53 protein-coding genes (1 of these 53 cut by a window edge) are annotated in these 57,271 nt (G+C 64.1%); 46 read left to right on the forward strand and 7 right to left on the reverse strand.

Annotation, left to right across the window (positions count from 1 at the left end; translation table 11 throughout):
* Positions 1–127 precede the first annotated feature (127 nt).
* The 31 genes from JHD73_RS00375 to JHD73_RS00525 all read left to right on the forward strand — a co-directional run bounded on the left by JHD73_RS00375 (position 128) and on the right by JHD73_RS00525 (position 32,565).
* Positions 128–520: a gp16 family protein gene (locus tag JHD73_RS00375; protein WP_064804971.1), complete on the forward strand. Its 393-nt coding sequence runs from the start codon at positions 128–130 to the stop codon at positions 518–520.
* A 3-nt stretch (positions 521–523) separates the two neighbouring features.
* The gene (locus JHD73_RS00380) at positions 524–967 is read left to right on the forward strand and encodes a Mor transcription activator family protein (RefSeq protein ID WP_064804973.1); all 444 of its coding nucleotides are present in this window, start codon (positions 524–526) and stop codon (positions 965–967) included.
* A 39-nt stretch (positions 968–1,006) separates the two neighbouring features.
* Positions 1,007–1,282 carry a hypothetical protein gene (locus JHD73_RS00385; RefSeq protein WP_199026634.1) on the forward strand — a complete coding sequence of 92 codons (276 nt, stop codon included), beginning with the start codon at positions 1,007–1,009 and terminating at the stop codon, positions 1,280–1,282.
* A 163-nt stretch (positions 1,283–1,445) separates the two neighbouring features.
* The gene (locus tag JHD73_RS00390; protein WP_064804977.1) at positions 1,446–1,889 is read left to right on the forward strand and encodes a structural protein P5; all 444 of its coding nucleotides are present in this window, start codon (positions 1,446–1,448) and stop codon (positions 1,887–1,889) included.
* Complete coding sequence (locus tag JHD73_RS00395) at positions 1,886–2,143, forward strand: hypothetical protein (RefSeq protein ID WP_064804979.1); 258 nt, start codon at positions 1,886–1,888, stop codon at positions 2,141–2,143. Before JHD73_RS00390 ends, JHD73_RS00395 begins: the two co-directional genes overlap by 4 nt.
* Entirely contained in the window at positions 2,124–2,735 is a 612-nt protein-coding gene (locus JHD73_RS00400) for a hypothetical protein (protein WP_199026635.1), read from the forward strand. The genes JHD73_RS00395 and JHD73_RS00400 overlap by 20 nt, the downstream gene beginning before the upstream one ends.
* Positions 2,722–2,949 carry a TraR/DksA C4-type zinc finger protein gene (locus JHD73_RS29700; RefSeq protein ID WP_082932846.1) on the forward strand — a complete coding sequence of 76 codons (228 nt, stop codon included), beginning with the start codon at positions 2,722–2,724 and terminating at the stop codon, positions 2,947–2,949. Before JHD73_RS00400 ends, JHD73_RS29700 begins: the two co-directional genes overlap by 14 nt.
* Positions 2,949–3,170: a hypothetical protein gene (locus tag JHD73_RS00410; RefSeq protein WP_064804983.1), complete on the forward strand. Its 222-nt coding sequence runs from the start codon at positions 2,949–2,951 to the stop codon at positions 3,168–3,170. Before JHD73_RS29700 ends, JHD73_RS00410 begins: the two co-directional genes overlap by 1 nt.
* The gene (locus tag JHD73_RS00415) at positions 3,170–3,670 is read left to right on the forward strand and encodes a DUF1804 family protein (protein WP_064804985.1); all 501 of its coding nucleotides are present in this window, start codon (positions 3,170–3,172) and stop codon (positions 3,668–3,670) included. The genes JHD73_RS00410 and JHD73_RS00415 overlap by 1 nt, the downstream gene beginning before the upstream one ends.
* Positions 3,663–5,441 (forward strand): hypothetical protein, encoded by a 1,779-nt coding sequence (locus JHD73_RS00420; protein ID WP_233176720.1) that lies wholly within the window; start codon positions 3,663–3,665, stop codon positions 5,439–5,441. Before JHD73_RS00415 ends, JHD73_RS00420 begins: the two co-directional genes overlap by 8 nt.
* 5 nt (positions 5,442–5,446) lie before the next feature.
* Positions 5,447–7,087: a DUF935 domain-containing protein gene (locus JHD73_RS00425; protein WP_199026636.1), complete on the forward strand. Its 1,641-nt coding sequence runs from the start codon at positions 5,447–5,449 to the stop codon at positions 7,085–7,087.
* 3 nt (positions 7,088–7,090) lie between these two features.
* A complete protein-coding gene (locus JHD73_RS00430) occupies positions 7,091–8,461 on the forward strand; it encodes a phage minor head protein (protein ID WP_199026637.1) in 1,371 nt (456 codons plus the stop codon).
* 153 nt (positions 8,462–8,614) lie between these two features.
* The gene (locus JHD73_RS00435) at positions 8,615–9,082 is read left to right on the forward strand and encodes a phage virion morphogenesis protein (protein ID WP_199026638.1); all 468 of its coding nucleotides are present in this window, start codon (positions 8,615–8,617) and stop codon (positions 9,080–9,082) included.
* A gap of 253 nt (positions 9,083–9,335) precedes the next feature.
* Positions 9,336–10,391 (forward strand): phage protease, encoded by a 1,056-nt coding sequence (locus JHD73_RS00440; protein ID WP_199026639.1) that lies wholly within the window; start codon positions 9,336–9,338, stop codon positions 10,389–10,391.
* A 43-nt stretch (positions 10,392–10,434) separates the two neighbouring features.
* The gene (locus tag JHD73_RS00445; protein WP_199026640.1) at positions 10,435–10,833 is read left to right on the forward strand and encodes a hypothetical protein; all 399 of its coding nucleotides are present in this window, start codon (positions 10,435–10,437) and stop codon (positions 10,831–10,833) included.
* Between the two features lie 63 nt (positions 10,834–10,896).
* A complete protein-coding gene (locus JHD73_RS00450) occupies positions 10,897–11,790 on the forward strand; it encodes a Mu-like prophage major head subunit gpT family protein (protein WP_199026641.1) in 894 nt (297 codons plus the stop codon).
* Positions 11,791–11,913: 123 nt separating this feature from the next.
* On the forward strand, positions 11,914–12,348 hold the full coding sequence (locus tag JHD73_RS00455) for a hypothetical protein (RefSeq protein ID WP_199026642.1): 435 nt from the start codon (positions 11,914–11,916) through the stop codon (positions 12,346–12,348).
* Positions 12,349–12,354: 6 nt separating this feature from the next.
* Positions 12,355–12,771 carry a gp436 family protein gene (locus JHD73_RS00460; RefSeq protein ID WP_199026643.1) on the forward strand — a complete coding sequence of 139 codons (417 nt, stop codon included), beginning with the start codon at positions 12,355–12,357 and terminating at the stop codon, positions 12,769–12,771.
* Positions 12,768–13,223 carry a hypothetical protein gene (locus JHD73_RS00465; protein WP_199026644.1) on the forward strand — a complete coding sequence of 152 codons (456 nt, stop codon included), beginning with the start codon at positions 12,768–12,770 and terminating at the stop codon, positions 13,221–13,223. Before JHD73_RS00460 ends, JHD73_RS00465 begins: the two co-directional genes overlap by 4 nt.
* Positions 13,220–13,396: a hypothetical protein gene (locus JHD73_RS00470; protein ID WP_156669025.1), complete on the forward strand. Its 177-nt coding sequence runs from the start codon at positions 13,220–13,222 to the stop codon at positions 13,394–13,396. Before JHD73_RS00465 ends, JHD73_RS00470 begins: the two co-directional genes overlap by 4 nt.
* A 39-nt stretch (positions 13,397–13,435) precedes the next feature.
* On the forward strand, positions 13,436–14,200 hold the full coding sequence (locus JHD73_RS00475; RefSeq protein WP_199026645.1) for a hypothetical protein: 765 nt from the start codon (positions 13,436–13,438) through the stop codon (positions 14,198–14,200).
* Positions 14,201–14,221: 21 nt separating this feature from the next.
* Positions 14,222–14,566 carry a hypothetical protein gene (locus JHD73_RS00480; protein ID WP_199026646.1) on the forward strand — a complete coding sequence of 115 codons (345 nt, stop codon included), beginning with the start codon at positions 14,222–14,224 and terminating at the stop codon, positions 14,564–14,566.
* Positions 14,567–14,711: 145 nt separating this feature from the next.
* A complete protein-coding gene (locus JHD73_RS00485; protein WP_199026647.1) occupies positions 14,712–19,391 on the forward strand; it encodes a tape measure protein in 4,680 nt (1,559 codons plus the stop codon).
* Positions 19,391–19,789, forward strand: a complete 399-nt coding sequence (locus JHD73_RS00490) for a hypothetical protein (protein WP_199026648.1) — start codon at positions 19,391–19,393, stop codon at positions 19,787–19,789. Before JHD73_RS00485 ends, JHD73_RS00490 begins: the two co-directional genes overlap by 1 nt.
* The gene (locus JHD73_RS00495) at positions 19,790–23,470 is read left to right on the forward strand and encodes a hypothetical protein (RefSeq protein WP_199026649.1); all 3,681 of its coding nucleotides are present in this window, start codon (positions 19,790–19,792) and stop codon (positions 23,468–23,470) included.
* Between the two features lie 10 nt (positions 23,471–23,480).
* A complete protein-coding gene (locus JHD73_RS00500) occupies positions 23,481–24,647 on the forward strand; it encodes a hypothetical protein (protein WP_199026650.1) in 1,167 nt (388 codons plus the stop codon).
* A 9-nt stretch (positions 24,648–24,656) separates the two neighbouring features.
* The gene (locus JHD73_RS00505) at positions 24,657–29,048 is read left to right on the forward strand and encodes a LamG domain-containing protein (protein ID WP_199026651.1); all 4,392 of its coding nucleotides are present in this window, start codon (positions 24,657–24,659) and stop codon (positions 29,046–29,048) included.
* The gene (locus JHD73_RS00510; RefSeq protein ID WP_199026652.1) at positions 29,045–29,473 is read left to right on the forward strand and encodes a hypothetical protein; all 429 of its coding nucleotides are present in this window, start codon (positions 29,045–29,047) and stop codon (positions 29,471–29,473) included. Before JHD73_RS00505 ends, JHD73_RS00510 begins: the two co-directional genes overlap by 4 nt.
* 4 nt (positions 29,474–29,477) lie before the next feature.
* Complete coding sequence (locus tag JHD73_RS00515) at positions 29,478–31,406, forward strand: hypothetical protein (protein WP_199026653.1); 1,929 nt, start codon at positions 29,478–29,480, stop codon at positions 31,404–31,406.
* Positions 31,396–31,620 (forward strand): hypothetical protein, encoded by a 225-nt coding sequence (locus JHD73_RS00520; RefSeq protein ID WP_064805027.1) that lies wholly within the window; start codon positions 31,396–31,398, stop codon positions 31,618–31,620. Before JHD73_RS00515 ends, JHD73_RS00520 begins: the two co-directional genes overlap by 11 nt.
* Positions 31,621–31,767: 147 nt before the next feature.
* A complete protein-coding gene (locus JHD73_RS00525; RefSeq protein WP_199026654.1) occupies positions 31,768–32,565 on the forward strand; it encodes a DNA adenine methylase in 798 nt (265 codons plus the stop codon).
* Between the two features lie 500 nt (positions 32,566–33,065).
* On the opposite strand, the gene JHD73_RS00530 is transcribed toward JHD73_RS00525, so the two are convergent.
* Positions 33,066–34,619 carry an MFS transporter gene (locus tag JHD73_RS00530; RefSeq protein ID WP_199026655.1) on the reverse strand — a complete coding sequence of 518 codons (1,554 nt, stop codon included), beginning with the start codon at positions 34,617–34,619 and terminating at the stop codon, positions 33,066–33,068.
* Positions 34,620–34,683: 64 nt separating this feature from the next.
* Between JHD73_RS00530 and JHD73_RS00535 the strand changes: the two genes are divergently transcribed.
* The 12 genes from JHD73_RS00535 (at position 34,684) to JHD73_RS00590 (ending at position 46,736) form a co-directional block, all read left to right on the forward strand.
* Positions 34,684–35,649 (forward strand): LysR family transcriptional regulator, encoded by a 966-nt coding sequence (locus JHD73_RS00535; RefSeq protein ID WP_199026656.1) that lies wholly within the window; start codon positions 34,684–34,686, stop codon positions 35,647–35,649.
* Between the two features lie 35 nt (positions 35,650–35,684).
* A complete protein-coding gene (locus JHD73_RS00540) occupies positions 35,685–36,167 on the forward strand; it encodes a CreA family protein (protein ID WP_199026657.1) in 483 nt (160 codons plus the stop codon).
* A 161-nt stretch (positions 36,168–36,328) separates the two neighbouring features.
* Complete coding sequence (locus JHD73_RS00545; protein WP_199026658.1) at positions 36,329–36,505, forward strand: hypothetical protein; 177 nt, start codon at positions 36,329–36,331, stop codon at positions 36,503–36,505.
* A gap of 374 nt (positions 36,506–36,879) precedes the next feature.
* Entirely contained in the window at positions 36,880–37,404 is a 525-nt protein-coding gene (locus tag JHD73_RS00550) for a (2Fe-2S)-binding protein (protein WP_199026659.1), read from the forward strand.
* 19 nt (positions 37,405–37,423) lie between these two features.
* Positions 37,424–39,802: a xanthine dehydrogenase family protein molybdopterin-binding subunit gene (locus tag JHD73_RS00555; protein ID WP_199026660.1), complete on the forward strand. Its 2,379-nt coding sequence runs from the start codon at positions 37,424–37,426 to the stop codon at positions 39,800–39,802.
* Positions 39,803–39,817: 15 nt separating this feature from the next.
* The gene (locus JHD73_RS00560; RefSeq protein WP_199026661.1) at positions 39,818–40,624 is read left to right on the forward strand and encodes a xanthine dehydrogenase family protein subunit M; all 807 of its coding nucleotides are present in this window, start codon (positions 39,818–39,820) and stop codon (positions 40,622–40,624) included.
* 8 nt (positions 40,625–40,632) lie between these two features.
* On the forward strand, positions 40,633–41,535 hold the full coding sequence (locus JHD73_RS00565; RefSeq protein WP_199026662.1) for a MoxR family ATPase: 903 nt from the start codon (positions 40,633–40,635) through the stop codon (positions 41,533–41,535).
* Entirely contained in the window at positions 41,532–42,791 is a 1,260-nt protein-coding gene (locus tag JHD73_RS00570) for a VWA domain-containing protein (protein WP_199026663.1), read from the forward strand. The genes JHD73_RS00565 and JHD73_RS00570 overlap by 4 nt, the downstream gene beginning before the upstream one ends.
* Entirely contained in the window at positions 42,782–43,438 is a 657-nt protein-coding gene (locus JHD73_RS00575; RefSeq protein WP_199026664.1) for a CoxG family protein, read from the forward strand. The genes JHD73_RS00570 and JHD73_RS00575 overlap by 10 nt, the downstream gene beginning before the upstream one ends.
* A 49-nt stretch (positions 43,439–43,487) precedes the next feature.
* Complete coding sequence (locus JHD73_RS00580) at positions 43,488–44,519, forward strand: XdhC family protein (protein ID WP_199026665.1); 1,032 nt, start codon at positions 43,488–43,490, stop codon at positions 44,517–44,519.
* A gap of 281 nt (positions 44,520–44,800) precedes the next feature.
* On the forward strand, positions 44,801–45,904 hold the full coding sequence (locus JHD73_RS00585) for an SDR family oxidoreductase (protein ID WP_199026666.1): 1,104 nt from the start codon (positions 44,801–44,803) through the stop codon (positions 45,902–45,904).
* A gap of 109 nt (positions 45,905–46,013) precedes the next feature.
* On the forward strand, positions 46,014–46,736 hold the full coding sequence (locus JHD73_RS00590) for an MgtC/SapB family protein (RefSeq protein WP_199026667.1): 723 nt from the start codon (positions 46,014–46,016) through the stop codon (positions 46,734–46,736).
* A gap of 9 nt (positions 46,737–46,745) precedes the next feature.
* On the opposite strand, the gene JHD73_RS00595 is transcribed toward JHD73_RS00590, so the two are convergent.
* From JHD73_RS00595 to JHD73_RS00605, 3 genes are all read right to left on the reverse strand, one after another.
* Entirely contained in the window at positions 46,746–47,213 is a 468-nt protein-coding gene (locus JHD73_RS00595; protein ID WP_199026668.1) for a hypothetical protein, read from the reverse strand.
* 124 nt (positions 47,214–47,337) lie between these two features.
* Entirely contained in the window at positions 47,338–48,879 is a 1,542-nt protein-coding gene (locus tag JHD73_RS00600) for a methyl-accepting chemotaxis protein (RefSeq protein ID WP_199026669.1), read from the reverse strand.
* A gap of 151 nt (positions 48,880–49,030) precedes the next feature.
* Positions 49,031–50,263, reverse strand: a complete 1,233-nt coding sequence (locus JHD73_RS00605; RefSeq protein ID WP_199026670.1) for a DUF2252 domain-containing protein — start codon at positions 50,261–50,263, stop codon at positions 49,031–49,033.
* Positions 50,264–50,495: 232 nt separating this feature from the next.
* Between JHD73_RS00605 and JHD73_RS00610 the strand changes: the two genes are divergently transcribed.
* Entirely contained in the window at positions 50,496–52,355 is a 1,860-nt protein-coding gene (locus tag JHD73_RS00610) for a glycoside hydrolase family 15 protein (RefSeq protein WP_199026671.1), read from the forward strand.
* A 59-nt stretch (positions 52,356–52,414) separates the two neighbouring features.
* The gene (locus tag JHD73_RS00615; RefSeq protein ID WP_199026672.1) at positions 52,415–52,648 is read left to right on the forward strand and encodes a DUF1289 domain-containing protein; all 234 of its coding nucleotides are present in this window, start codon (positions 52,415–52,417) and stop codon (positions 52,646–52,648) included.
* A 54-nt stretch (positions 52,649–52,702) separates the two neighbouring features.
* On the opposite strand, the gene JHD73_RS00620 is transcribed toward JHD73_RS00615, so the two are convergent.
* A complete protein-coding gene (locus JHD73_RS00620; protein WP_199026673.1) occupies positions 52,703–54,139 on the reverse strand; it encodes an aldehyde dehydrogenase family protein in 1,437 nt (478 codons plus the stop codon).
* Positions 54,140–54,292: 153 nt separating this feature from the next.
* Here JHD73_RS00620 and JHD73_RS00625 point away from each other — a divergent pair, with 153 nt between their 5' ends.
* Complete coding sequence (locus tag JHD73_RS00625; RefSeq protein WP_199026674.1) at positions 54,293–54,820, forward strand: hypothetical protein; 528 nt, start codon at positions 54,293–54,295, stop codon at positions 54,818–54,820.
* A gap of 68 nt (positions 54,821–54,888) precedes the next feature.
* On the opposite strand, the gene JHD73_RS00630 is transcribed toward JHD73_RS00625, so the two are convergent.
* Both JHD73_RS00630 and ldcA read right to left on the reverse strand, forming a co-directional pair.
* Positions 54,889–56,511 (reverse strand): ABC-F family ATPase, encoded by a 1,623-nt coding sequence (locus tag JHD73_RS00630; RefSeq protein ID WP_199026675.1) that lies wholly within the window; start codon positions 56,509–56,511, stop codon positions 54,889–54,891.
* Positions 56,512–56,622: 111 nt separating this feature from the next.
* Positions 56,623–57,271: the 3' portion of a muramoyltetrapeptide carboxypeptidase gene (ldcA, locus tag JHD73_RS00635; RefSeq protein WP_199026676.1), read on the reverse strand. It continues 275 nt past the right edge of the window; only the last 649 of its 924 coding nucleotides appear in the window; its start codon lies off the right edge, out of view; it ends in the stop codon at positions 56,623–56,625.

Below are 57,271 nucleotides of genomic sequence, written 5' to 3' on the forward strand. Positions count from 1 at the left end.
CCCACACGTCGTACTTGCCGTTCTGGCCTTCGGCCAAAACGATGCTGCGCCACTTCGGCAAGACCTGCGTTGAAGTGGAGGTTTTGAGCCTGGGCTATCCGTCTCCCATTGAGAAAGCGGCCTGACCATGGCATCGCGCGCCAACCTGGCCAAGATCCACATCGCCCGGAAGCAGCTCGGCATGGATGAGGATACCTACCGCGCCATGCTGCAGTCGGTCGGTGGCGTGCAGTCGTCCAAAGACCTGGACGACGCGGGCGCCACCAAGGTGCTGGCGCACCTGCAGCGCTCGGGCTTCAAGCCAACCAAGCAGACCGGCCGCAAGCCGCGCATCGGTGGCGACCGTGCGCGTCTGGTCGGCAAGATCGAGGCGCTGCTGGCCGACAGCGGCAAGCCGTGGGCCTACGCCGAGGCGATGGCCAAGCGCATGTTTAACGTCGACAAGCTGGAGTGGTGCGACCGCGATCAGCTCTGGCGCCTGACCGCCGCGCTCCAGATGAGCGCCAACCGAAACGGGTGATGCATGCAGCTTGAAAGCGTCCAGGGCCTGCTGCCCCGCGTGATTCACCAGGTGGTCGACGCCGTTGGCGCCGCCGCTGCGCTGCAGCTTGTCGAGACGTTCGGCGGTTCAACCTACCGCGTGCCTGTGCGCAAGAGCGCTGCAGGCGAAAAGCAGTTCCGCCTGGTTGCCGATGTGATCGGAGATGAAGCGGCCCTGCAGCTTGTCGGCAAGTTCGGCGGCCAGGAACTGTACTTCGCCAACTGTTCCGAGGCGCTGCGCGAGCTGCGCAACCGGGAGATCCGCGCGGAGTTCGACCGACTGACGCAGGTCGAACGCATGGCTGCCATGCGCGCCGTAGCCCAGATGGCGCCGCGCTTTCGCAAGAGTGACCGCCAGATCTGGCGCATCCTGAACGAGACCGATAGAAGTGGTCCGGCGTCCAGCGCACAGAATGTGTTGTTTTAACGGTAAGTGGCACAATAGGCCGAAATTTCGGGAGGCCCTATGCAGCAACCGACATCACGCGATAAGTACCAGGACGACGAGCCCGCTATGACCACGTATGTTGCGAGGCGCGGAAAGTCGGTCGCAAACGAGAAGCGCCCGATTTCAGGCGGCTATGAGTGGGCGATGTATCGCCGCGATCAAACGCGGGGCTTCTGCTTTATCGCCGTCCAGTTCACCCAAGCCGATCTTTCCGACATTCCTCGTCCGGTGCTGGCCGCACGCATCCGAGACGCGCGCACACAGATTCGCGCCTGGCGCGACGCATCAAACTGACCCGGCGTTCTGTACCTTCCCCGACAACAAGCCCCGCCAAGCGCGGGGCTTTGTCTTTGGTGCTCCCTGACATGTGTCCTGCTCCAGGCTCCGACACGCACGCGCGAGACTGCCCCCGTACCGTTGCGCCGGCGTTCGGCGTTGACTGTTTGGAGCGTAGACCGTGCAACCCCGAGGCATTCGCAACAACAACCCCGGCAACATCCGCTGGAAAGACGACTGGCAGGGTCTGATTCCGTCGCACATGCGCACGGACAAGGACTTTTGCCAGTTCTCCGAGCCGCGCTTTGGCATCCGTGCCATGGCGGTCGTGTTGCTCAACTACCGCAGCAAGACCGGCATGCCCGGCATCGGTGGCCCAGGTATCGACACGGTGCGCGAGGTGATTTCGCGCTGGGCGCCGCCCAACGAAAACGACACCGAGTCGTACATCGCCGCAGTGGCACAGGCTCTGGCCGTCCACCCCGACGCACGCATCGACCTGACGGACGGCGGCACGCTGCGCTGCATCGTGAGCGGAATCATCCGACACGAAAACGGCATGCAGCCCTACAGCGCTGCGCTCATAGAGGAAGGCGTACGCCTGGCGCTGGCCACGCTGAAATGATCCGGCTGCTGCGCTACATCCTCAAACGCCTGGCCGAGCTGGTGACCGATGCCGGCACCGGCCGGCTTTCCCACACCAAGCTGTGGCCCAACGTCGCCAACGCAGCCGCCACGGTGGTGTTCCTGCGCGAAGGCTGGGACCACCGCCTGACGCCCGAGATCTGGGGCGTCTACTTGGCGGCCGTGGGCGGTTACACAGTCCTGATGCGCTACGTCACCAGCAAAGGCAAGCCCGATGCCCAACCGTCTACTTAACGCCCCCTTGATCCTGCTGATCGCCTTGGTCATCGCCATGATTGGCGGTGGCGTGGGTTACCACCTGGGGTTCAAGGAAGCCACCAAGAACGGCGATCTGGCCATGTCGACGTACAAGACAGGCCTGGCCACCGTTACCGCCGCAGGGTTGGACAAGGCCCTGCAGAACTTTGGCCAGCGTGTCGCCTTGGGCAACCTGCTGACCAGCCAACTGGTGGACCAGGAGCGCGGCAACGCGCAGACGGCCGCCGACCTTCATGCACAGGTGCCCCATGTCACGACTGTCTACCGTCCGGCGCCGGCTGCCCAGCCGGTGCCTGTTCCTGCTTGCGTGTTCACTCGCGGCTGGCTGCGCAGCTACAACGCAGCCATCGGTGCTTCAGTGCCCGCCAACGCCCAAGGCACCAGCGTACCTGCTCAAGCGACCGAAACCGCCGGTGCCGCTCCAGGAGACGACGATCTCGCCCCCGCGGCCATCACTCAAGCCGGCGTCCTGAGTCATCACATCGACTACGCGGCAGGAGCGAAAGACCTGGAAGCACAGCTCAACAAGCTGATCGACTACGAGGAAGGGCTGGATGTTAAGCAATAAAGCCCTGGACGAGGCCAGCCGCGTCGAACAGCTGGAACGCGACGCGACCGTCGAGGCAGTTCGGTCGCGTATCCCTAAGGGCGAGTCCGCCCCAATCTGCACGAACCCCCTTTGCGGCCGGGAGATTCCCGAGGCCCGCCGCCTGGCAGTACCGGGTTGCCGGTATTGCATCAACTGCCAGGCACGCCTGGACCAACACACCCGGAGAATCTGATGGACGACAAAGACCTGGTCCAGGCGCTTGGCCGCATGGAGGGCAAGCTGGACATGATGCTGGTGAATCAACAGAGCCAAGGCCAACGCATGGACAGCATGGACAAACGCCTGCGCGCCGTCGAGGTGAAAGCAGCTCAGACGGGCGCCATTGCCGGCGGCTTCACGGCAGTGCTAACCGCTCTCGGCGTCGAGTTCGCCAAGCGCAAGCTGGGCCTGTAATGGCGTACGACCAGGCAGTGCGGGACAAGGTCCGCAGCGCGTTCGTGTTCCAGCGTCTGTCGTTGGAGCTGGCGGCCGTCTCCGCCGGCGTGCCAATCAGCACGGCCCGTCGCTGGAAGGCCGACGCAAAGGCCAACGGCGACGACTGGGACAAGGCGCAGGCTGCGCAGCTCATGGCCGGCGGCACCATCGAAGATATTGCGCGCCAGATGCTGGCTGGTCTCGTCCTGCAGTACCAGGCGTCGATGGAGGCTCTGCAGACCGACAAGGAGCTGAAGCCGGCCGACAAGGTCCAGCTCCTGGCCAGCCTGGCCGATGCGTACAACAAGACCATCGCCGCATCCAAGCGCATCCTGCCCGAGACGTCCGAGCTGGCCACGGCCATGGACGTGCTGCAGCGCCTGGCCGCCTACGTTAAGGAACACCACGCCGACCTGATCGGAGTGTTTGCACAGATGCTCGACGGCTTCGGCCGCGAGCTGGCCCGCGACTATGGCTGATACGCAAGTCACAGAAAAGGAGTTCCTGGAAGAACTCCAGAAGCTCGGTGCTCAGCTGCGACGTGACATCGAGGCATACCAAAGCGGCCTGGACACAAGTCCGGCCGCGATTGCTGAGCGCCGCCGCCGCGTCCTGGTCGACGGCGATTTCCAGTTCTTCGCCTACACCTACTTCCCGCATCACATTCGCGGCGAGCCGTCGATGTTCCAGGGACAGTTCTGCACGCGGTTCCCGCAGTTGCTGCGCCAGGCCGGCGGCGTTAAGGAATGGTGGATCGCGCCACGGGGCGAGGCCAAATCGTCACTGTTGACCAAGGTTGGCCCGGTGTGGATTTCGGTGCAGGGGCTCCTGCAGCGCGAAGAGGTGCGCAAGGAGGTGGGCTGGCAAGGCCCGCCTCCACCGTTCATCGACTACGGCATCTTGTTGGGCGCGGAGACCAAGCTGCCTACCAAGCTGCTGGAAGTCATCAAGACTGAGCACATCGCCAACTCAGTGCTGGCGGTTGACTTCCCCGAGGTGTGCGGCAAGGGTAGCACCTGGAAGGTTGGCGAAATCGTCACGCGCACGGGCGTTAAGTTCGAGCCGTTCGGCGCTGAGCAGGCGATCCGGGGCACGTTCCACGGGGCGTCTCGCCCCAAGGTGCTATTTGGCGATGATCTGATTACCGACGCCGAGGCAAAGAGCCCGACTGAGCGCGAGAACCGCTGGACCTGGCTGACCAAGGCCATCGACTACCTCGGGCCGCCTGACGGTACGGTCAAGTACCTGGGCGTGGGCACGATCCTGGACAAAGACGATCCGATCTCGCGGGCCAAGAAGACCATCGGCCACGTGGTCCACCACTTCCGCGCGCTCGTCAAGTTGCCGGTGAACATGGACTTGTGGGAGCAATGCGAGCAGCTCATGCGCAATGCCGACAAGCCATTTGTGGAGCAGGCCCTTGCACAGGGCAAGGTGGTCGCCGAAACAGAACTGCCGTCCTTCCAGTTCTACTTGGAGAACAAGGCCGGCATGGACGAAGGCGCGGTGATTTCCTGGCCAACCGTGCGTTCGCTGTTCTGGTTGATGCGTCAGCGGGCCACCTCGCCGCGCGCCTTCGCCACCGAAATGCAGGGCGATCCGCGCTCCGACGAAGACAAGGTCTTCGGGAACATCACGTTCTGGGTGCAGCGGCTGCAGCACTGGATCATGTACGGGGCTTGTGATCCGTCGATGGGCAAGGGCGAAACGTCCGACCCGTCCGCCATCCTGGTCGGTGGCTTGGATACGTGGAACATGAAGCTGCACGTGGTGGAAGCCGTAATCAAGCGCCGCGTGATATCGAAACTGGAAGCCGACCTGATCGACGCTCAGCGCGAGTTCAAATGTCGAGCCTGGGCGTTCGAGAACAACAACGCCTATGAGCACTCGCGGCAGACGTTCATGATCAACGCTGCGCTCAAGGGTGTGCCGCTGCCGCTGGTGGGTATCACCGCCACGGTGGCGCCAGAAGTTCGCATCGACTCCCTGGAGCCGTACATCACGGACCGGGTAGCGCCGATGATCCTGTTGCACGCCAAGCTGACTGCGCTGCTTTCAGAGCTGGACACCTGGCCCGAGCCGCAATCAGGGCATCACTACGACGGTCTGACCGCCTTGCACCTGCTTTGGCACATCGCCAGCACGCGGGGCAATGGCCACTTCGAGTTCACGGCCGCCAGCCGTCACTCCTCCACCGCAGAAACGCAATCCGAGCATAGCGGCGATTCGCCGTTCGCCGGCAACTGGTAACGATCATGGCAACCATCGTTGACGTCAATGGCAACCCCATCCAGCAGGCAGTGCTGCGCGAGCAGCAAACCGCCGAGCTGACCTACCTGCACCGCGAATACGCCAACCACCCGGCGCGCGGCATGACGCCGTACAAGCTCGCGCGCCTGCTGGAAGAAGCCGAGCGCGGACGCCTGCAAGCGCAGACGGACCTGTTCCTGGACATGGAAGAGCGGGATGCGCACATCTATTCGGAGATGAGCAAGCGCAAGCGCGCCGTCCTTAACATCGAGTGGACGGTCGAGCCCCCCAAGAATCCGAGCGCCAGGGAAAAGCGCGACGCGGCCATGGTCCAGGAGCTTGTCAGCGACATCCCCGGCAAGGAAGACATGATCCTGGACATGCTCGACGGTATCGGGCATGGCTTCTCGATGCTGGAAATCGAGTGGCAGCAACTCGGTGCGAGCTGGCTGCCAAAGACGCTGCATCACCGGCCGCAGTCGTGGTTCCAGATCTCGCAGAACGACCAGAACGTGATCCGCTTGCGCGACAACTCGCCCGATGGGTCGACGCTGCTCCCCTTTGGCTGGATTCAGCACGTGCACAAGGCCAAGTCGGGCTACGTGTCGCGCAGCGGCCTGCATCGCGTGTTGGCATGGCCGTACCTGTTCAAGCACTACGCCGTGCGCGACCTGGCTGAGTTGCTGGAGATCTACGGCATGCCGCTGCGCCTGGGCAAATACCCGTCCGGTGCTGGTGATGCAGAGAAGTCGGCGCTGCTGCGTGCCGTCACGCAGTTGGGGCACTCGGCCGCCGGGATCATTCCCGAGGGAATGTCCATCGAATTCGAGAACGCCAGCAACGGCACCGAAGTGCCGTTCAGTGTCATGTTCGACATGATGGAGCGGGCACAGTCCAAGGCGATCCTGGGCGGCACGCTCACCAGCCAGGCCGACGGCAAGACATCAACCAATGCGCTGGGCGACGTACACAACGAAGTGCGCCACGACATCCAGGCATCGGACTGCCGGCAGCTCGCTCCGACCCTGAGCCGTGACATCGTGTATCCGCTCCTGGTGCTCAACGGAGGTCAGGCGGACAATCCACGTCGGCGCCCGCGCGTGGTCTTCCACGTGAGCGAACCGGAAGACATGGGCGCGCTGGCTACCAACGTGCAGACGCTGGTGAACATTGGGCTGCCGGTTGGTCAGGGCTGGGCCTACGAGAAGTTCAACATCCCCAAGCCCAAGGACGGCGAGGCGACGCTGCAACCGCAACGCCAGTCGGCGACGCCGACGCCGGCACCGGACGGCTCAGGGATGCCGCCCACCGATCCCTCTGTTGCGGCCAACCGTAGCCGACTGCACGCCGCGCTGGCCATCCTGCGCGGCACCGACAGTCCGCAGCCGTTCCAGGATCAGGTGCAGATGGACAAGGCCGTCGACCAGCTCGGCCAGGACGGCACCCTGCAGCGCCAAGCCGTCGAGCTGCTCTCCGATGTGCTCAAGCGCCTGCAGGAGGCGCCGTCGGCGGACGCAGCGCTGGGCTTGCTGGCCGAGCTGTTCCCGGACATGGACGACAGCGCGCTGCAGGAGAGCCTGGCCAACATGCTGTTCGCTGCCGACCTGGTCGGACGCCTGACGGCCGACGACAGCGACCAGGCGTAACGCATGGCAACGCTCACCGACGCCGATATCCGGGCCGTCTTCCGTATGCCGCCGGAAGACGCCATCGCCTTTGTTAAGCAGAAGGGTTTCCAGATCGGCTGGAACTGGTACGAGGTGAGAGACGCGGCGCACGCGCAGGCGTTCACGGTGGCCAAGGTTGCCCGGCTCGATGTCCTGCAGGACATCCGCAGCGCTGTCGAATCCGTCTTCGAAAAAGGCTGGAGCCTCGGCACCTTCAAACGCAACCTGACGCCGGTCCTGCAGGCCAAGGGCTGGTGGGGCAAGCAGGTCATCGTGGATGGCGAGGGCGGTGCCGAGGTGGCGCAGCTCGGCAGCCCGCGCCGCCTGGAGACCATCTACCGCACGAACGTGCAGAGCGCGATGATGGCCGCGCGCTACAAGCAGATGCTGGCCAACGCGCGCTTCCGGCCGTATTGGATGTACGTGGCCGTCATGGACGGCCGCACACGCCCATCGCACGCAGCGTTAAACGGCCGGGTGTTCCGGTACGACGATCCGATTTGGCAGTACCTGTACCCGCCCAACGGCTACAACTGCCGCTGCCGTGTGGTGGCCCTGTCCGAGCGCGACATGAAGCGCCGGGGCCTGGTGCTGTCGTCCAGCGACGGCATGCTGGTGACACGCGAGATTGATGCCGGCGTCGACCCGCGTACTGGCGAGGTCTACCGAACGGAGCAGACCGGCATTCGCCTGGTGCACGACGGCAAACCGATCACGTTCTATCCGGACGCCGGCTTTAACTACAACCACGGCGCCGCCGGCCTGGAGCAGGCCAGCCAGGTGCTGGCCCGCAAGGTGGAGTTCGCCGACCCGGAGCTGGGCGCCCAGGCAATGCAGTCAGCGCTGCACCTGGCGCTGCCCCAGCTCGCGGCCGAGTACCGCACGTGGGCCAGCCAGGTCATCGAGGCGGGGCGCGCGGCGAACAACTACCGGGTGGTGGGGGCGCTCCAGCCCGACGTGCTGGCGGCACTCAAGCGCATGGACATCCAGCCGGAGACGGCCGCGCTGACTGTGCGCGATGCCGAGCTGCTTCACCTGGCACGCGACAGCAAGACAGCACGCAGCGCGGCGCTTCCCATGGACGACATCCTGGCCCTGCCGTTTCGCCTGGCGTCGCCCCAGGCCATCCTGTGGGACTTGGAAGACCCTGCGCTGGTGTACGTGTTCCAGAGCGACGGTCTGCAGAAAAAGAGCAAGGTGGTGGTGCGCGTCGACTTCGCACAGCAGACGCGTGATGACAGCGGCCGACAGAAAGGGGCGCGCAACGCGGTACGCACAGCGGGACTGGTGGAAGCTGCAGACCTGGCCAACGGGAAGCGTTACACAGTGTTGACCGGACAGATGGAAGAGTGACCGCCGTGGAGGGGCGCCATTCCGGAGCTAGGCCGCTTGGCTTATCCGGTGTCCCTCATGTAGCGGCCAGGTCGAAACCTGGCCCCAGCGAGCAGCCCGGCGACTTTCTGCCGTCACGGCGGTCGGAATCCCAACTATAGCAAAGGTGAGCGAATGAGCCAGATGATCGACCTGGAAGTGAACGACGCGGCGCTCAATGCGTTGTTTGCCCGCTTCATGGAGCGGGCCACGAACGCGCAGCCCGCCATGCAGGAGATCGCGGAGACCCTGCACGAGCGCACGTCCCAAGCATTCGAGGAACAAGGCATCCCGCCCTGGGTTGACTTGGCCGACTCGACCAAGGCCAAGCGCACGGCAGCTGGTACGTGGCCGGGCAATATCCTGCATGTCACTGGCACGCTGGCCGGCTCCTACACCGCCTCATCTGGGCCTGACTACGCAATGCTGTCCAGCTTCGTGGAGTACGCGGCGATCCAGAACTTTGGTGGCAAGGCCGGGCGTGGGCTGGCAGCCACGATTCCAGCTCGGCGCCAGGTCCCTGTGGACGACAATCAGCAATTGCTCCCAGAGGTCCGCGACGATATCCTGGCTTTCCTGGCGAACTATCTCGAAACCGCCTGAAATCGCCCGCCAAGCCGCACCGTACTGCGGTTTTGCCAGAAGATGCGTTTAAACAGCCTCAGGCGGCGCGCAAGGCGAATCCAGCCACACGGGTAGCGGGCACCCAAAGATACCCGCGTTAAACATACGTTAAATCGCCTGCTAGGCGCATTCAGGCAGGCCACCAACACCGCGCAGGCGCGAGCGGACGAATCAGGGCTCCCTGACATTCGTCCAGCTACGACCAACCTCTCCCCCTCGGCACGATGGCGGCATGCCCCAAGCCATCGCCGTCCTCTCCTATTCCGTCGAGCTGAACCCAGCCGAGCCGTCAGCGCCCATCAAGCTGCTGCCGGCGGGTGCTTTCCGTTCTGTTGACGGCCGCCCGGCCGAGTGCCCCGCCTGGGTCTGCACCGCTGCGGACGCCCAGCGCGTAATCAGCCAGGCCGATGCGCAGCAGCGCCGCATCGTCATCGACTACGAGCACCAGACGCTGAACGCGGAAAAGAACGGCCAACCGGCACCGGCCGCTGGCTGGTTCAAGTCGATGGAGTGGCGCGACGGCAATGCCGACGAAGAGAAGAACGGCCTCTTCGCCACTGACGTTGAGTGGACCCCCAGGGCTCGCCAGATGATTGTCGATGGCGAATACCGCTATCTGTCGCCGGTGTTCCCCTACGACAAGAAGACCGGCGCGGTGCTGAAGATGCTCCACGTCGCGCTCACCAATTTCCCCGCCCTGGATGACCTGCCGGAAGTGGCGCTAAGGGCGGCGGCGCACTTCCAACACGACCAATTCCTGGAGAACGCAATGCCCGAATGGCTCAAGAAGCTGCTGATGTCGCTTGGCATCGACCCCGACAACGAACAGGCCGCCACCGCCGCGCTGACCGCCCTGAAGACCGCTGCTGATTCGGTAGCAAGCAAAGACACCGAGATCGCAGCGCTGCGTGCTACCGCCGCAACGCCCGACCCGACCAAGTACGTTCCCGTGGCCACGATGACGGCTATGCAGACCGAGATCGCCGCCCTGACCGCGAAGGTTAATGGCCGCGAGGTGGACGACATCATCGACAGCGCCCGCAAGGCCGGCAAGCTGCTTGAACCGCAACTGCAATGGGCGCGTGAGCTGGGCGGTAAGGATATCGAGGCGCTGCGCAGCTTCGTGGCCACCGCGCCGGCCATCGCGGCTCTGTCGCAGACACAGACCGGTGGCAAGGCGCCAGGGGCTGCCGCCAATGAGGGCGGCCTGAGCGACGCCGACCTGGCTGTCTGCAAGGCCATGGGCTACACGCCCGAGCAGTTCAAAGCGACGCTGCCCAAGAACTGACCCGGCTGCAGTTCACCTACCTGATCAACTCCCGGAGTGAAACATGACTGCAGCAACCGCTGACCGCGATACCCAGCGCCGCATCGGCACCAACTTCGCCTTCCCCATGAAGGGTGGAACCAAGATTTACACCGGCACGCTCGTCTGCCTAGTTGCCGGCCTGGCAGCCAACGGCGGCACTGGCGTATGTGTCGGCGTGGCCCAAGAGACGGTCGACAACACCAAGGGGGCAGACGGCGCCGTATCGATCAACGTTCGTCGCGGCGAAGTCTGGCGCTTCGACAACTCCGCCGCTGCCGACCAGATCACGCTGGCCGACGTGGGGGCCGATGCGTACATCGTCGACGACTCGACGGTGGCCAAGACCAACGGCAGCAACACTCGTTCGATTGCCGGAAAGATCCGCGACGTTGACTCGCAAGGCGTCTGGGTCGCGCTTTAACCACGGCAACGCTGGCGACTTAAGCCGGTACCGCCTTCCTCCTACTACTCGGAGAACACAGTAATGGAAATCAACCGCGCGAACCTGGACGCGATGTTTCGCGGCTACAACCTGGCGTTTCAAACGTTCTTTGACGGCGCGCCGTCCGACTGGCCGCAGATCGCCACGCCAGTGCCGTCGACCACGTCGGTCGAGGTCTATCCCTGGCTGGGCCAAACCACGGGCTTCCGCGAGTGGATCGGCGACCGCGTCGTGCAGAACCTGGCCACATCCGACTTCTCGATCAAGAACAAGGATTGGGAAAACACCATCGGCGTCTTGAAGAACACCATCGAGGATGACTCGTATGGCGTCTACAAGCCCGTGTTTGAGCAGATGGGCCGAGACGCAAAGGAACACCCGGACACGCTCGTGTGGAGCCTCCTGCAGAAAGGCTTCAACTCAACCTGCTACGACGGCCAGTACTTCTTCGATACCGACCACCCGGTGAAGAAGCCCGGCGGCGGCACCATGTCCGTGTCGAACTTCCAGGGGGGTACCGGTAACCCGTGGTTCCTGGTCGATAACACGCGTGCCATCAAGCCGATCATCTATCAGGTGCGCAAGCCGTACAACTTCGTGTCACTGCAGAACCTGGACGATCCGAACGTGTTCTGGAACAAGGAATTCCACTTCGGCGTGGACGCACGCTCGAACGTCGGATTCGGCCTCTGGCAGATCGCCTTCGCCAGCCGTCAAGCCTTGGACGGCAACGCCTTCGATGACATGTACGCGCAGATGAGTGGTCTGCCGGGAGATAACGGCCGCCCGCTTGGCATCCGCCCCAAGCTGCTCATTTGCGGCCCGAGCAACCGCAGTAAGGCGCTTGAAGTCGTGAAGGCCGACCGCAACGCCATGGGTGCGACCAACATCAACCGCGACGCGGTCGACGTCCTGGTCACGCCGTGGTTGCCGTAACCACTTAGCACCCCGCCCGGAGAACGCCCGCGCGACGCCATAAGCACGGGGGAAGACAGCCAGGAACCCATGGCGCAGTAGCAGGGTTCCTGCGCAAACAGGAAACCAATTCAGGAGGGCCATATGGCCAAGCAAGTGAAGGTGTTGCGCGTCGTCGCCAAGCGAGAAGGTTTTCGTCGTGCCGGCATGGAGTTCGGCTCCGTTCCGAAAAATCTCCCGCTGGACGATCTTCCTCACGACGCACACCAAGCGATCAAGAGCGACCCGAATCTGGTCACGTTCGAGACAGTGATGCATCTGCACGAAAACGGCAGCCTGGTCGATGTGCCGCATGCCGGCGTGGGCGACCTGGACAAGCGTGCGGCTGAGCTGAACGACCTCAAGGCAGAACTGCAGCGCGTAGCGTCCGAACTGGACGAGAGCGGCAAAGCTCTGCGCTTGCGCCAGGTCGAACTGGACGAGCGCCAGCGCGAGCTGGACCAGCGCGAAGCGGATCTGGTTGCACGTGAGAAAGCCTTGGCCAAGGCCGGGTCCGCCACCAAGAAGTCGGGCAGTTAAGCGGCCATGACGTACTGCACCCAGGCCGACCTGGTGCGCGAGTTCGGCACCGAAGAGCTGGTCCAGCTCACGGACCGCGCCGATCCGCCCACCGGTCAGATCGACGCGGAGCGCGTGGCCCAGGCCATCGAGACGGCCACCGCCGAAATCAACGTGTACCTGGAGGGGCGCTACCCCTTGCCGCTGGCCAGCACGCCCACCGTGCTGCGCCGCGTGGCGGTCGACCTGGCGCGGTACTACCTGTCCAACGACGTCCTGGACGACTCCCCGGTGGCGCTGCGCTATGCACGCCAGCTCAAGCTGCTGCGGGGCATCGCTGACGGCACGCTGTCGCTTGGTCTGGATACGGCGGGAGCCGTCCAACTGCCGGCCAACACGGTCCAGGTGTCCGCAGGCCGCAACGACTGGGGGAACAACTGGTGAGTGCGACCGGAGACTACTTCGCCATCGAACAGCCGCTGGTCGACCGCATCAAGGTTGTGCTCCCAGACGTGCCCCACGTCATCACCGCCGAAGACGCCGAAACCGCCAAGGATTGGCGCAGAGCGCCCAAGGCGGCTCACGTCATTTACATGGGCGACGAGGTGCCTCAAGGCGCCGCTGTGCAGGGCGGCGGCGGTGTCCAGCTCACGTCGCAGCTCTGGATGGTTGTGCTGCAGGTCAAGCACTCCGGAACCGTCCAGAGCGGTGCAGGCGCGCGGCGCATTGCCGGCCCCCTGATCTGGCAGCTCCTGCAGGGCTTGGTGGGACACCAGCTGCTTCCCACCTGGGCACCGTTGCGCCGCGCGCCCGGTCCGAAGGCCGGCTACCAGGACGGTTTCGGCTACTACCCCTTTGTTTTCCGCACCAACAACCTGATCCGAGGAAAAGCATGACCACCCAAAGCAAGGTCGCCATCGAACTGCTCAAGCCGCACAAGCACGACGGCGAGAAAAAGGACGCAGGCACCACGATCCACGTCCACGAGCACGACGCCGAATGGCTGAAACAGCACGGCGTGGGCAAGGCGGTCGCAACCGAGACCGCACCCAGCAGCCGCCAGCGTTAAACGCCCGGTCGCACTTTCTCAACTCCCGGAGAACCCAGCATGGATTTGCAACCCTACTACTACGGCCAGGGCAAGGTCTTTGGCGGCATGCGCGTCAACGGCGCCGTGAAGTCGCTGCGTTGGCTGCTCGATGTCAGCGCCCTGGATGCCGAATTCCAGGTCGAAGTGAAGAAGGCCAAGGAAAGCTACTCGGGCCAGGCCGCGACGGTGGTCAAGATCATCGCCGGCAAGTCGGCCAGTCTGTCGATGACTGCGATGCAGCGTTCGTCCGAAAACCTGGCGCTGTTCCTGCACGGCACCGCCACCAAGGGCATCGCCGGCACTGTGACCGGTGAAGCGCTGCCCGCCGGGCTCGCTGCAGGCGACCGTATCGCGCTCGCGCACCCGGCCGTCACAAATCTGGTGCTGACCGATGCGGCGGCGACGCCGGTGCCAGTGGATGCGTCCAAGTACGTCCTGGACCCGACCTACGGGGCCATCGACATCAAGGATGTGACCGGCACCACGCAGCCCTGGAAGGCAGCCTACTCCTACGGCGCGGCCGAATCGGTGTCGATCTTTACGTCGCCGCAGCCCGAGTTCTTCCTGCGCTACGAGGGCATCAACCTGGCCGACGAAGGCAAGCCGGTGATCGCCGAGTTCTACCGCGTGTCGACCGATCCGCTCAAGAAGCTGTCGATGATCAGCTCGGGCGATATCGCAGGCATGGAGGTGACTGGCGAAATCATGCTGGACCCGACGCGCGCCTACAGCGCCGAGTTCGGCCAGTTCGGCCGCCTCGTGCAGTTGCCGGCCGCCGCCTAAAGCCAGGAGCAGCCGGAAGCCATGAGCCTGACGACAACGGTCCCCATCGGCACGCACACCGTCCTAGTGCGCGAGCTGACGGTGGAAGAGATCCGTGCCTGGTTCGCACGCATGCGCGACCCCCAGCAACAGCTCGATGTGGTCGATGCGCTGATGTTCCGCGACGTGTCTGTCGCAGACATCCTGGCCAGCACCGACCTGACGGCGGAAGCCTTTGGCAGCCTGGCGCCGAGCGAGATCCGCGCGCTGATCGAAAAGATCAAGGAGGTGAACCCGGATTTTTTCGAGCTGCGGGCACGGCTGGCGGAAATCGGAAATCGCGCCGCGCCCGACCTGGCGAGTTCGAGCGCACCGTCTGTGCCCTGATCAGGCTCGGGCATCCGAACGCCTGGAAGTACCCCTGGGCCGTCTACCTGGCGGCCTGGGAAGAGATCAAGCAATCCAACCAGAAGTAACCCCGCGCCGTACCGGCAACACGGCACGGCGCGGGCTTTAACCGTCTACCGTCGCCATGGATATCGAACTGAGTCTGAAGCTCAAGCTGTTGGCCCAAGAGTTCGTCCGGGCCATGGGCGAGACGACGTCGGAGACGGATCGGTCCTTTAACACCATGCGTCAAGGCGCCCGAGCGGCGTCCGACGACATCGAGACAGCGTTTAACACGCTGGGCATCCAGAGTTCCAATCAAATTCAGGCTGGCATCGAGCGGATCGAAGCCACTTACAAGCACCTGGCCAGCAGCGGCGAGGCGTCGACGCAAGACCTGATCCGCGCAGCACGTGCAGCGAAACAGGAGATCGAGCAGCTGAACCGCTCGATGTCGACAGACAATACGGCCGCCGCCTGGGGCACGCTGGGCGTGCGCTCCCTCAAAGACATCCAGGTCGAGATCTCGCAGGTCCGCTCGGCGTACTACACGCTGGCCGCCAGCGGCAAGGCATCGATGGCCGACCTGGAGCGAGCGGCTGCAGCCGCCGACCAGCGCATTGCCGAGCTGCAGCGCGAGATCGCTGGTACCAGTTTCGAGGATGGCTTTGTCACGCTGGGCATCCGGTCGTTTGAGGAGCTGCGCGCCGAGATCGCCCGCGTACGTGATGCCTACCAGGTCCTGGCCAACTCTGGACGCTTGAGTGGTGTCGAGCTGGCGCGGGCTGCAGAAGCTGCAGAGAGCCGCATCGCTGCTCTGAACCGGGAGCTGAAAGGCGACAAGGCCGACGCCGGCATCGAGGCGTATCGCACGCTAGGCATCCGCGCCTTTGCCGACATCCGTGCCGAGGTCGAACGCACGCAGGCCGCGTATCGCACGCTGTCGCAAAGCGGCAAGCTGTCGGCCGAAGAGCAGGCGCGCGCCTTGGCCGCCACCCGTGAACGTGTCGCTGCGCTCAAGCGCGAGCTGGCCACGGCCGGCAACGAACAAGCGTACGAGGTCCTGGGCCTGCGCTCCCTGCAGGCGGTACGCGCCGAACTGGCGCAGACCGAGGCCGCGTATAAGCGCCTGGCCACGACGGCCAACCTGCCGGCCGCAGAACTGTCGCGCGCAGCCACGGCCGCGCGCCTGCGCATGCGTGAGCTGAACACTGAGCTGAACGGCGGTGTCGCTGCAGCGCAGGCGCACAACGGTGCCATGGGCGGTGTTGTGCAGTCGGTGCTTGCGGCGGCGGCGGCCTATGTCGGCTTCCAGACCGTTCTGTCCGGCGCACGCATGGCCATGCAGGATGCGCTGGCGCTGGACCGCATCAAGACCGGTTTAACGGCGATCACGGGGTCGTCTGAGAAAGCAACGGCTGAGTTTGGGTTCATCCGCCAGGAAGCCCAGCGCCTGGGCCTAGACCTGGCCACCGTCTCCAAGGAATACACCAAGCTGGCCGCCGCAACGCGTGGCACCACCCTGGAGGGGCAGAAGACCCGCGACGTTTTCTCCGCCGTCACCGAGGCGTCCACGGTGCTGGGCCTGTCGTCCGAGGAGACGGCCGGGGCGCTGCTGGCCATCCAGCAGATGGTGAGCAAGGGCACGGTGGCGGCCGAAGAGCTGCGCGGCCAGCTCGGCGAGCGTCTGCCTGGCGCGTTCCAGATCGCAGCTCGTGCCATGGGTGTGACCACCCAGGGCCTGGGCCACATGCTGGAGCAAGGCGGCGTCGCGGCCGACGTGTTCCTGCCCAAGTTCGCGGCCGAGCTGCGCAAGACATTCCAGGACGGTCTGCCGGCGGCGATGACATCGGCCCGCGCCGAGTTTGCCCGCCTACAGAACCAAGTGTTCGAGACGGCCGCATCGGTTGGTAAGTCGGGGCTTAACGAGCGCCTGGCCGAGGCCGCACACTTGCTGTCCGAGAAGCTGGCCGATCCGCGCGTGCAGCAGTTCCTGCGCGAGACGGGCATTTCGCTGGGCAACATGGCCGTTGCCGTGGCCAAGGTCTCGGGCGAGCTGGTCAAGATCGGCCAGATCGCCGGTGCCGGGCTCCTGGTTGGCAAGCTGACGGGTGGATTCGCTGCCGCTGGCCAGGCTGCCGCCGAAGCCGGCCGCCAGGTCGGGGTCCTGCAGGCTGGCGCCATGGCGCTGTCGCGCTTGAGCGTCTACCTGACTATCGGCCTGATCGGCATCGAGGCCGTGCGCGCTGGCGTCAAGCTGCTGTCGGACTACGCCCTGGAGCATCGGTCGCTAGGCGAAGCCGAGCGTGCCCGCATGGCCCAGCTCCAGGGGCAACTGCCGGCGCTCAAGGCCGCGACCGAAGCCCAGCAGCAGTACGCCAACGTGCAGCTGCGTTCGGCTGACGAGCTGCTGAAGCTGTCGCCCCAGCAGCTGGCCGCCTACCGCGAGCAACTGGCCGCCAAGAAGGCGCTGCAGCTGGCGGAGATGGGCCTGGCCATGCGTACCGAGGAGCTGACCGGCCTGCAGCTGCAGCAGGAAAAAGGCGGTCGTAACAGCGCCAGCATGGTGAAGCTGCTGTCCGAGCAGCACGCCGAGGCCGGCCGCCAGGCGCAACGCTGGCAGGTCGAGCTGGGCCAGACCAACGCGGCGCTGACCGCCCTGGACGCTGCCACCAAGGGCACCGCGAGCAACGTTAAGGCAACCATCCTGCCGGCGGTCAATCAGCTGCTGGCGGCATTCGATGCCCAGATTGCCCGCAGCCCGGAAGTCGCCACGGCCCTGGGCAAGGTGTTCGAGGGCCTGGACAGCAACAACCTGGCCAGCGTCCAGGCCGTGGTGGCCACCCTGGACGAGCTGGCCGTGCGCGGCAAGGCGAGCGCCCTGCAGATCCGTACGGCGCTGGAAAAGGAGCTGAACAATATCCCGCTCGATGGCCTGGTGCGTTTCCAGACCATCGCGCAGGCAGCGTTCGGTAGCAGCGCCGATGATGCACGCCGGCTCTCCAGCGTCCTGGACACCACGTTAAAGATCGCCCTGGACAAGATGGGGCTGTCTGTGGAGTCCGCACGCACGGGCCTATCCAAGCAGTTTGCAGATATCCAGATGGCGTTCGATGCGTTGGTGTCCAACGCTCGCGCCAAGGCCCCGGAGATCCGCGCGGCCACCGAGAAGCTGATCGACTCGGCCAAGACTGCGCAGGAGCTGCAGGCAGTGCAAGCGCAGCTGAACAGCCTGGCAGACAGCGGCCGTGCGTCGGCCGACCTGATGGCCGCCTCGTTCGCCAAGGTGACCAACCGCCTGCGCGAGTTGTCGTCTGCCAGCGTGCAGGCCGCCCGCGACCAGACCCAAGTGGTGCAGGCCCAGGCGGAGGCGCAGCGCGCGACAAACGACGTCACGCGCGCCAATGCTCAGCTCGTGCGAGAAGGCCGGGCGCTGTACGTCGCCCAGACCAAGGCCCAGCAGGAAGGCACGCTGGCGGCCAAGGATGCCGCCGTAGCCCAGCAGGCCGTCGTGGATGCCGCCCGCGCCGCCGTCGCTGCAGCCGAGGCCGAGGCCCGCGCGCAGAAGGACGCAGCTGCTGCAGTCGAAGCCCAAGCCCGAGCCAAGGAAGCTGAGCGCCGCGCCCAGCTCGAAGACACCGACAAGGCACGCCTGGCGTCCGAGCTGGCCAAGGCCACGGCAGATGAAGCCGCACGCCTGGCTGAGAACAGCCGCCAGGCCGCCATCGAGGCCAAATCGTTGGCGGACGGCTGGAGCGCCGTGGCCGACCAGGCCAAGGCTGCCGCCAGCGACGTGGCCGAAGCTGGCAACGCTGGTGGGGAAGCTGGCCAGAAGGTTGCCGGCAGCATCGGTGACGGTGTTGCGACGATCATCAACGGCATCCGCGAAAGCGTGCGGGCACTAGGCGACGATGCCGAACAGCGCTTCGCCCAGATGACCGGCATGTTTAACGGGCCGACCGACGCGGCGGGCAAACTCGCCAAGAGCCTGGCTGACGCCCGCTTCGAGCTGGGGTACCTGCAGAGCAACAAGCCCATTGGGGACGCCGTTGGCCTGAGCACGGCACTGGTCAACATGGCCCAGGCTGCAGCGCGCGTGAAGGTCGATACGCTGGAGAGTCGCGTCAACATCGAGCGGATGGCCGCCAGCGCGCTGGCTGGCGCCAACGCAGCGCAATTGCTCGCGCGTGGCTACAGCGGTGTCGGCGACGCCATCCGCCAAAGCACGCGCGACGCCGTCTCACAGTCGGAGAGCCTGGCCAGCAATGCGCGCGGCATCCACGAAGAGCTGCTGCGCATGCAGGGCAAGGAAGAGGAAGTCGAGCAACGCCGCTACAAGCAGCGCCTGCTCGATCTCGACCTGGAATTCAAGATCGCCAACGCCAAGATGGTGACGGCCCAGGCTGAGGCCAAGACGCCAGAAGACCGGGCCGCGCTCGCCCAAGCCGCCCGCGACCTGCAGACGGGCTATCAAAGCGCCAAAGCCGACCTGGCCGAGATCCACAAACGGACCATGGCCGACATCGCCGATGAGAAGCGCGCCAAGCAGCAGGCCGCCGAAGAGGAGGCGCGGCGCACAGAGGAGCAGCGCCTGCAGGCCCTGCAGACAGCCGCCCAGGAAAAGACCACCAACCGACTGGATGCGGTCGATCAATCAGCTCAGCAGGCGTCTGCTGCTGCCTCTGCAGCCAATGCGCAGACGGAACCGGCTAGGCGCGTACGCATTGAGCTGGCGACAAAAGACGGAACCATCGAGGCCGACATCAATGCCAAGGATGAAGACGCATTTATCAGACTCATGCAGCAAGCGAAGGAGCGCGCGTAATGAAGCTCACTAACCAGGTCTCAGGCGTGGTGCTGCAGCTTCACCACGATCTGCTTTGGACTGATGAGCACTCCTGGACAAAGGCGGTCACCGCTACGACCTATGCCATCACCGGTGCGCTGCTTGTGCAGGCCGCCACGCGCAAGACCGGCCGCCCGATCACCCTGGCGCCACCCAACGAGGAAATGGCCTGGTTGCCACGCTCTACGGTCGACGCGCTGCACGACTGGGCCGATATCGCAGGGCTGCAGATGACGCTGGAAATGGAAGACGGCAAGACCCGCAACGTCCAGTTCCGCCATGCCGACGGCGCCATGGATTCGCGGCCAGTCAAAGGTTTCCCTTCTCCCCAGCCAGACGATCCGTTCCTGGCCACGATCCGCTTGATGGAGATCTAAATGCCGATTCAAACCGGTGACATCAAACTGCTGCAGTCGGAAGTGCTGCTCGATACCGACAACGGCGGCGGCCGGATGACGGCCAACGAGGTGGTGGACGGCCTGTCCAACAACCTCTTCCCGGACATTTCCGAGCTGGACCGGACCTACGGCCGTATCGCGCTGCGCAAGGCGTTCCCGGCCGTCATGACCAGCACCACAGACGCTTACTTCGGTTGCAACCTGGTCGTTGCAAAGGCCCCGGACGATCCCAACGTCTCGATGACGATGTTCACGACCCGCAACTGGTTCGACCATCGCAGCGACGCGGCCAACGGCGTGCAGTCCTACCTGGCCAAGTCCGTTAAATGGGCCGGCCAGCTGCTCGGCACGCAACTGCAGGGCCAGCGCTCGGTGCAGCTTCTGCTGAAGGTCGGTGATCCGGTACCGAAGATCGGGCAGACGCTCGTCCTGGTGCAGTTCGAGGGCTTGCCGACCGAGTTCTCCCAATACGTGCGCGTGTCGGACGTTAAGACCACCACACGCCAGTTCAACTACAACAACGGCACGGCAGGCGGCATCACGTTCACGGGCGTCATGGCGACGCTTACGATCTCGTCGCAACTGCTCTACACGTTTAACGGCCCGGAGCCGACCCCCTACGACAACGGCGCTGCTCAAGCGATCTGCCGCGACACCGTTGTAGCCAACGCCGCCAACTACTACGGCGTGTCGGACTTGATCGAGGCGGTGGCGCCTGGCGACGTGAATATCGGCGTTAAGTCGATCTATTCGCAGTTGGTGCCCAGCGCCCAGCAGAGCACGCCGCTGGCCAACTTGAACGCGGCCGGCAACTACAACCCAGCCGTGCAGTCCGGCCAGACGCGCCAGGCTATCCCGGTGATCATCAGCGGCGCGTATCCGCAGCTGATCTACGTGCCGACCGCCATCAAGCCGGGTTCGCTTACGCTCGGGGCTTGTTCGGACGACGGGGCCGGCAACCTGATCATCACCTCCAACAACGTGGTGGTCGGCACCGTTGCCTACACCACCAACACGATCACGCTCAGCCAGTCGATGGGGCAAACCGGCCAGGTCAGCCTGAGCTGGATGCCGGCCGGCGTGCCGGTCATGGTGGCAAACACCGCGTCGATCGACATCAACCAGACGAATCGGCAGAACGTCTTCGTTCAAACGCTGGCACCTTTCCCGGCACCGCGGCGTCTGCAGATCTCCTACATGGCACAGGGGAACTGGTACACGCTCACGGACACAGGCGGCTCCGGCGGCTTCGGTGCGATCAAGGGCAGCGACCCATCACTCGGTGCCGGCACGATCAACTACGCGACCGGTACCGTCACGCTGACGCTCGGGGCGTTGCCCGATGACGGCTCGTCCCTGATGTTTGCCTGGTCGTCGCCGGTGCAGTACTTCAATCGCTCGGACACGACGCCGCCGGCCCCGTGGGTCAGCTTCTTTATTGCGCCGACCGACAGCACGCAGCAGCTCGTCATGGGCACCGTCAACGTGACCTGGCCGAAGCCTGGTGGCGGCAACTACAGCGCCACCGTGGTATCGGACACCCAGAAGATCACGGGCGACGCCACGGGCTATATCCGCTGGTACAACGGCCAGTACGAGATCCGCCTATCGCCCAATGTGCTGCCGGCGGGCGGCACCACCTTCACGCTGAACTACAACCTGGGCAGCAAGAAGACCAAGCATTTCACGGCACCGCTGCGCGATGGCAATGCTGACCTGAACCTGGTGCTGGATGACAAGAACATCGTCCCCAGCTCGCTGAAGGTGACCTGGAACGTGCTCATCAACGACTACAGCACGATCTCGAACGTCCCCGCGCAGATGCAGTACTTCCAGACTGACCCCTATGCAACCGCGCAAGGTGACAGCACGGGCAAGCTGCGCCAGTACAAGGCAGATGGCACCAACACGGTGGTCGATCACAGCGCGGTCGACTACGTCAATGGCCTGGTGAAGTTCAAGCCGGACGTGATCGTGAGCGTGCCGCAGCCCGTGTACCAGTCCAACGTGACCGGATACATGCGCAACGCGAATGGTGGTCTGAGCGGCCCGGACTTCTTTAACCCGGTCTATCAAAACACGCTGGTCGGCATCAACTATTACCCCGTCGCGGCCACCTATCCCAACGACGCCAGCGGCTCGGTCGACGTCGAGTACATGACCAACACGGGCAGCGCACAGCAGCAACAGGTGACCGTCTCCGAGTGGAAGTTCGACCTGACGTACCAGTACAACGAGCCGCTGGTGCCTGGGTCTGTGATGTTCGCCTGGGGCGGCAAGGTGTACTACGAGCTGAACGGCACGCTGTTCTGCGACTTCAACGCAGGGACAAACAGCGGCACCGCCGCCGGCACCATCAACTACGCCACCGGCGAAGTCTCGATCACCACCTACACGCCAGGTGGCGGCAATGGGGTCAGCCTCCTGTCGCTGCTGACAACCGTAACGGGCCAGCCGGTGGACTTCCTGAGCTTCCGCGTACCGCAAGCCCCGGTGGTGCCGGGCAGCCTGCAGCTCCAGTTCAGCCCGGTGACGGGTGGCACGGTGACGGCCACATCGAACCCGGACGGCACCATCACCGGCACCAACTGCTTCGGCTACATCAACTACCAGACCGGCGTCGTGAACATGCGCTTCGGTCGAATGGTGACGGCAGCGGGCAATGAGAGTGCCATCTGGTACAACCCCGATGCCGTGACGACGGACGGCAAGATTTTCAAGCCGTATCCGATCTTCGCCAACACGGCCACCTACAACGCCGTGGCGTATTCGTACCTGCCGCTGGACAGCTCGATCCTGGGCCTGGACCCGGTGCGTCTGCCCGTCGACGGCCGCGTGCCGATCTTCCAGAAGGGCTACGTGGTGGTGGTCCACCACACCGAGCAGATCCCGTTCCCCAACGCGAACGCGGGCACAAAGGTCAGCGCAACGCGCGTGCGCCTGGCTGTCGGCCGAGTGATCGACAGCTCGGTGCCGTACAAGGTCGTGGACCCGAGCATGTACTCGACGGACCTTAACGCCGGCACTTGCACCTTGGGTGGCTCGATCAACACGAGCGGCTACAAGCTGCCGCTGGTGTTCGAGAACCGCATCGAGGACATGGCGCAGACGTCCGACGTGCAGATCAACGGCCGCCTGGCGCTGACGCGTCAGCTCACCCACAACTTCCCGGTACCAGGCTCGAAGGTCTCTTCGGCCCTGATCGCGGGCGACCTGCAGGCGCAGGCGCTGAACATGTTTGCGCAGGCAACCTGGAGCGGCGCATGGTCAAACGCGCTGATTGGTGCTGCACCCACGGCCAACTACAACAACGCGCAGTACCCAATTCTGGTCACCAACAAGGGCGCGCTGCAGGAACGCTGGGCGTTGATGTTCACCGACCCGCAGAACTTCCGAGTCGTAGGCGAGCAAAGCGGCCAGGTGGCAACCGGCAACGTCAACCAGGACTGCGCACCCAACAACCCTGCAACCAATCAGCCGTACTTCACCCTTCGCGCTGCTGGCTGGGGCGGTGGCTGGCAGGCCGGCAACATCCTGCGGTTTAACACCACGGCCGCCAACTTCCCCGTGTGGGTCGCTCGTACGGTCCTACAAGGGCCTGCCACGGTGCAGGACGACACCTTCCAAATCCAGATTCGCGGCGACATCGACCGTCAATAGAGGACCCACCATGACCGTTAAATTCTTTGCGAGCACAGACAAGGGCATGCCCACGCCGTCGAGCGCGGCCGGCGCCCTGGCGGCCTTTCTCGATGTCTGTCTGAATACCGGGTACAACGCTCAGACCGCCACATCGCTGACGCAAGCCGCCGGCACTGCCACGATGGTGCTGAACAGCGGCCACGGCTTCAACCCGGACCAGAGGGTGCTGGTGTCCGGCGCCAACGAGGCCGGGTACAACGGCGAGCAGACGGTGCTGACGACCACCAGCACGTCGATCACCTTCGCGGTGCCGAGTAGCGCAGCCGCGACTGCCACGGGCACGGTAAGCGTCAAGGTGGCGCCGCTGGGCTGGAACATCGCCTTCACCGGAACGAACAAGCGTGTGTACACGCCGTCCGTGCCGCAAAGCCTGGGCTTCTTCTTGCGCGTGGATGACACCGGCAGCGTGGCGCGCGTGCGCGGCTACGAGAGCATGACCGACGTGGACACCGGCGTGGGGCCGTTCCCGACAGATGGCCAGATCAGCGGCGGTGGCTTCTGGAGCAAGCAGTACTCCAACTACGCGGTGCAGTGGGCGCTGTTTGGAGACGAGCGCCTTTTTTACCTGCTGCTATTCCCGCAAGGCGTATCGTCGGTAGGCCCGTTGGTGGGCTTCGGAGACATCAATGCCCAATCGTCGGCAGATGCTTACGCCTGCATGCTGGCCTGTGTCCCCACCGATTTTTCGTACAGCAACGGGGCGCTGGCGGGCGACCTGTCATTCCCCCAACAGGCCGGCAGCAACGGCATCTTCTTCCCGCGCGGCTACACCCAGACTGGCTCGGCCAAGCAGGCGTTCCTGGCCTCCTTCGGTATCCCGATGGGCTCGGTGTACAGCGGCACCGGCAACACCAACAACGGCAGCGCCGTGGGCTTGTCGTTTCCGAACCCGGCGGACAACGGCATCTTCGTGAACGCCCCATATGTGGGTCACGATGCCGGCCTGCGTGGCCAGTTGCCGGGGCTCTACCACACCTGCCAGAACTGGTTCAGCAGCTACAACCACCGGGACAAGATTCCCGGCACCGATGCGCTGGTGGGCAAGAAGCTGATGGCCATCCGCACCGGCACGCCGAGTGGCGGCCTGTCGTACTTCGGCATGGTCGGCATCGACATCACCGGCCCGTGGCGCTAGGGGGCGGCGATGGCGATTCTTCCGAATGGCAACGTCGTCTTGCTGCTGCATTGTGATAACGCCTCCGGCTCTACGGTCCTAGCCGACTCGTCGCAGTACACGCAGCTGGCCAAGTGCTATGGCACGTGCGCTATCAGCACGGTGCAGTCGATGTTTGGCGGCAGCTCGGTGAAGACCGGCAGTGCAAATGGCAGTTTCTTTGCCGTGGGCACCAACCAGACGATGGACTTCGGCGTCGCCGACTTCACGGTTGAGAGCTTCGTCTATCCGGTCTCGCAGGGGGCGGACGGCGGCGCGGTGTTCGGGCGCTGGGACGGCACAAACAACGACTTCCTGGTCGCGCGCAATAGCGACGGCTCGCTTGGGGTGTACATCAACGGCGAGCTGTTGTTCTCGACGACGGCCGGCGACCTGGCGGTCAATGCCTTCGCTCACGTTGCGCTGGTGCGTTCGGCCGGCACCGTCACCCTGTACGTGGGAGGCATTGCTAAGGGCTCGGCTGCTTATGCGCTGGCCGTCAACTGCACGCATGGACTGCCGCTGTACTTCGGTCAGGGCAACCAGTCGGGCGGCAGCACCTGGTTCGAGGCGTACTACGACGAGATTCGGGTGACCAACGGCCTGGCGCAGTACACCGGCCCATTCACGCCTCCGACCACCGCCTTCGGTAGCGATGCCGCCCAGGTGCCGGACACGCAGATTTCTCTGCTGGTGCACGCTGACGGCGCACAGGGAGGTCAGATCACCGATAGCTCGATGTACCTGCACGCCATCTCTGGTTCTGCCCTGGTGGACACCGCTAACCCGAAGTTCGGCACCGGAGCCATCAAGTTCGCCAACAGCGGAGACTATGTATCGATTGCCGCCGACACGACGCTACAGTTCGGCACGGGGGATTTCACGGTTGAATTCTGGGTGAACCCCACGGGTAATGTGCCCAACGGCTTTGCTGTGATGATGGACTGGCGTCCCTCTGGCGGCTCCGGACAGTACCCGACGCTGCTCTTCTACCCCAACCTGCGGGTGGTGTTTTTCCAAAGCGAGCAGGATCGAATCCTCGGACCAAATTTGCAGCCCAACACCTGGGCGCACATCGCGCTCTGCCGGGCCAGTGCCGTCACCACGTTGTACGTGAATGGGGTCTCGGCCGGCACGTACAACGACCCGACTAACTACGGTATCGCCTCGGCGGTGGTGCTTGGTAAGGCCAGTCGGGACGGTAACGGCCAAGTGTACGGTTTGATGGATGAAATCCGCGTTTCAAAAGGGATTGCGCGTTACAACTCGAACTTCACACCGCCGACGGCGGCGTTCACGGGCATGATCGGCGGCGGCCCCACCGACCCGAATTTTGCCAACGTGGCCCTGTTGATGCATTTTGAGGGGGGCAATGGCAGCACGTCCTTTGCCGATTCCAGCAGCAATAAGGTGTCGGTTACGCCCATCTCCTCGGCGGCGATTACGACTTCAAACAAGAAGTTCGGCAACTCTAGCGGTACTTTCGATGGCAGCTCCGGCATGGGAGTCCCTGGTTCCGCACTGCCTTTCGGCAGCCAGGACTGGACCTGGGAGTGCTGGTCGTATTGCACGGCTGTCGGGTCGAACAACTGCTTTATGCGCGGTGATGACGGGGCGTCCAACAACGCCAAGGAACAGAGCCTGGTCATTCGCGTTGCCGGCAACCAGTACGTGTTGACCGTCAATACCTCAGTTGTCATTCTGAGCAGCACGAACTCCAGCCTGTTGAAGGCCAATCAGTGGCAGCACATCGCAGTGGTGCGCCAAGGCACGACCATCAATTGGTACATAGACGGCCAACTGGCGGTGAGTGGCAACTACAGCGGCAGCATCCCGGTCCCGGTCCAGTACAAGATCGGCATGGACGCCTACAACGCCTCGTCCGGCAACAGTTTCCACGGACAGATGGATGATGTGCGGGTGACTATTGGGGTGGCTCGGTACCTCGCAGATTTCACTCCCCCCACCGCCACGTTCCCGGACGCAGGCCCGGCAGGTAGTGGTGACCCCAATTACAGCAGCGTGGCCTTACTGATGCACTGCGATGGGGAAGCAGGTAGCACGGTATTCACGGACAGTGGACCGAATGCCCTGGCACTCACCGCCTATGGCTCTGCTGCCATCAGCACTTCGCAGAGCAAGTTCGGTGGTGCTTCGTTGGCATTGAACGGTAGCAGCGCAGTGTACGGCACCACGTACAGCCCAGCGCTGTGCGTGACTGCTGTGTCCACCAGCTTCACGGTGGAATGCTGGGCCTATCTGAACAACACCAGTGGTGACCCCTACCTGGTCACGGCGAACTCCTCCAATGGATCGGGCCGTTGGGCTATGCAGGTGCTGGGTGGAAAGGTGGCGTTTTATTCGGGGGGTTCTGGCAACAACGCCGGCAGTGTATCGGTGCCCACTGGGCAATGGGCGCACCTGGCTGTGTCTTTCGATTCCAGTACGAACACGATCAGGACGTTCGTGAACGGGGTGATGGACCTTAATGCCGTCGTGTCGCTCGTCAACAGCTCGGCACCCATGCGGGCGGAGATTGGTTCGGCGTTCTTCAACAGCAGCAACTACGCGAATGGTTACCTGGATGACATCCGGGTGACGAAGGGCGTGTGCCGGTACACCGCTTCCTTCACCCCGCCTGCTGCTGCGTTCCCAGATTCGGCTGGCACGGGAGTAGGTGACCCGAACTACGCCAACGTGCTGCTGTTGCTGCATGCGGAGGGGAGCTACACCGACAATTCGCCCTCCCCGTTGACGGGCACGCCCAACAGCGGTGTGACCCTGGCTACCGACAAGACCAAGTTTGGCAGCGGCAGCTTCAAGTTCAGTGGTGGTCTGCTGACATTCCCGGGGGCTACGCTCTACCAGGCAATGGCATCGGCCACCTTCACGTTCGAAGCCTGGGTGTACCCGCTGAGCACCAGCAGTTACCAACGGATCATGAGCTTCAATAGCGGGACGGCGGCGAACAACCAATACTCCGTATCGTTGGACGTGGACACCGCCGGCAATCTCGTTGCCCAGACTTTTAACGGAGGCAACGCCAACCGTGTAGCCGGGGGCAGCGTGCCTGCGGGGCAATGGACGCATGTGGCGCTGGTGGTGAACAACGGGGTGCTGATGGGTTTCAGCAGCGGCGTCCAGACCGGTAGCTTGTCAGCGGCGAATACCAACAGCATCTCGGATGGCACGCTGTGTCTGGGGGCCGATCTGAACGGAACCTCATACCCGTTCAACGGCTACATGGACGAGGTTCGGTTCACCAAAGGCGTGGCTCGCTATACCGCGACGTTCACCCCTCCGACAGCTCCTTTCCCCAGTGTAGGGACCGGCAATGGCGACCCCTATGCCAGCAACGTGTCGCTGCTGCTGCACTGTGACGGCGCGAACAACAGCACTTCGTTCACCGATACGTCGTCCTATGGCCATACGGTGACTGCATACGGCAACTGCATGGTCAGCGCGACGAACCCGAAATTCGGTAGTGGCTGCTGCCTGTCGCAGGGAGCCTGGGCGGATCACTTGGAGATCGCCGCCGGCAACGGCCCAGAGTTCGACCTGTCCAATGGCGACTTCACCATCGAAGGCTGGATGCTGATCACCGGCCTGGGGGCTTCGGGTGGCGCGCTCGTCAGTCGGTGGGGGATCGGTCCCAGCACAAATGCTGACTGGATTGTCTACGTGGATTCGAGCCGTCAGCTTGGCTTCTTTGTCAACGGCAGCCAAGTTATTCCCGACACATCGGCCACGGCCATGCCGGTGGACACGAACTACCACCACGTGGCTGTGACCCGTCAGGGCAGCACGATCCGCCTGTTTCTCGACGGTAAGCAGATCGGCTCGGCCACGTTCACGGGCACCGTCCAGAACTCGGCCGGCCAGCCAATCCGCACGCACGTGTGGAATGACACGGTGAACAGCCGCTTGGATGGCCGTATCGACGAGATTCGCATCACCAAGGGCGTGGCGCGCTATACGGCGGATTTCACGGTACCGACCACCGCCTTCCCCGACCCCGGCGTGGCTCCGGTGATCCAGAAGTACACCAAGTTCATCGGCACTCAATCGCGCCTGGTGAAGAACATCCGCAGCCTGGCGCCAGGCAATACCAGCCGCATCTTCCGTACGCACCGTGTCACCGACTACTACGACGGCGGATCGAAGCCGATCGCCGGCAAGGTCACAGTAAATGACAACCCAGACAGTCGGATGGTGCGGCTGTTCGACCTGCGAAGCGCGCGTCTCCTGCGTGTCACCTGGAGCGCGCCTGATGGCACGTATTCGTTTCCAGGCATGGACCCTAACCGCGACTATTTCGTGGTTGGTCACGACTACACGAAGACGTTTAACGCGGTGATCCAAGACCGGGTGAGGCCCGCATGACGCTGAATTTTGCCCAGACGGTTCTCACGGATCGCTTGCAAGCCCTGACCCGTGCGCTTGATGCCGACACTGCACCTGGACGCATCAACCTCTACAGTGGCCCGCGTCCGGCGCCAGGGGCGAATGTCACCAGCCAAACACTGCTGGCGTCCATCCCGTTCCAAAAACCCAGCTCTGGCGGCGTCGTTAACAACGTGCTGACGTTGAACTATGTGGCCGGCCCGGTCCTGGCCGTGGGCACGGGCGTCGCTGTTTGGGCTCGCTTTGTCTCCGGCGGCGGGGGATACGTTGCTGACATGGATGTGTCGCCCGTCCTGATGCCGGACGGGCTGCCAGGCACATCTGAAATCCAACTCGACAACACGCAGATATATGCCGGCGGCTCGGTCACCATCCGAGACGTTGCGAAGCTGACGGAGCTTTGAGTCGATGCCTGGCTATACCCCGTCCACCGATCTGGATTTCCACGGCGCGTACACACCGCCTGCAGGGAATGCAGTCGACCTGGCCATGCCCGCGTCGGGCGGCCCGGTTGCGAATCGTGGGTCGGTGCACCTGGTGTACGCCAAGCCAGTGCTGGCAATCGCCGCAACGGTCGCCAAGCCCCCTAATCGTGACGCACACCTGGTGATGGTTAAGGCCGCGCCGGTACTGCGCGTGGTGGCGCACTACGACCTGTTGGTGACGCGGCCGTTTGGCCCGGAAGTGCACGTCCGCCATCAATCCGCGATCCGCACGCGGGCAGACACACGGGGCGAGTACCAGGTCGGCACGCCGGCGTCGGCCGACGTCGTCACCGAGTGGAACACGGCGCAGAAGCTGGCAGACGCGGTCGTGCGCGACGAGTGGCAAAGCTCAACTCCGCACAAGGTGGTCGGCCTTCTGCAGCACCAAGTCGCTAAACCGCTGGCTGGCAATGCCATCGGCGGCAAGTTCGTTGACCTGGTGCCGCACAAGCCCCTGTCGCGGGTGCGCTGGCAGAAGGCACAGCCGGGCAACACCTCCGCCATAGGTTTCCGCCACCAGCAAGGCGCCCCGATCAAGCGCACGTCGGCCGAGCCATGGCAGATGGCCAAGCCATTTGGCGGCTCTCCCATGCTCATGACGTCCAAGGTGGGCACGCCATTCTCGGCGCTGGACCGCGTGCGCTGGCAAGGCAGCCGGCAGGCGCCGGCTGGAAAAGAAGACGACAGTAAGCCACCGGTTAAGCCGCCGTACCAGGGTACGGGCGACCTAGTGTTTATCTGCCCGTGGCTGGACTACGCCGGTGACGACGTGCTGCTCAAGTTCGGCAAATACCCCTGCAAGGAAGCCGAGCCAAAACCACCAGGCTCCACCATCGTGGTGCCTGTTAAGAGGGTCTATATCGTGATCAACAACGTGCTGCTGCGGCGGGTTGACGGCAACGTGGAGCTGCCGACCACCTCCCTGTCGCTGACCATCGAGGCAGACGGCTGGACTTGGGGCTTTAACGCGTCCATCGAGCGAAGCGCAGAGGATGCGGTGGCCCCAGCAAGCGACGGCACGCCCGTCGAGCTGGAGGCGGTCATCAATGGTACGGCGTACCGCCTGCTGGCCGACAAACGACGGCGCGACCGCGAGTTTGGCAAGGCCGTCGTACGCGTTACCGGTCGTGGCAAGTCGGGCATCTTGGATGCACCGGATGCGCGAATCATGAGCTTTACCAACACGCAGGCCCGCACTGCACAGCAGCTCATGAATGACGCGCTGACCATCAACGGCGCCAGCATCGGTTGGGCCGTCGACTGGCGCCTGACTGACTGGCTGGTGCCCGCCGGTGCTTGGGTCCACCAGGGCACCTACAAGACCGCTCTGCAGGCCATTGCAGGCGCTGCAGGTGCCTACATCCAGCCAGACCCGTCCCTGGCCAAGCTGGTGGTGCTACCGCGTTATCCCGTGGCGCCGTGGAACTGGGGCACCGTGACGCCCGATATCGTGTTGCCGTCCGACGTCACCAGCCGAGAGGGAGTCGAGGACGTGCGCCTCCCGCGCTACAACCGTGTATTCGTCTCCGGCCAGGCTCAGGGCATTCTTGGCCAGGTCACCCGTGCCGGCACGGATGGCAGCATCGAGGCCCCCATGGTCACCGATGCGCTGATCACGCATGCAGACGCGGCGCGCCAGCGTGGCCTGGCCATCCTGGGCGACACCGGCAACCAGGCTCTGTTGTCCCTGCGCCTGCCAGTCCTGCCGGAGACCGGAATCATCACGCCGGGCAAGTTTGTGCAATACGTCGACGAAGGCGTGACCCGCATCGGCATCGTGCGCGGCACGTCGGTCGACGTGGGCATGCCCGAGATCTGGCAAACCATTGGAGTGGAAACCCATGTTTCTTAACCCCTATCGCCTTCTGCTCAACCTGCTGCCCGATCCCGCGCTGCAGGTCGGCAAAGTCATCACGATCACGGGTGGCGTGGCTGCCATTCAACTGCCAGGCGGCGGCATGGCATCGGCGCGTGGCGATGCCGCGCCTAACGATTGGGTGTTCTTCAGGGATGGGCGGATCGAGGGCAAGGCCCCGACGCTGCCGGTGGAGGTAATCGAGGTTTGAGTGAAGAGGGCGACGGCCAGGTGCGCTAACACCAGGCCGCCATCCTGACCCACAGAATCAAGCTGTGAGCCAAGACCAAGGCCCCCTGCCATGTCGACATAGCGGGCGGAGCCTATCAGTTTTTAACCATGTTAAACAGGCTTGCACATGTATCAGAATGCTGTTCCGGTTGTGCCTTGGATTGGTGGAAAGCGGCGCCTTGCCGACAAGCTGCTGCCGTTGTTCCCCGAGCATGAGTGCTACGTCGAGGTGTTTTGCGGCGGCGCTGCGCTGTATTTCCTGCGCCAGGTGCCGGCGGCCGTCGAGGTGTTAAACGACATCAACGGCGACCTGGTCAACCTGTACCGCGTCGTGCAGCACCACCTGGAGGAGTTTGTCCGGCAGTTCAAATGGGCGCTGTCGTCACGCCAGGTGTTCAAGTGGCTGCAGATGACCAATCCCGTGACGCTGACCGATATCCAGCGCGCGGCGCGGTTCTTCTACCTGCAGCACCACGCCTTTGGTGGCAAGGTCGACGGCCAGTCTTACGGCACGGCCACCACGGCCCCGATGGTCAACCTCCTGCGCATCGAGGAAAACCTGTCGGCTGCCCATCTGCGCCTGGCAGCGACCAACATCGAGAACCTATCCTGGACCGAGTGTGTGCGGCGCTATGACCGCCCGCATACGTTCTTCTACATGGACCCGCCGTACTGGCAAACCGAGGGCTACGGCGTGCCGTTCGGCTTCGAGAACTACGTGGAGATGGCCGAGCTGATGCGGACCTGCAAGGGGCGCGTGATGGTGTCCATCAACGACCACCCGGATATCCGGCGCGTGTTTGAGGGGCACCACGTGGCCGAGCTGGACATCAAGTACAGCCTAGGCCAGGCGCATGGGAAGCCGCAGACCAGCGGCGAGCTGGTGATCACCAACTGGAAGCCGGGCGACGGCTGCCTGTTTTAACCGAAGGGAGAGCCGCATGCGCTGGTGCAGCTATTGTGGAGGGGGGCATCCGGTCGATCTATGCCCGAAGACCTGGGGAGGGAGTGCCAGGCGCATCACTCTGCGTTGTGGCTATTGCGGCTCCAGCGGCCATGTCACGGACTTCTGCCCGAAGACTGCCGCCGGCGCCGGCAACCGTCGCGCGAACCCGGCCGGCGAGTTCATCGACTAGGCGTAGAATTCAGCCGCGCAAGATGCCAAATCGCGCGCAAAACAAGGCCAAATCGCGCGCGACGTTACACTGCCCTAGATGGCGCCTTGAATTTGTGTAAGCGGGCGGAAAAAAGACGGGGAACTGTCTGAGCGAAGCGAGTTTTCCCCGTCTCCGCCCGGTTACACAAATTCAAGGGATGGGTCGCCATCTTGGGCGCGCCTTTCTTTGCTTACTTTCTTTGGCAAGACAAAGAAAATGAGTCAGCCCCGGCAGGGGATGAAACAAGGGACGCACCAGCAACACAAACTCAGCGCAAATGCCGCTGCAACCAAATCGCCCCAGCACACACCAACGCAACCACCGCCCCCCAGGCGAAAAGGTCTCCCACAGCCAGCAACGTCGCCTGCCGATCAATCTCAGCAGAAATCCGCACCAACTCAATCCCCTGCAACGGATGCGGCCACTGCCAGGCAGGTGTGAGCGCACTCACATGCCCCACCAGATCCGTCCGATGCTGCGCCTGCCCCCGTTGCAGCAGCAGCGTGGCCCCCATCGTCCCGAAGGCCTGCGCCCAGGCCCGCATGATCCCCTTGAACTGATATGCGTGGCCGAAATCCTTGGCCGGCAGATCCACGTACGTCAGCCCCGCCACCTGAATCACCACAAACATCCCAACCATGCCTTCGATCATGAAGGCCGGCGCCACCGCCGCCACGCCCGCACCCGGCATCGCCACATGCGACATCCACAGCAGCGCCGTGGCCATCAGCACAAAGCCGATAGAGATCAGCACGCGCTTGGGCGGCAGTACGTTGGTCAACTGGAAGTTCAGGAAGCCCAGCACCACCGTCACCAGCCCCCCCAGGCTGATAAGTTGCGCAGTGGTTTCATAGCGAAACCCCAGGCCGTTCTGTAGCAGGCTCGATGAGAGAAAGCTCCACGCGCTGGCAAACATGTAATAGATGGCGTAGAAGACCATCCCCATCATGAAGCGGCGTTGCAGCGTGGCACGCAAGTCCACCCACGGCAGCGGGTGCCCGGTCTGGCGGATGCCGACCCAGATGATGAGCGCCACCACGGCAATGATCGGCACCACCTGCGCGGGCGAGCCATCCGGGTGCACGAAGCGCGCCTGCTGAAACCCGTGCAGCGCAATCAGCGCAGCCAGCCCGAACGCAATGGCCGACGGCCAGTCAAGCGAAGCGAAGTCGCCCTTGCGCTCATGCATTTTCGGGTGCGGGTAGAACGCCGCCACCAGAACGCACACCACCACGGCCACCAGCAACTGTGCAACGAAGGTGGCGCGCCAGCCAAACTGCTCGTTCAGCGCCGCCGACAGGATCGGCGACACGCAACTCAGCCCGAAGATGCCGTAGATCATCCCCTTCATCATCGTGCGGCGTTCATGCGCCGGGCTGTGCTGTACAAAGATGCGCGACGTGGAGAGCATCGGCCCGCCGCCAAACCCCTGCACGGCCCGGCCAACGATCAGCATCGTGCCGCCCTCGGCTGCCGCGCACATCAGCGTGCCGACGATGAACACCCCCAGAGACAGCAGCGTGTGCTTGCGGTACGTCATGTGATCGGCCAGCCGGCCCATCACCAGAATCGCCAGGCTGGCCGCTGCCGCATAGGCCGTCACAGCCCACAGATACACATCCTGTGACGCCAGCACCCCGCCTTCGATATGCGGCCCCGCAATCGAAAACATCAGGTTGGACATGTAATCCACGCCCGTCGCCAGGCCGATCACCATGCCCACCATGCGCAACTCCATCCGGCTGCCGACAGTCGACTCAGCAGCCGGGCGACGTGGCGCGGGGGTGGGAGAAACCATGTGGTCTGTGCTTGGCGTGTTCATGCTGGGATGGTAATTTGCCTGAAAACCGGCGGAAACCGCCATCCCACAAATTCATTGTTCAATTATGCGAACGACGGACTGGAACGACTGGGACACTTTCTGCACCGTGGCCACCCTTGGCAGCTTCACGCGTGCGGCTGACCGGCTGGGGCTGCCCAAGTCATCGGTCAGCACAGCCGTGTCACGGCTGGAGGGCAAACTGGGCGTACGCCTGTTCGAGCGTAGTACGCGCCGCCTGCGTCTGACCGATGCCGGCGAGGCCCTGCTGCGCGATGCCGGCCCATTGTTCCAGCGGCTACGCGAAGTCTCGGAAGATGCGGCGGCGACGTTTCAGTCGCCGGCGGGCACCCTGCGCATTGCCATGCCATATGAATTTGCCGCTCGACAATTTGCCGAGGTTGTGCTGGAAGTCATGCGCGAGCACACGGGCCTGCGCATCGAGGTGGATGTGGCCCCGCGCCAGATCGACCCGCTTGCCCAGGGCTACGACATCATGCTGACCGTGCCACGCGGACCGCTGCCCGATTCCGGCCTGGTCGCCCAGCGCGTATTCGACCTGCGGCGCGCGGTGGTGGTCGCCCCGCAATTGCTGGAGCGCCTGGGCCCGCTCACCCACCCGGATCAGCTGGCCGACTGGCCCTGCCTCGGTGTCTCGAACGAATCCGAATGGCAGTTCCGCACGCCCGGCGGCGAGACCATCAACCTGCCGCTGGACTTCCGCATGCGCACCTCCAACAGCGAGTTGCGCATGCAGGCCGCCATTGCCGGCCTGGGTGTCGCGCGCATCACGTCCGTATTCGCCACCGACCTGATTGCTTCGGGTGCGCTGCAAGAGGTCTTGACCCATTTCCAATCCCCGCCGATGCGGGTGTACGCCGTCTTCCCGGGCCGCCGCCTGATGCCGGCCAAGGTGAAGGTGTTCATGGACGCCTTGCACCGCCGCATCGAGCGCTCCCGCCAGCATGCCGACGTCCGGCCTACCTTCGTTGACGAAACGACACCGCCGTGGCCGCCAGAATCCCTGCTCTGATCCCAAGACGCTTTCCTCTAGATACACATACGACGATGCGCCCCTTTGCCCGCTCCCTCGCCCTTCTCCTGACCATCGGCACGCTTTGCACGACTGCCTGCTCCCGCGCCGAAGACATCGGCAGCGTCAGCACCAATTTCCGCCTCACCGGCTCCGACAAGATCGTCATCGAGGCTTTTGACGATCCGCTCGTACAGGGGGTCACCTGCTACGTATCGCGGGCCCGCACAGGTGGTATCAAGGGCACGCTGGGCGTGGCCGAAGACGTGAGCGAGGCTGCCGTGGCCTGCCGGCAGGTCGGCGACATCACCTTCGTCAAGCCGCTGCCCCAGCAGGACGACATGTTCACGCAGCGCCTGTCGCTCGTCTTCAAGACGCTGCATGTGGTGCGCACGGTCGATCGCAAACGCAACGTACTGGTCTACCTGACCTATTCGGACAAGGTCATTTCCGGTAGCCCCAAGAACAGCGTGACGGCGGTGCCGATCCCGGCCAGCCAGCCGATTCCAGTCAAGTAAGCGGCCGGAAGCGCCCTGCGCACCGCATTGGTGCGTCGCAACGTAAGCGTGGTAGCCAAACAACGCCAGCTGGTGCATACGTAGGCTTACGTATGGTGCATTGCAATATTTGGTCTATCATAGGGGTATTCCCTAACCGGGAAATCCCTAAGAGGCCAATCATGCAAAACACGAACGACCTGAAGCTGACCGACCAACTCGAACGCGAACTCATCGAGCGCGAAATGTCGGAAGGTATCTACTACTATCGCCGCCCGTCGGGCCACTCGTTCTCGTTCGCCCAGTTCTTCTCGGCAATCGCGAACCTGTTCAGCACGCAACGCACCGCCAAGGCCTAATCCGCCTGAACTGTCGATGGGCATGTGCCCAAGCTAGCTGTAGCGTCGTAGTTGCAATATCAGCAGTACCGTGCGCCGGCCGCATGTTTTCACATCAGCCGCCACACCCGCCAGGTCATGACTGCCTGGTGCCAATCGAGGGCCGGATTCCGGCCCTTTGTCATTTCTGCGGTGCCTATTTTGCGCAACCCGTTGCGTGCCGCGGCATCCTCTTTTCTCCTCTGGGGGGCACCCAACCGCGCTGCGGTTGTCTTCTCTCCCGCCTGTGCTTTACTGAAAAAGCCGCGATCACCCATACACAGATACCGCGCGTATTTCCGCTGCATGGAAGGCGCACAGCGGGCACCCGGCGACCATCCCCCAAGGAGACTTCCATGGCGATCAGCCTCAAGCTGTCGGTCAACGGTGCGCCTGTCACCGTGAGTGTCGAACCCCATACCCTGTTGGTCCAATTGCTGCGCGAGCACCTGCGCCTGACCGGTACGCACGTTGGCTGCGACACCGCGCAGTGCGGCGCCTGCACGGTGCACATGAACGGACGCGCGGTGAAGTCATGCAACATCCTGGCCGTCCAGGCTGACGGCGCCGAGGTGACCACCATCGAAGGACTATCGAAGGATGGTGCGCTGCACCCAATGCAGGAAGCCTTTCGCGAGTGCCATGGCCTGCAATGCGGCTTCTGCACCCCCGGCATGGTGATGGCGGCAACCGCTCTGGTAGCACAGCATCCGCATCCGGATGAACACACAGTGCGCGAGCAGCTTGACGGCAATCTGTGCCGCTGCACCGGCTATCACAACATCGTGCGCGCCGTGATGAAAGGTGCCGAAGCCATGGCCGAGGACAGCAACGACGCCTCCCTGCAAAGCCTGGCCGCCGCGCGCGCCCACGCCGCCTGACCCCAGCGAGGAGACCACCATGAACGCTCCCGCAGAACCCAACAACCACCTGATCGGCGCGTCCGTCAAGCGCAAGGAAGACTTCCGCTTCCTGACCGGCGCCGGACAGTACACCGACGACATCGTCCAGGCCCATCAGTCCTATGCGGTGTTCCTGCGCTCGCCGTATGCGCATGGACGCATCAAGCACATCAACGCGGATGCGGCACGCGCGCATCCGGGCGTGCTGGCCGTGCTCACCGGCGACGACCTGGCCGCTGACAAGGTCAACGGCTTGCCCTGCGGTTGGCTGATCCACAGCATTGATGGCACGCCGATGAAGGAGCCGCCCCACCCTGTGCTCGCGCAAGGCAAGGTGCGCCACGTGGGCGACCAGGTGGCGCTGGTGGTGGCCGAATCGGTGAAGATCGCCAAGGACGCCGTCGAGATGATCGACGTGGAGTACGACGAACTGCCCGCCGTGGTGGACACCACCACCGCAGACACCGCCGGTGCCGCCGTGCACGACGACGTGCCCGACAACACCTGCTACACCTGGGGCCACGGCGACAAGGCCGCCACTGACGCCGCTTTCGCCAAGGCCGCGCACGTGACGCAGCTCGATATCGTCAACAACCGGCTGATTCCGAACGCGATCGAGCCACGTGCCGTCAACGCCAGTTACTCGCGCCAGGACGACAGCTACACGCTCTACGTCGCCAACCAGAACCCGCACGTGGAACGTCTGCTCATGTCGGCGTTCGTACTGGGCCTGACTGAAGCCAAGGTGCGCGTGATTGCGCCGGACGTGGGCGGCGGGTTCGGCTCGAAGATTTTTCTGTACCCGGAAGACGTGGCGCTCACATGGGCATCGAAAAAGGTTGGCCGGCCGATCAAGTGGACGGCTGAGCGTTCCGAATCCTTTCTGACCGACGCGCATGGCCGTGACCACGTCACGCATGCCGAACTGGCGATGGATGCGCAAGGCAACTTCCTTGCCATGCGTGTGCACACGACCGCCAACATGGGGGCGTACCTATCGACGTTTGCCAGCAGCGTGCCGACCATTCTGTACGCGACGCTGCTGGCCGGGCAGTACAAGACGCCGGCCATCTATGCCGAGGTGAAGGCGGTCTTCACCAATACTGCACCGGTTGACGCGTATCGAGGTGCCGGGCGGCCGGAAGCCACGTATGTGGTCGAACGGCTGGTCGAAACCGCCGCGCGTGAAATGCAAATCGACCCTGCAGAACTGCGCCGCCGCAACTTCATCCGCACCTTCCCGTACGCCACGCCGGTGGGCCTGACCTATGACACCGGCGACTACGAGCCCCTCCTGCAGCGCGCCATCGAACTGGCCGACGTCAAGGGCTTTGCTGCCCGCCGAGACGCATCACGCGCCAAGGGTCGGCTGCGCGGCATGGGCTACTCCTGCTACATCGAGGCGTGCGGGCTGGCGCCGTCCAATATCGCTGGGGCGCTGGGGGCACGGGCTGGCCTGTTTGAAGCCGGCGAGATCCGCGTGCATCCGACGGGCTCCGTCACGGTGTTCACCGGCTCGCACAGCCACGGCCAGGGCCATGAGACGACCTTTGCGCAAGTGGTGGCGGATCGCCTGGGCGTGCCCATTGAGAACATCGAGATCGTGCACGGCGATACCGGCCGCATCCCCTTCGGCATGGGCACCTATGGCTCGCGCTCGATTGCCGTAGGCGGCTCGGCCATCATGAAGGCGCTCGACAAGATCGAATCCAAGGCCAAGAAGATCGCCGCGCATCTGCTGGAGGCGTCCGCCGAGGACATCGAGTTCAAGGACGGCGTCTTCCGCGTGGCCGGCACCGATCGCACCAAGACCTTTGGCGAAGTCGCGCTCACTGCCTACGTGCCGCACAACTACCCGCTCGACAAGCTCGAACCCGGGCTGGATGAAAACGCCTTCTACGACCCGACCAACTTCACCTACCCAGCCGGCGCGTACATCTGCGAGGTGGAAGTGGACCCCGATACGGGTGAAGTCCACATCGACCGTTTTGTTGCGGTGGACGACTTCGGCAACATCATCAACCCGATGATCGTCGAGGGGCAGGTGCATGGGGGGCTCGGCCAGGGCATCGGCCAGGCGCTGCTGGAGCGCTGCGTATATGACGAAACCGGCCAACTGCTGACCGGCTCGTACATGGATTACGCAATGGCCCGCGCCGGCGACTTGCCGAGCTTTACGGTGGAAACCGCCAAGGGCACACCGTGCACGCACAACCCACTGGGCGTGAAGGGCTGCGGAGAGGCCGGTGCGATCGGCTCACCGCCAGCGCTCATCAACGCCATCGTCGACGCGCTGGCGCCACTGGGCGTGAAAGACATCCAGATGCCCGCCACGCCCCACCGTGTCTGGCAAACCATTCAAGCGGCCAAGGCCTAGGTAGAGGAGCCCACCATGTACGACTTCGAGTACCAGAAAGCCACCGACGCCCAGACCGCTGTCACCGCCCTGAAGACGCACGCAGACGCCAAGTACCTCGGCGGCGGGCAGAGCCTGCTGGCGGCGATGAAGCTGCGGCTGGCACAACCCTCCACGCTGGTGGATGTCACGCGCATTCCCGGCATGTTGGGCATCCGTTCGCAGCCGGGCGTGATCACCATGGGCGCGGCCACGCGCCATGCCGATGTGGCTGAGAGCGACGAGATTCTCCGCATGCTGCCCGCGCTGGCGGAACTCGCCGGTGGCATCGGCGACAGACAGGTGCGCGCCATGGGTACGCTGGGCGGCTCGCTCGCCAACAACGACCCCGCTGCATGCTACCCAGCTGCCGTGCTGGGGCTGAATGCCACCGTCGTCACTGAGCGGCGCAACATCGCGGCGGACGACTTCTTCCTCGGCATGTATGAAACAGCGCTGGCTGCGGATGAACTCATCACCGAGGTGCAGTTTCCCGTGCCGGACCAGGCCGCGTACGTGAAATTCCGCAACCCGGCCTCGCGCTTTGCACTGGTGGGTGTGTTTGTCAGCCGCAAGGGCAACAACGTGCGCGTGGCAGTCACAGGAGCGGCGTCGTGCGTATTCCGCTGTACACCGCTGGAGCAGGCACTGGCGGCCAACTTCACCTCGGAGGCGGCGCGCAAGGTGGTGGTATCGGCTGATGATCTGGTGGGCGATCTGCATGCCTCGCCGGAATATCGGGCGCACCTGATCCCGGTGCTGGCAGCCCGCGCCGTGGAGCACGCACTGGCCAAACACCACTAAGGAGCGGCATGCCCGTCGACTCCATCGACGACTGCATCGCGCAATTGCAGGACCAGGGCTATTTCGCCAGCCGTGAGTTGGCGACAGCCCTGTTCCTCGCGCTGCGCATGCAGCGGCCGCTGTTTCTGGAAGGCGAACCCGGCGTCGGCAAGACCGAACTGGCGAAGGCCGCGGCCGGGCTGCTCGGCACGACGCTGCTGCGGCTGCAATGCTACGAAGGGCTGGACACCGCCAGCGCCCTCTACGAATGGGACTACCCGCGCCAGATCATGGCGCTGCGCCTGGCCGAAGCGGCGGGTGAAAAACCCCGTGCCGACACGCTCTACCGAGATGAATTCCTCCTCAAGCGCCCACTATTGCAAGCGCTGCTGCCCGACCCCGCGCATCCCAACACGCCCCGCGTCCTGCTGATTGACGAGATCGACCGCGCCGACGAACCGTTCGAGGCGTTCCTGCTGGAGCTGCTGTCCGATTTTCAGGTGTCGATTCCGGAGTTCGGCACGGTACGCGCACAAGTCATTCCGTTGGTCATCATGACCTCAAACCGCACGCGAGAGGTGCACGACGCGCTCAAGCGGCGCTGCCTGTATCAATGGATTGGGTATCCGGACAAAGCGCGCGAGTTGCAGATCGTGGCGCAGCGCGCGCCCGAGGCTGCCGCCAGATTGCAGCAGCGCGCGGTGGACTTCGTGCACCGCCTGCGCGGCATTGATCTGTTCAAAGCCCCCGGCATAGCTGAGGCCATCGACTGGTGCCGTGCACTGGCAGCGCTCAACGTGACGGAGTTGGATCCGCAATCGGTGCAGGACACGCTGGGCGTGCTGCTCAAGTACCAAGACGACCTGGCCCGCGTGGATGCGCCGACCATCCAGCAACTGCTGGCCGCACCTGCGCTGCCGGAGTCACCATGAACACGTTGGCCGCGCCGTTACCGCCTCAGTTGCCCACCCTCGCCCGCAACGTGACGCACTTTGTGCGCCTGTTGCGCAACGCCGGCATGCCGCTCGCGCCCTCGCGCGCCGTAGATGCCATTGAAGCCATGGGCCATATCGACATTGGCCGCCGAGACGACGTCAAAGCCGCGCTGACCGCTTTGCTGGTCTCGCACCCGGACGAGCGCACGCTGTTTGATGCCGCATTCAACGTGTTCTGGCGCGACCCGGATTGGGAGGGCAAGCTGCGCGCCCTGCTGCTGCCGAAGGTGCGTGGCGGCATTCCACCCGCGCGTAGCAACCGCTTGGCTGATGCGCTGCGCGCGCAGCCGTCGACCAACCTGCCACCCGGCCCCAAGCCCGACGGCGAGCGGCACGACATCGTTGCGCCGATGGCGTTTTCTGCAAACGAAGCGCTGCGCACGCGCGACTTCGACACGCTCAACGCCGCCGAGTGGCGCACGCTGCAGCATATGATCCGGCGCCGGCGGGTGCATCTGGCGCAAGAGCGCACACGTCGGCTGAAAGCCGCCTCACGCGGGCGCCATCCGGACCTGCGCGCGACCGCGCGTCAGGCCGTGCGCGCCGGTGGCGACTGGACAGGCTGGAAGTACCGTCAGCCGGTCGACCGCACGCCCCCGCTCGTGCTGCTGCTCGACATCTCCGGCTCGATGAGCCGCTATTCGCGCGCGGTGCTGTACTACTGCCACGCGCTGCTGCAATCGCGCGAGCGCATCCAGGCCTTTCTGTTCGGCACGCGGCTGACGAACGTGTCGCGGCATCTGCGCGAGCGTGATCCGGACATCGCCGTGCAAGCCATCGCGCAGCTCGTGCCGGACTGGTCCGGCGGCACGCGCATCGGGGCAGCCCTGGCCGAGTTCAACCGCCGCTGGGCGCGCCGCACACTGTCTGGCCGAGCCACCGTGCTCCTCGTGACCGACGGTCTGGACCACGAACACATCGACCTGCTCGACACCGAGATGGCCCGCCTGGCACGCTTTGCTCACCGTATCGTCTGGCTCAACCCACTGCTGCGCTTTGCTGGCTTCGAGCCCCGGGCACGCGGCGTGCGGGCCATCCTGCCGCACGTCGACGCGATGGTGCCGGCGCATCATTTCGACAGCCTGGCGGCGCTGGAGCAGGAACTGGCGCACGCTCGCCGCGCCCCGTTTCCTCACCCCCTGCGCCCTGAGCGCTCCCCCTCCCCAGCCCTTCCGACCGCACCATGGAACTAGCCCAGACCCATCTCCTGCCCGTACCCCTGCAGACCGCCTGGGATGCGCTCAACGATCCCGCCGTGCTGCAGCGCTGTATCCCGGGCTGCGAGAGCATCACCGCGGCCGGCGACAACGCCTACGAGGTCGCGATGACGGCGGCCGTCGGCCCTGTCAAGGCGCGGTTCAAAGGGCGCATGGAGCTCACCGATATGGCGCCGCCGCGCAGCTACACCCTGCACTTCGACGGCCAGGGCGGCGCCGCAGGTTTCGGCAAAGGCAATGCGCAAGTGGAGCTCGCGCCCGAGGGGCCAACGGTCACGCGGCTGTCCTACACCGCCAATGCACAGGTGGGCGGCAAGCTCGCGCAGATCGGCTCACGCTTGATTGACGGCGCTGCACGCAAATTGGCTGACGAATTCTTCCAGCGTTTTGCGGCAGAATTCGGCCCCGCTTCCGATGGCGCGGCCGCGCTCGGCAACCAGCCCGCCGAACATGCCATTCCAGATATTGCCGCCGGCGAACTGAGGGCACACGGGGCACCACCTGCTGCCGATACGGCGCCGATCATCAGTCCCGCCGTGCAGCCTCGCAATCCGTGGCCGTGGATCATCGTGGCTGCAGTGGCCGTGGCGGCGGCCTACCTGTTTTTGCACCACGGGGCATAATCGGGCATCCCCCGCATTGAATACCGCGCATAAGCGTAGGAAACGCATCATGGACAGCGTCGATCTTGAAGTCTTGAAAACCAGCGTGCGCTGGCTGGAACAGGGGCGGCGTGTGCTGCTCGTCACCGTTGTGAAGACCTGGGGCTCATCGCCCCGGCCTGAAGGCGCCATGCTCGCCCTGCGCGACGATGGTGTCGTCGTCGGCTCGGTGTCGGGCGGCTGCATTGAAGACGACCTCATCGACCGCGTGCGCCGCGAAGGCCTGCAGCAGGTCAAGCCTGAGGCCGTCAAATACGGCATCAGCGCTGAAGAGGCGCACCGCTTCGGCCTGCCCTGCGGCGGCACGCTCCAGCTCGTGCTGGAGCCGCTGAACGCCGCCAGCGGCCTGGATGCCCTGCTGCACGCCGTGGAAGCCGGCCAGCTTGTCGCCCGCACGCTCGACATGACCACGGGCGCAACGCAGCTGCAGCACGCCACCGTGACCGATGGCCTGCAGTTTGATGAAGAACGCCTCGTCACCATTCACGGCCCGCGCTATCGGATGCTCGTCATCGGCGCGGGGCAGCTCTCGCGCTATCTATGCCAGATTGCCGTGGGCCTGGACTATCAGGTGACCGTGTGCGACCCGCGTGAAGAGTACAGCGAAGAATGGGATATCCCGGGCGTCGCGATGGTCCGCACCATGCCCGACGACACGGTCATGGCCATGAAGATGGATGAACGCTGTGCCGTCATCGCCCTCACGCACGACCCCAAGCTCGACGACCTGGCGCTCATGGAAGCGCTCAAGACGCCTGCCTTCTACGTGGGCGCGCTCGGCAGCCGCCGCAATAACGCCAGCCGCCGCGAACGCCTGAAAGAGTTCGACCTGACCGAGTCCGAACTGGCACGCCTGCATGGCCCGGTCGGCATCTACATCGGCAGCCGCACGCCACCGGAGATCGCCATCTCCATCCTGGCCGAGGTGACGGCTGCCAAGAACGGCGTTTCGCTACCGACCCTCCTGCAGGTGGAAGGGGCCAAGGCCGCGCGCGAAATTGCGGCCAATGGCACGTCCAGCTGCGCAGTGCCGCATGCCTAAAGTCAACCTTCTAGCGCGAAAGGTCTACAAAAGGGCGTGCCGAAAGGCGCTTGAAAGGTTACATTCTTATAAATCGCTGATTCTGCGCGGCGTCTGACCGCACCGCGTAACACCTGTCACGCGGCACGGCGAGTCTCGCACCTTGCGCGCCCTGCAGATGCGCCCGTTTGGGGCATGCGCGCACCACCAGCGTTCCGTGTCCGCACATGCGGCACCGATGCGGTTATTGGCAGGCGGGTTGGTCGCTCGCTTCGCACTTCAAAGATTTCGAGCTTTCTCGCATGAGTATTCTGCTAACCGGCGCGACCGGTTTTGTGGGCGGCGCTATTGCCGCAGATCTGTCCGCCAAGGGTCTACTGGGCGACACGCGCTTTGCCGTGCGCGGCGACACGCCCGCGGATGGGCTCACGCGCCTGCGCAACAACCTGCGCCGGTTCCAGTTGCCGCAAGCCGTGCTGGACGGCATCACCGAATCGCAGATCGTGCTGTTCGACCTGCGCGACGCCGGCCAGGCCAAGCTGGGCGATCCGGAAGTCATCATCAACTGCGCAGCACTGGCAACGTTCTCGAACCATCCGTCGCTATGGGATACCAACGTGGGCGGCGTGCTGGCGCTGGGCCGGCTGGCTGCGCAGGGCTCACGCCTCAAGCGTTTCCTGCAGATCGGCACAGCCATGTCGTGCGGCCAACTGGCCAATCGCCATGTAGACGAAAGCTGGGATGTGCCGCCGATCGAGCAGCACGCCGTGCCCTATACGTATTCCAAGGGGATGGCCGAGTTGAAGCTGCGCGAAGTCGTGCCCGAGTTGCCGCTGGTGGTGGTACGGCCGTCCATCGTGGTCGGTCACAGCACGCTGGGCTGCGAGCCCTCGGGCAGCATCTTCTGGATGCTGCGCATGGTGGCCATGCTGGAGACCTTCAGCTGTCAGCTGTCGGACCGTGTAGACATCCTGCCGGTGGACGACTGCGCCGAGGCCATCGTCAGGCTGGCGACCAAGCCCACGCTGGCGCACGACCTGTACCACATCAGTGCCGGCGATGCGAACTCCGAGCGCATCGAAACGCTGTACCCGCGCTTCAAGCGCTGCAAGACCCCGGAAGAAGACGCCCAGGCGCTCGCCGGGTACGTGTATCAGGAAAAAATCGCTGAGAAAGCACTGGCGCGTAAATTCCTGAGCATGACGGGTGACGGCAATGTGCGACTGGTTGCGCGCTGCATCCACCTGTATGCCAAGTTCGCCAGCATGAGCTACGTGTTCGACAACACGCGACTGGTGCAGGAGACCGGCTTCCAGCCGCGCTCCCTGCTCGCCTACCTCGACCGCTGCCTCGATACGTCGGACGCCGTGCCGATTCCCGAGCAGATGCAGTGGGACTATAAGTAGCCGTCTGGCCTATCCGGCTCGCACGGCGTGTCATGGCGCCGTGCTATAACCATCGGCGCCTCATTTAGCACCTGAGCAAGACTCCGGTCTGCATAACAAGGAGCCGCCGATGCAGCTGCAAGCCCTCATTCATCTCAATTTCGCCACGTTGCTGGATTCGTTCATCAGCCTTGCCGCCGCGTTTGCGCTCGGCTCGCTGATCGGCTTCGAGCGGCAGGTCAGGCAGCGGACGGCGGGCTTGCGCACCAATGCGCTGGTGGCGGTGGCGGCGGCAGCCTTCGTTGATATGGCCGCGCAGATCGGCACCGCATCGGATACCACCCGCGTGATTGCCTACGTGGTCTCGGGTGTGGGCTTCCTGGGTGCCGGCACCATCATGAAGGAAGGGCTGAACGTGCGTGGGCTGAATACCGCTGCCACGCTGTGGGGCTCGGCCGCCGTAGGCGCGGCGGCGGGCTCGGACCTGATCGGCCAGGCCGTGTTGATCTCGTTGTTCGTGCTGGCCTCCAACATCCTGCTGCGGCCCGTGGTGAACCGCATCAACCGCACGCCGCTGGATAACCAAGCCAGCGAAGTCACGTACACGATGTGCGTGATCTCCACCAGCAATCGCCAGAAGGAGGCCCTGGCCGATCTGGAGCGCCTGCTGGAAGAAGCCAGCTATCCCGTCAGCGATCTGTCGGTCGAGCCCTTTGGCGAAGACCACGTGGAAATCGAAGCCATGCTGATGTCCACCGCGGTGAATGCCTCCGAGCTGGACCGCATCGTCAGTGCACTGCAAGCACAGCCGCACATCGCCCAGGCGTTCTGGAACCCGAGCACGACGGAGTAGCCGCTGCGCTTAAAGCTCCTGTGTGGCCGCCAGGGCGATGATCTTGGCCCAGCGCTTCGCTTCCTGGCGATTGCGCATCGGAATCTGCCAATCCGCCTGCGCCTGATGTTTCAGGCGCAGCACAAGAGACCACGCGCCGTCGCGCTCAACCGCATCGGCACCGGCAATATCAGCAAAGAGGAATCGCGCGTCCTGGGCATGCAGACGCAATGACCCGCGCTTTTGTTCGGCATCAACAGCAATCTGCCCCCAGCTTCCGCTCAAGGACACAACCCGCTGGCCCTTCACGTTGACGCCATGCACCGCACGGTGGCGGCGGATCAGGCTGACGACGGCCCCGGTGATGAGCGCTGCCGCGGTCAATACCGCAGCGCCGCCCGCGATGGCCCCGTACGCTGCTGCAACCGATACGTACAGCCGGACTGCGCCGTAGATGAGCAGACCAACCAGCGCAAACGCAGCAATGATGAACGGCATGGCGTGATTCCTTGATCCTTGAATAAGCGTTCCGGTTATATCAACCGAAACGGCGTTCAAGGCAAGTCATTGCCACACATGCCGATCAAAACGACCGCTTGTATCCAATCCGGTGTCGATATGCTTACGCCAGCCGGAAGGCTGCGATAGCGGCGTTCAGCACCTGCGCCTGTTCTTCCAGCGACTCGGCCGCTGCGGCCGCCTGCTCCACCAGCGCAGCGTTCTGCTGCGTGGCTTCGTCCATCAGCGTGACAGCCTTGTTGACCTGCTCGATGCCCGAGCTTTGCTCGTTGGAGGCGGCTGCAATCTCGCCCATGATGTCGGTCACACGGCGGATGGAGGCGACGATGTCTTCCATGGTGGTGCCGGCACGCTCGGCCAGCGCACTACCCGTCTCCACCTTGGACAGCGAGGCCTCGATCATCTCCTTGATCTCCTTGGCCGCCGCGGCGCTGCGCTGCGCGAGGTTGCGCACTTCACCGGCCACCACGGCAAAGCCACGGCCTTGCTCGCCTGCGCGAGCGGCCTCCACGGCGGCGTTCAGCGCCAGGATGTTGGTCTGGAAGGCAATGCCGTCAATCACACCGATGATCTCGGACACCGTGCGCGAGGACGCGCTGATCTCGCGCATGGTCGCCACCACGTCGGTCACCACTGCACCGCCCTGGCTGGCCACGTGGGATGCACTGTCAGCCAGTTGGCTGGCCTGACGGGCGTTGTCCGCGTTCTGGCGCACGATGGAGGTCATCTCTTCCATGCTGGATGCGGTTTCCTCCAGCGAGCTGGCCTGCTCTTCCGTGCGCTGCGAAAGATCGGCATTGCCGGCAGCAATCTGCTTGGTGGCCGCGCCGATCGATTCGGAACCGGTGCGCACACGGCGCACGGTATCGGTCAACGCGCCCTGCATGCGGGCCAGACCTTCGAGCAGGCGGCCCATCTCGTCCTGACGGTCAACACGCACGGGCTGCGTCAGATCGCCTGCGGCGATGCGGTCAAACTGTGCCAGCGTGGCGTTCAGCGGGCCGACAATGGCGCGCAGCAGCGACCATGCGCACACCAACGCCACCAGCAACGCAAAAACGATGGCGGCAATCACGATCATGCGGAAACGCGCGTAGGCCTCGCGCGATTCATCGTAGTTGGCTTTGGAAAAGGCCAGCTGTTTCTTGCTCAGCGCCAGGCTGGTGTCATTCGAATCGCGGAAGGCCTTGGAGACGCCCTTCTCCATGATCTTGTCGGCCGTGGCGCGGTCACCGGCGCGCAGTGCCTTGATGATGTCGCGCAGCGTGCCTGATGCGGCTTCACGCTTGGTGGCGACTTCCTTGGCCAGGCGCTCCTCCTCATCGTCGCGCGGCAGGGCCAGGTACTTCTTCCATGCCTCGTCCGAGCGGGTGATCAGCTCTTCGGTGCGGTCAAGCAACTGCATGGCGCCCTTGTCTTCCGGGTACAGCATCGCCTTGTCGAGCGCGGTGCGTGCGCGGGTGAGACTCAGGTCGGATTCGCCCAGGGCAAGCGCAGACGGAAACTGGTTGGTGAACGTCTGTTCATGTGCGCGATTGGCATCACGCAGGCCAAGCAGCCCAGCCACACCAATCAGTAAGGCCAGCAGAAACAGGATGGAAACCGTGAGCACCAGGCGGGTGCGGATGGTCAATCGGGCAGACATGGGCGCGGCGAAGGTAACGTGCGCGGCTTCTCACGCAGGCGCGACGATCGCGCCGGGCGGCCGGCTACCTTGGCACTATCGGTCGCCCGCGGCGGGAACTTGAGGGCGGCATGCACAATGCATCACCTGACACCGCCCCTGGCTCAAGGCTTTAGCCTGCCTTGCCCTTGCGCGCCTGCCGATAGTCCTCCGCAAACTCGGCCCACTGCTTGAGCGACACCTTCCGCCCGTGCGTGGCCAGCTTGAGCGCGGATTTGCGCCACGCCGTGCCGGCTGCATAGTCCTGCACAGCCTCGACCAGATCAGTCCCGAGGCGGCCGCAACTGCGCAGATGACACCACGCGGCCACACGGGCCATGGTCTGCAGCGCGTCGTCCAGATTGGCGACGACGTGCTTGCCGGAGCCCAACTCCACGCGATCAGCCGTGGGTTGCAGGCTTTTGACCACGTACGACTTCGGCTTTTCACCCTTGGCTCCGTAGACGACGCCGCGCAGCAACGCCGGTGAAATCGCCTGCGAGATGCGCTGGATGCCAACCACACGCCCTGCCTCGCTATGCCACGGCGCCACGCTGCATGCGTCGCCCAGCACGCCGGCCCAAACGCTCGGTACGGAGAGCTTGATGTCGATCAGACGCAGGGTGTCGGGGGCGTTCTCGGGGCGGGCCAGCACCGAATAGCGTTCCAGCCCCAGGCTGCCCGTGCCGGCAATGCGACGCGCGACATCCACAGCAACGAAGCGTTGGCCGTGTCCGTTCCCCTGCTCGGAATACGCCTGGAGAATGCGGCGCGCGCGTTGGGCCTCTTCCTTGCTGGCACGCAATGTGCGGCGCCCATCGATGCGCAGGTTGATCTGGTTACCGTTACGCTCGGTGCGCTCGGCCAGATACGTCGCGCGGTTGCGCCTGCGCAGGCCGCGCAGCAAAGTACGCACGATGCCGGTGGCGGTGGCGCGCTCAACCCAGCGTGGCTTGCCGTCGACCAGCGCCGCAGCATAGGTATCGAGAAACCGCCGGCAGAGGTTGTTTGCGTCTTCATCAGCCAGCTTCCAGCTACATGCGGCCACCTGCAGGCTCGACAGCACGCGCACGAGGTCAACGGTAAACGGCGCGGTCAGTGCTTCGTCAAAATCGTTCATGTCGAAGTAGACCAGGCCGTTATCGCCCTTGAAGCTGCCGAAGTTCTCCAGGTGCAGATCGCCGCAGACCAGCGTGCGGGGCGCTTCGTGCATGAGCGGCGCATCGATCATCGATGCCGCATACAGATTGTTGGTGCCGCGAAAGAATGAGAACGGATCGGCGGCGATGGCAGCCAGCTTGCGCGTGAGGCGCTCCGGGTCTCGCCCGGCGTTGTACTCAAGAATGACGCGGGTACTCTCGTGCATGGTCGGCCTTATCGATTGTTGGAGTGGAGTGTGAGATCAACGTGTGCATGCAGGCCACTGGGCTAAGCGTGGACGACACCGCGGCCCATCTGCCCCTTGCCCTTCGGGTTGGCCCGAGTGGGGGCCATCTGCTTTGTCGGCTTGCAATGGGAATGCTCCCTTGCAAGGCGTCCTTCGCGCATCTGGCCCCCACTCGGACCGACATGCGCACGCTTCATAGGTAGACAGCCCCATGCCCTCGAAAATCGAAGATTACGCCCTGATCGGCGATTGCGAAACCGCTGCGCTGGTCTCTCGCAACGGTTCCATCGACTGGCTATGCTGGCCCCGGTTCGATTCAGGCGCCTGTTTTGCCGCCCTGCTGGGCACGCCTGATCATGGCCGCTGGCAGATCGCGCCACAATGTGCCGCTGGTCGTGTCAACCGGCGTTACCTGCCTGGCACGCTTGTGCTGGAGACCATTTTCGAGACTGACACCGGCACCGTCAGCCTGACCGACCTGATGCCCGTACGCCTGCCGGGCACGCCCAGCGCGCGCGACGATACGTCGGATCTCGTGCGCATCGTGCGGGGCATTTCGGGTGCGGTTGCCATGCGCATGGACCTGACGTTGCGCTTCGACTACGGCACCTCTGTGCCGTGGGTCAGTCGCGTGGTCGAAACCACCGGTGCCCCTGCCAACAGCGCATGCGACAACGCCGACTGCGTACTGCGAGCCATTGCCGGCCCCGACATGGTGACGCTGCGCACGCCGGCCCCGCTCCGCGGCGAGAACCTCTCCACCGTGGCCGAATTTACGGTGGCCGAAGGCGAGGCCATACCTTTCGTGCTGACGCACTCTCCTTCGCATCTACCGCTGCCGGCGTCCATCGACGCACTGGAAGCCCAGCTCGACATCGAGGCGCGCTGGCGCGCGTGGTCGAGTCGGTGCCAGGGCGCCGATGAATGGACGGAGGCTGTCGAGCGCTCGCTTATCACGCTCAAGGCGCTGACGTATCACCGTACCGGCGGCGTGGTCGCCGCGCCCACCACATCGCTGCCCGAACAGCTTGGTGGCGTACGCAACTGGGATTACCGCTATTGCTGGCTGCGCGACGCCACCCTCACGCTGCTCGCCCTCATGAACGCCGGCTATTACGATGAGGCACGCGCCTGGCGCGCCTGGCTTGAACGCGCCATCGCCGGTAGTCCTGCGCAAGTGCAGATCATGTACGGCATTGCCGGTGAACGCCGTCTGGGCGAATGGACCGTCCCCTGGCTGCCCGGCTATGAAGGCGCACAACCCGTGCGCGTTGGCAATGCAGCAGCGCAGCAGCTCCAATTCGATGTCTACGGTGAACTGATGGATGCGCTTTACCTTGCCCGCAAGGGCGGCCTGGCGGGTGATGACGCATCCTGGTACTTGCAAGTCGCACTGATGACGCATCTGGAAGACATCTGGCAGTCCCCCGACGAAGGCATCTGGGAGGTGCGTGGCCCATCCCAGCACTTCACGCATTCCAAGGTGATGGCGTGGGTGGCGTTTGACCGCGCCGTCAAAAGCATCGAGCAATTTGGCGTGGAAGGCCCCCTTGAGCGCTGGCGCGCGGTGCGCGACCGCATTCATGCTGAGGTCTGCACGCGTGGCATCCACCCACGCCGCGGCTGTTTCGTGCAGAGCTACGGCGGCGAAGAGGTGGATGCCGCTTTACTGATGCTGCCGCTGGTTGGCTTCCTGCCCGCAACGGACACGCGCATCCAGGCCACGGTGCGCGCCATCGAGGACGATCTGCTCGTCGATGGTCTCGTACGCCGCTATCGCACGGAGGCCGTGGCGGATGGACTGCCCGAGGGCGAAGGCGTCTTCCTTGCGTGCAGCTTCTGGTATGTCGACAACCTCGTCCTCCAGGGCCGCAATGAAGAAGCCCGCGCGTTGTTCGTGAAGCTGCTGGCGCTGCGCAATGACGTGGGCTTGCTCTCGGAAGAGTACGACCCGCGCACGCGACGGTTGACGGGCAACTTTCCCCAGGCGTTCTCGCATATCGCTTTGGTGAACTCGGCGTTGGCGCTGTCGGCCGCGGCCAACCATGTCAGTCAACGGGCAAGCATCTAGAAAACTGAATCCGCCGTCCCGGTAGAATGGCGGCCCAACCGATTCAACTGCCCCCCGCCATGCCCGACGACATCTCCAGTGCGCCCGAAAGCACCCTGCTCGGCCGCCCCGACAGCCCGTGCGTTGGCATCTGCTCAACCCTCTTCGATGAGGTCTGCCAAGGCTGCGGGCGCACCCAGCTGGAAGTCAGCAATTGGGTGTTCATGACCGATGACGAGCGCAACGCCGTCTGGACGCGCATCCTGGCCGAAGGCACAGCCCAGGGCTACAACGCTGACGGCAGCCGCAAGTAAGCCCCAAAAGAAAACCCGGCCGAAGCCGGGTTTTTTGTTGATGCAGCAGGCGCGTCAAGCCGTCTGAGCGGGCTTGAGCTGCAGCGCCTTGTACTCCAGGAACTCCTCCAGCCCGTACTTGCCGTTCTCGCGCCCGTTGCCGGACTGCTTGTAGCCGCCAAACGGCGCCTGCATGTTGAACGGCCCACCGTTGATGTCGACCTGCCCCGTACGAATGCGTCGCGCCACGCGAATCGCCCGCGCCTCATCCCCCGACCACACGCCGCCGCCCAGGCCGTAGATGCTGTCGTTGGCGATGCGGATGGCGTCATCCTCGTTGTCGTAGCAGATCACGGTGAGCACCGGGCCGAAGATCTCTTCGCGCGCTACGGTGTCCGTGGTCTTGACGTTGCCCAGCACGGTCGGCTTGACGAAGAAGCCGGTGGACAATCCCTCCGGAGCATCGGTACCACCGGCGATGAGTTCAGCCCCCTCTTCCAGACCCTTGCGGATGTAGCCCAGCACACGATCGCGCTGCACGGCGGAGATCAGTGGGCCCAGGCGCGTGGTCTCCTGCGCGGGGTCGCCCGGCACGTAGCTCGCCGCAAATTGCGCGGCCAGCGCCTTGACCTCTTCATACTTCGCACGGGGCACCAGCATGCGGGTGTGCGCCGAGCAGGTCTGCCCGGAGTTCAGGAAGCACGCCGACAGCGTTCCCTTGACCGCAGCCGACAAATCCGCGTCATCCAGGATTACCGAGGCGGACTTGCCGCCCAGCTCCAGCGCCACACGCTTGACCGATTGCGATGCCAGTTCGGCCACGCGCTTGCCCGCACGCGTCGAGCCCGTGAACGACACCATGTCGACATCCGGATGGCTTGCCAGCACCTCACCCACCACCGGGCCATAGCCGGTAACAAGGTTGAACACGCCCGGCGGCAGGCCAGCTTCTTCAATGACCTCCGCCAGCACAAACGCGTTGAGCGGCGCCACTTCCGACGGCTTGAGCACCACCGTGCAGCCAGCGGCCAGCGCGGGGGCAACCTTCAGCGTGATCTGATTGAGCGGGTAGTTCCATGGCGTGATGGCGCCCACCACACCCACCGGCTCGCGCACCACCAGCGAGTTGGCGACCTGCTCTTCAAATTCAAATTTGCCGAGCAGCTTGGCGAAGTTGCCCCAGTTGAACACCGGGCCGCCCACCTGGATGGCGCGCGCCAGCTTGATCGGCATGCCGACTTCACCGGCAATCAGCTGCGCCAGCTCTTCACTTCGGGCCTTGAGACCGTCGGTGATCTTCTGGATGTACTCGGCGCGCTTGGCCACGGGCGTGGCAGCCCATCCGTCGAACGCAGCGCGGGCGGCCGCCACGGCGGCTTCGGCATCGGCAGCGCTGCCTTCAGGGATCGTCCCCATCACCTCTTCGGTGGCCGAATGAATCACTTCAATGACGCCCTTGCCCTGCGGCGCCACCCACTTGCCATTGATGAAAAGCTTGTCGCGTTGCTGCATCGTTGCTTGTCTCGCTCTGGTGGATGCGCGGTCTGCGCGTTGTGCTATCCGGGTTGTGACTAGGATCGCCGTCGCTACCCGGGCGGTTATGATCGTCCTATTGTAGAGCCAGCAGAGCGCGCACTGCAGACGCGCCGGCCGAGGGAGACACGCATGACCGCCAGCATCTACCAGAAAACCGACAAGGGGCAGGAAGAAATCCGCACGCGCGCCTACCACCTGGATCAGAAACACCGCGCACTGCTGCTGATGGTCAACGGCGAAAAGACCTGCGACGAGATCCTCGTCCAGCTCGCGCCACTGGGCATGAACCAGGCGGTATTCGAAGAACTGGAGCACGCCGGGTATATCCGCTCACACGGGATGTCGGCAACGCCCGCCAAAAGTGAAGCTGCCTCCGCACCAGACACGCCTGCCGCGCCCGTGCCAAGCGCTGCCTCTGGCGAGCGCGGCGTTGAAGGCTATCAGCGCCTCTACCGCTTCTATACCGAGACCATCAGCCGTTACCTCGGCCTGCGCGGCTACCTGCTCGAAATGAAGGTGGAAAAGGCCGGCAATGTGGCCGACCTCGTCGCCCTGCGCGACGCACTCAAGGCCGCACTCGCCAAGGCGCGCGGCGAGCCGGAAGCCGCCAACGTGATCGCCCAGCTTGATCTGCTGATCGACGAGGCGACAGGCTAGAGTTGCACGTGCAGGCAACAAAAAAGGCAGCGCGAAGCTGCCTTTTTTGTGGAGTACGTGTGAGGTACTCAGACCTCCACGCCCTGGCTCTGCAGGTACTCGTCGTAAGTGCCGAGATAGTCGGTCAGCGTGCCGTTCGGGCGCACTTCGATAATGCGCGTGGCCAGGGCACTGATCAATTCGCGGTCATGCGACACGAAGATCAGCGTGCCTTCGAACTTGTCCAGCGCGATCTGCAGCGACTCAATCGACTCCATGTCCATGTGGTTGGTCGGCTCGTCCAGCGCCAGCACGTTGTGGCGGCCCAGCATCAGCTTGCCCCAGATCATGCGGCCCTTCTCGCCACCCGAGAGCACTTTGACGCTCTTCTTGATGTCGTCGGCCGAGAACAGCAGGCGGCCCATCGTGCCGCGCAGGGATTGGTCATCATCACCGGCCTGCGTCCACTGGCTCATCCAGTCCATCAGGTCACGGTCTTCGGGGAATTCTTCGTAGGTGTCCTGCGGCATGTAGCCGACATTGGCGTGCTCGGCCCACTTGACGGTGCCGCCGTCGATCTCGATACCGCGCTGCACGCCGGTCTTGACCGCGCCGTTCAGCAGCGAACGCAGCAGCGTGGTCTTGCCCGCGCCGTTCTCGCCGATGATGGCAATACGCTCGCCGGCACGCACAGCCATGGTCAGGTTGTCGAAAATCTTGCGGTCGTAGGTCTTGCGCGCGTTCTCGGTTTCCACCGCCAGGTTGTGCAGCTTCTTCTCGAACTCGAAGCGCACGAACGGGTTCTGGCGCGACGACGGCTTGATGTCTTCCACCTTAATCTTGTCGATCATCTTCAGGCGCGACGTGGCTTGGCGTGCCTTGGACTTGTTGGCCGAGAAGCGGCGCACGAAGTCCTGCAGGTCGGAGATGCGCTCCTTGGCGCGCGCGTTGGCGGCCTGCAGGCGTTCACGCGCCTGCAGGGAGGCTTCCATGTAGTCGTCGTAGTTGCCCGGATAGACCTTGAGCGTGCCGTAGTCCATGTCGGCCATGTGGGTGCAGACCGAGTTCAGGAAGTGGCGATCGTGGGAAATGATGATCATCGTGGAATTGCGCTCGTTGAGCACCGATTCCAGCCAGCGGATCGTGTTGATGTCGAGGTTGTTGGTCGGTTCGTCCAGCAGCAGCACGTCCGGGTTCGAGAACAGTGCCTGTGCCAGCAGCACGCGCAGCTTCCATCCCGGAGCGACGCCGCTCATCGGGCCGCTGTGCTGGTCGGTCGGGATACCGACGCCCAGCAGGAGCTCACCAGCGCGCGCTTCGGCGGTATAGCCATCGTATTCGGCGTACTTGGCCTCCAGGTCGGCGGCCTTCATGTAGTCGTCGTCGGTGGCTTCCGGGTTGGCGTAGATGGCGTCGCGCTCTTGCGCGGCAGCCCACATTTCGGTGTGGCCCATCATCACCACGTCCAGCACGCGCATGTCTTCGTAGGCGAACTGGTCCTGGCGCAGCTTACCCAGGCGCACGCCCGGTTCCAGCATCACGTTGCCGGCGCTCGGCTCCAGATCACCGCCCAGAATCTTCATGAAGGTCGACTTGCCACAGCCGTTGGCACCGATCAGGCCGTAGCGATTGCCCTCGCCAAACTTGACCGAGATGTTCTCGAACAAGGGCTTGGGCCCGAACTGCATGGTGATGTTGGCGGTGGAAAGCACGTGGAAACCTTGATTGGAAAGCGGTGATCTGGCGCGGCAGGCATTTAGCCGTTCGCCATTTAGGGAACCTGGGATTTTACCATCCGGAGATGACCCGGACGGACAAGCAGTCTAGCCGCGCAGCGTCGGATAGCCGGTCAAGTGCAGCGTAAAGCCCGTGGCGTCGATGTCCAGCGCGGCCTGCGCGCCAATCGGCAGCGTCGCCTTGGTCGGGCAATGGCCGAACGGCAGGCCGGTGACGACCGGAATCGGCAGCCGCGCGGCCAGGTAATCGCACATGAGGCTGAAGTCGTAACCCGCGTCGTACGGCGTGGTGCGGTAGCCAGAAAAATCGCCGAGCATCAGTACTTGCTGGCGCTCCAGCACACCGGCCTGCTGCAGTTGCAGCAGCATGCGCTCAACCCGATACGGATGCTCGTTGATGTCTTCAACGAAGAGGATGCCGCCGTCGATCTTGGGCAGATATGGGGTACCAACCAGGCTGCACAGCATGGCCAGATTACCGCCCCACAGCGTGCCGGCAATGCGCCCTGGGCGAGCCGTGGTCTGCGGAACATCCACGCGCAACGCGTAGTTTGGGCTGCGCAGGATGCCCCAGAAATGCTCGACCATGTAGGCGTCCACCTCGGGCAGCGCGAAATCCGAGCACAGGTGCGGCCCGGCAAATGTCACGCCGCCCGTCGCGGCCAGATACCCCAACGAAAACGCCGTGAAATCACTATGGCCGACGATGATGGCATCGGTGGCCTGCGCACGCTGG

The sequence above is a fragment of the Ralstonia sp. ASV6 genome (genome assembly GCF_016429285.1).
Classification (GTDB): domain Bacteria; phylum Pseudomonadota; class Gammaproteobacteria; order Burkholderiales; family Burkholderiaceae; genus Ralstonia; species Ralstonia flaminis.

Bases quoted from the DNA above. Each gene is read 5' to 3' on its own strand.
- JHD73_RS00450 (WP_199026641.1), top strand. From the start codon at position 10,897: ATGGAAATCAACCGCGCGAACCTGGACGCGATGTTTCGCGGCTACAAC.
- JHD73_RS00600 (WP_199026669.1), bottom strand. From the start codon at position 48,879: ATGTCTGCCCGATTGACCATCCGCACCCGCCTGGTGCTCACGGTTTCC.
- JHD73_RS00415 (WP_064804985.1), top strand. From the start codon at position 3,170: ATGGCGTACGACCAGGCAGTGCGGGACAAGGTCCGCAGCGCGTTCGTG.
- JHD73_RS00455 (WP_199026642.1), top strand. From the start codon at position 11,914: ATGGCCAAGCAAGTGAAGGTGTTGCGCGTCGTCGCCAAGCGAGAAGGT.
- JHD73_RS00380 (WP_064804973.1), top strand. From the start codon at position 524: ATGCAGCTTGAAAGCGTCCAGGGCCTGCTGCCCCGCGTGATTCACCAG.
- JHD73_RS00375 (WP_064804971.1), top strand. From the start codon at position 128: ATGGCATCGCGCGCCAACCTGGCCAAGATCCACATCGCCCGGAAGCAG.
- JHD73_RS00525 (WP_199026654.1), top strand. From the start codon at position 31,768: ATGTATCAGAATGCTGTTCCGGTTGTGCCTTGGATTGGTGGAAAGCGG.
- JHD73_RS00595 (WP_199026668.1), bottom strand. From the start codon at position 47,213: ATGCCGTTCATCATTGCTGCGTTTGCGCTGGTTGGTCTGCTCATCTAC.
- JHD73_RS00480 (WP_199026646.1), top strand. From the start codon at position 14,222: ATGAGCCTGACGACAACGGTCCCCATCGGCACGCACACCGTCCTAGTG.
- JHD73_RS00495 (WP_199026649.1), top strand. From the start codon at position 19,790: ATGCCGATTCAAACCGGTGACATCAAACTGCTGCAGTCGGAAGTGCTG.
- JHD73_RS00560 (WP_199026661.1), top strand. From the start codon at position 39,818: ATGTACGACTTCGAGTACCAGAAAGCCACCGACGCCCAGACCGCTGTC.
- JHD73_RS00545 (WP_199026658.1), top strand. From the start codon at position 36,329: ATGCAAAACACGAACGACCTGAAGCTGACCGACCAACTCGAACGCGAA.
- JHD73_RS00625 (WP_199026674.1), top strand. From the start codon at position 54,293: ATGACCGCCAGCATCTACCAGAAAACCGACAAGGGGCAGGAAGAAATC.
- JHD73_RS00485 (WP_199026647.1), top strand. From the start codon at position 14,712: ATGGATATCGAACTGAGTCTGAAGCTCAAGCTGTTGGCCCAAGAGTTC.
- JHD73_RS00490 (WP_199026648.1), top strand. From the start codon at position 19,391: ATGAAGCTCACTAACCAGGTCTCAGGCGTGGTGCTGCAGCTTCACCAC.
- JHD73_RS00470 (WP_156669025.1), top strand. From the start codon at position 13,220: ATGACCACCCAAAGCAAGGTCGCCATCGAACTGCTCAAGCCGCACAAG.
- JHD73_RS00505 (WP_199026651.1), top strand. From the start codon at position 24,657: ATGGCGATTCTTCCGAATGGCAACGTCGTCTTGCTGCTGCATTGTGAT.
- JHD73_RS00550 (WP_199026659.1), top strand. From the start codon at position 36,880: ATGGCGATCAGCCTCAAGCTGTCGGTCAACGGTGCGCCTGTCACCGTG.
- JHD73_RS00475 (WP_199026645.1), top strand. From the start codon at position 13,436: ATGGATTTGCAACCCTACTACTACGGCCAGGGCAAGGTCTTTGGCGGC.
- JHD73_RS00385 (WP_199026634.1), top strand. From the start codon at position 1,007: ATGCAGCAACCGACATCACGCGATAAGTACCAGGACGACGAGCCCGCT.
- JHD73_RS00610 (WP_199026671.1), top strand. From the start codon at position 50,496: ATGCCCTCGAAAATCGAAGATTACGCCCTGATCGGCGATTGCGAAACC.
- JHD73_RS00510 (WP_199026652.1), top strand. From the start codon at position 29,045: ATGACGCTGAATTTTGCCCAGACGGTTCTCACGGATCGCTTGCAAGCC.
- JHD73_RS00540 (WP_199026657.1), top strand. From the start codon at position 35,685: ATGCGCCCCTTTGCCCGCTCCCTCGCCCTTCTCCTGACCATCGGCACG.
- JHD73_RS00395 (WP_064804979.1), top strand. From the start codon at position 1,886: ATGATCCGGCTGCTGCGCTACATCCTCAAACGCCTGGCCGAGCTGGTG.
- JHD73_RS00445 (WP_199026640.1), top strand. From the start codon at position 10,435: ATGACTGCAGCAACCGCTGACCGCGATACCCAGCGCCGCATCGGCACC.
- JHD73_RS00430 (WP_199026637.1), top strand. From the start codon at position 7,091: ATGGCAACGCTCACCGACGCCGATATCCGGGCCGTCTTCCGTATGCCG.
- JHD73_RS00410 (WP_064804983.1), top strand. From the start codon at position 2,949: ATGGACGACAAAGACCTGGTCCAGGCGCTTGGCCGCATGGAGGGCAAG.
- JHD73_RS29700 (WP_082932846.1), top strand. From the start codon at position 2,722: ATGTTAAGCAATAAAGCCCTGGACGAGGCCAGCCGCGTCGAACAGCTG.
- JHD73_RS00615 (WP_199026672.1), top strand. From the start codon at position 52,415: ATGCCCGACGACATCTCCAGTGCGCCCGAAAGCACCCTGCTCGGCCGC.
- JHD73_RS00500 (WP_199026650.1), top strand. From the start codon at position 23,481: ATGACCGTTAAATTCTTTGCGAGCACAGACAAGGGCATGCCCACGCCG.
- JHD73_RS00420 (WP_233176720.1), top strand. From the start codon at position 3,663: ATGGCTGATACGCAAGTCACAGAAAAGGAGTTCCTGGAAGAACTCCAG.
- JHD73_RS00515 (WP_199026653.1), top strand. From the start codon at position 29,478: ATGCCTGGCTATACCCCGTCCACCGATCTGGATTTCCACGGCGCGTAC.
- JHD73_RS00435 (WP_199026638.1), top strand. From the start codon at position 8,615: ATGAGCCAGATGATCGACCTGGAAGTGAACGACGCGGCGCTCAATGCG.
- JHD73_RS00400 (WP_199026635.1), top strand. From the start codon at position 2,124: ATGCCCAACCGTCTACTTAACGCCCCCTTGATCCTGCTGATCGCCTTG.
- JHD73_RS00580 (WP_199026665.1), top strand. From the start codon at position 43,488: ATGGACAGCGTCGATCTTGAAGTCTTGAAAACCAGCGTGCGCTGGCTG.
- JHD73_RS00530 (WP_199026655.1), bottom strand. From the start codon at position 34,619: ATGAACACGCCAAGCACAGACCACATGGTTTCTCCCACCCCCGCGCCA.
- JHD73_RS00590 (WP_199026667.1), top strand. From the start codon at position 46,014: ATGCAGCTGCAAGCCCTCATTCATCTCAATTTCGCCACGTTGCTGGAT.
- JHD73_RS00460 (WP_199026643.1), top strand. From the start codon at position 12,355: ATGACGTACTGCACCCAGGCCGACCTGGTGCGCGAGTTCGGCACCGAA.
- JHD73_RS00585 (WP_199026666.1), top strand. From the start codon at position 44,801: ATGAGTATTCTGCTAACCGGCGCGACCGGTTTTGTGGGCGGCGCTATT.
- JHD73_RS00520 (WP_064805027.1), top strand. From the start codon at position 31,396: ATGTTTCTTAACCCCTATCGCCTTCTGCTCAACCTGCTGCCCGATCCC.
- JHD73_RS00570 (WP_199026663.1), top strand. From the start codon at position 41,532: ATGAACACGTTGGCCGCGCCGTTACCGCCTCAGTTGCCCACCCTCGCC.
- JHD73_RS00425 (WP_199026636.1), top strand. From the start codon at position 5,447: ATGGCAACCATCGTTGACGTCAATGGCAACCCCATCCAGCAGGCAGTG.
- JHD73_RS00620 (WP_199026673.1), bottom strand. From the start codon at position 54,139: ATGCAGCAACGCGACAAGCTTTTCATCAATGGCAAGTGGGTGGCGCCG.
- JHD73_RS00575 (WP_199026664.1), top strand. From the start codon at position 42,782: ATGGAACTAGCCCAGACCCATCTCCTGCCCGTACCCCTGCAGACCGCC.
- JHD73_RS00565 (WP_199026662.1), top strand. From the start codon at position 40,633: ATGCCCGTCGACTCCATCGACGACTGCATCGCGCAATTGCAGGACCAG.
- JHD73_RS00535 (WP_199026656.1), top strand. From the start codon at position 34,684: ATGCGAACGACGGACTGGAACGACTGGGACACTTTCTGCACCGTGGCC.
- JHD73_RS00605 (WP_199026670.1), bottom strand. From the start codon at position 50,263: ATGCACGAGAGTACCCGCGTCATTCTTGAGTACAACGCCGGGCGAGAC.
- JHD73_RS00555 (WP_199026660.1), top strand. From the start codon at position 37,424: ATGAACGCTCCCGCAGAACCCAACAACCACCTGATCGGCGCGTCCGTC.
- JHD73_RS00440 (WP_199026639.1), top strand. From the start codon at position 9,336: ATGCCCCAAGCCATCGCCGTCCTCTCCTATTCCGTCGAGCTGAACCCA.